The 57,671-nt window shown below is 36.2% G+C and carries 47 protein-coding genes and 3 pseudogenes (2 of these 50 cut by a window edge); 18 read left to right on the top strand and 32 right to left on the bottom strand.

Annotation, left to right across the window (positions count from 1 at the left end; all coding sequences use genetic code 11):
• Together PGC14_RS00560 and PGC14_RS00555 are read right to left on the bottom strand one after the other, a co-directional pair.
• Positions 1 to 4 carry the 5' portion of a class I SAM-dependent methyltransferase gene (locus PGC14_RS00560; RefSeq protein WP_271629244.1) on the bottom strand. It extends 620 nt beyond the left edge of the window, so 4 of the gene's 624 nt are visible here — the first part of the coding sequence; the start codon lies at positions 2 to 4; the stop codon falls past the left edge of the window.
• 194 nt (positions 5 to 198) lie between these two features.
• Positions 199 to 1,419: pseudogene (locus tag PGC14_RS00555) on the bottom strand (RNA-guided endonuclease InsQ/TnpB family protein).
• 233 nt (positions 1,420 to 1,652) lie between these two features.
• On the opposite strand from PGC14_RS00555, the gene PGC14_RS00550 reads away from it, so the two are divergent.
• The 5 genes from PGC14_RS00550 to PGC14_RS00530 all read left to right on the top strand — a co-directional run bounded on the left by PGC14_RS00550 (position 1,653) and on the right by PGC14_RS00530 (position 7,135).
• The gene (locus tag PGC14_RS00550) at positions 1,653 to 2,189 is read left to right on the top strand and encodes a hypothetical protein (RefSeq protein WP_271629243.1); all 537 of its coding nucleotides are present in this window, start codon (positions 1,653 to 1,655) and stop codon (positions 2,187 to 2,189) included.
• A 13-nt stretch (positions 2,190 to 2,202) separates the two neighbouring features.
• Positions 2,203 to 2,934, top strand: a complete 732-nt coding sequence (locus PGC14_RS00545) for a cytochrome c biogenesis CcdA family protein (RefSeq protein ID WP_039765710.1) — start codon at positions 2,203 to 2,205, stop codon at positions 2,932 to 2,934.
• A 36-nt stretch (positions 2,935 to 2,970) separates the two neighbouring features.
• On the top strand, positions 2,971 to 5,226 hold the full coding sequence (locus PGC14_RS00540) for a spermine synthase (protein WP_271629242.1): 2,256 nt from the start codon (positions 2,971 to 2,973) through the stop codon (positions 5,224 to 5,226).
• Between the two features lie 24 nt (positions 5,227 to 5,250).
• Positions 5,251 to 5,472 (top strand): hypothetical protein, encoded by a 222-nt coding sequence (locus PGC14_RS00535; RefSeq protein ID WP_271629241.1) that lies wholly within the window; start codon positions 5,251 to 5,253, stop codon positions 5,470 to 5,472.
• A gap of 118 nt (positions 5,473 to 5,590) precedes the next feature.
• Complete coding sequence (locus tag PGC14_RS00530; protein WP_271629240.1) at positions 5,591 to 7,135, top strand: alpha-amylase family glycosyl hydrolase; 1,545 nt, start codon at positions 5,591 to 5,593, stop codon at positions 7,133 to 7,135.
• Between the two features lie 116 nt (positions 7,136 to 7,251).
• Here PGC14_RS00530 and PGC14_RS00525 read toward each other — a convergent pair.
• Positions 7,252 to 8,380, bottom strand: a pseudogene (locus PGC14_RS00525) (iron-containing alcohol dehydrogenase).
• A gap of 277 nt (positions 8,381 to 8,657) precedes the next feature.
• On the opposite strand from PGC14_RS00525, the gene PGC14_RS00520 reads away from it, so the two are divergent.
• On the top strand, positions 8,658 to 9,341 hold the full coding sequence (locus PGC14_RS00520; protein ID WP_271629239.1) for a helix-turn-helix domain-containing protein: 684 nt from the start codon (positions 8,658 to 8,660) through the stop codon (positions 9,339 to 9,341).
• 100 nt (positions 9,342 to 9,441) lie between these two features.
• On the opposite strand, the gene PGC14_RS00515 is transcribed toward PGC14_RS00520, so the two are convergent.
• From PGC14_RS00515 to PGC14_RS00470, 10 genes and pseudogenes are all read right to left on the bottom strand, one after another.
• Complete coding sequence (locus PGC14_RS00515) at positions 9,442 to 11,262, bottom strand: ABC transporter ATP-binding protein (protein WP_422653037.1); 1,821 nt, start codon at positions 11,260 to 11,262, stop codon at positions 9,442 to 9,444.
• 56 nt (positions 11,263 to 11,318) lie between these two features.
• The gene (locus PGC14_RS00510; protein ID WP_271629237.1) at positions 11,319 to 13,547 is read right to left on the bottom strand and encodes an ABC transporter ATP-binding protein; all 2,229 of its coding nucleotides are present in this window, start codon (positions 13,545 to 13,547) and stop codon (positions 11,319 to 11,321) included.
• Positions 13,548 to 13,610: 63 nt separating this feature from the next.
• Entirely contained in the window at positions 13,611 to 14,054 is a 444-nt protein-coding gene (locus PGC14_RS00505) for a MarR family winged helix-turn-helix transcriptional regulator (RefSeq protein WP_271629236.1), read from the bottom strand.
• 198 nt (positions 14,055 to 14,252) lie between these two features.
• Positions 14,253 to 15,536 (bottom strand): NAD(P)/FAD-dependent oxidoreductase, encoded by a 1,284-nt coding sequence (locus tag PGC14_RS00500; RefSeq protein ID WP_271629235.1) that lies wholly within the window; start codon positions 15,534 to 15,536, stop codon positions 14,253 to 14,255.
• Between the two features lie 17 nt (positions 15,537 to 15,553).
• On the bottom strand, positions 15,554 to 15,994 hold the full coding sequence (locus PGC14_RS00495) for a 4Fe-4S dicluster domain-containing protein (protein ID WP_039765694.1): 441 nt from the start codon (positions 15,992 to 15,994) through the stop codon (positions 15,554 to 15,556).
• A gap of 19 nt (positions 15,995 to 16,013) precedes the next feature.
• Positions 16,014 to 17,897: an anaerobic carbon-monoxide dehydrogenase catalytic subunit gene (gene cooS, locus PGC14_RS00490; RefSeq protein WP_271629234.1), complete on the bottom strand. Its 1,884-nt coding sequence runs from the start codon at positions 17,895 to 17,897 to the stop codon at positions 16,014 to 16,016.
• Positions 17,898 to 17,995: 98 nt separating this feature from the next.
• Positions 17,996 to 18,409 carry an RrF2 family transcriptional regulator gene (locus PGC14_RS00485; RefSeq protein WP_271629233.1) on the bottom strand — a complete coding sequence of 138 codons (414 nt, stop codon included), beginning with the start codon at positions 18,407 to 18,409 and terminating at the stop codon, positions 17,996 to 17,998.
• A gap of 90 nt (positions 18,410 to 18,499) precedes the next feature.
• A pseudogene (locus PGC14_RS00480) lies at positions 18,500 to 18,685 on the bottom strand (dipeptide epimerase); the annotation flags it as partial.
• Positions 18,686 to 18,751: 66 nt separating this feature from the next.
• Positions 18,752 to 20,065, bottom strand: coding sequence for a transglutaminase-like domain-containing protein (locus tag PGC14_RS00475; RefSeq protein ID WP_271629231.1), 1,314 nt, complete (start codon positions 20,063 to 20,065; stop codon positions 18,752 to 18,754).
• Between the two features lie 123 nt (positions 20,066 to 20,188).
• Positions 20,189 to 21,589 carry an amino acid permease gene (locus tag PGC14_RS00470; RefSeq protein ID WP_271629230.1) on the bottom strand — a complete coding sequence of 467 codons (1,401 nt, stop codon included), beginning with the start codon at positions 21,587 to 21,589 and terminating at the stop codon, positions 20,189 to 20,191.
• 378 nt (positions 21,590 to 21,967) lie between these two features.
• On the opposite strand from PGC14_RS00470, the gene PGC14_RS00465 reads away from it, so the two are divergent.
• The 4 genes from PGC14_RS00465 to PGC14_RS00450 all read left to right on the top strand — a co-directional run bounded on the left by PGC14_RS00465 (position 21,968) and on the right by PGC14_RS00450 (position 25,585).
• Positions 21,968 to 22,807, top strand: coding sequence for a purine phosphorylase (locus PGC14_RS00465; RefSeq protein WP_271629229.1), 840 nt, complete (start codon positions 21,968 to 21,970; stop codon positions 22,805 to 22,807).
• Positions 22,776 to 23,786, top strand: a complete 1,011-nt coding sequence (locus PGC14_RS00460) for an SPL family radical SAM protein (protein ID WP_271629228.1) — start codon at positions 22,776 to 22,778, stop codon at positions 23,784 to 23,786. Before PGC14_RS00465 ends, PGC14_RS00460 begins: the two co-directional genes overlap by 32 nt.
• 39 nt (positions 23,787 to 23,825) lie before the next feature.
• Positions 23,826 to 24,143, top strand: coding sequence for a hypothetical protein (locus tag PGC14_RS00455; protein ID WP_039765682.1), 318 nt, complete (start codon positions 23,826 to 23,828; stop codon positions 24,141 to 24,143).
• A gap of 290 nt (positions 24,144 to 24,433) precedes the next feature.
• Entirely contained in the window at positions 24,434 to 25,585 is a 1,152-nt protein-coding gene (locus PGC14_RS00450; RefSeq protein WP_271629227.1) for a C69 family dipeptidase, read from the top strand.
• A gap of 65 nt (positions 25,586 to 25,650) precedes the next feature.
• Here PGC14_RS00450 and PGC14_RS00445 read toward each other — a convergent pair whose 3' ends face one another.
• From PGC14_RS00445 to PGC14_RS00390, 13 genes are all read right to left on the bottom strand, one after another.
• Positions 25,651 to 27,264, bottom strand: coding sequence for an acyl-CoA dehydratase activase (locus PGC14_RS00445; protein ID WP_271629226.1), 1,614 nt, complete (start codon positions 27,262 to 27,264; stop codon positions 25,651 to 25,653).
• A gap of 13 nt (positions 27,265 to 27,277) precedes the next feature.
• Complete coding sequence (locus PGC14_RS00440) at positions 27,278 to 28,528, bottom strand: 2-hydroxyacyl-CoA dehydratase subunit D (protein ID WP_271629225.1); 1,251 nt, start codon at positions 28,526 to 28,528, stop codon at positions 27,278 to 27,280.
• Positions 28,529 to 28,660: 132 nt separating this feature from the next.
• Positions 28,661 to 29,215: a phosphodiesterase gene (yfcE, locus tag PGC14_RS00435; protein WP_271629845.1), complete on the bottom strand. Its 555-nt coding sequence runs from the start codon at positions 29,213 to 29,215 to the stop codon at positions 28,661 to 28,663.
• Between the two features lie 339 nt (positions 29,216 to 29,554).
• Positions 29,555 to 29,932, bottom strand: coding sequence for a GGDEF domain-containing protein (locus PGC14_RS00430; RefSeq protein WP_271629224.1), 378 nt, complete (start codon positions 29,930 to 29,932; stop codon positions 29,555 to 29,557).
• Positions 29,933 to 29,971: 39 nt separating this feature from the next.
• Positions 29,972 to 30,313: a hypothetical protein gene (locus tag PGC14_RS00425; RefSeq protein ID WP_083931476.1), complete on the bottom strand. Its 342-nt coding sequence runs from the start codon at positions 30,311 to 30,313 to the stop codon at positions 29,972 to 29,974.
• Between the two features lie 134 nt (positions 30,314 to 30,447).
• Positions 30,448 to 30,966: a PocR ligand-binding domain-containing protein gene (locus PGC14_RS00420; protein ID WP_083931474.1), complete on the bottom strand. Its 519-nt coding sequence runs from the start codon at positions 30,964 to 30,966 to the stop codon at positions 30,448 to 30,450.
• 11 nt (positions 30,967 to 30,977) lie between these two features.
• Complete coding sequence (locus PGC14_RS00415; RefSeq protein ID WP_271629223.1) at positions 30,978 to 31,451, bottom strand: RAD55 family ATPase; 474 nt, start codon at positions 31,449 to 31,451, stop codon at positions 30,978 to 30,980.
• Between the two features lie 34 nt (positions 31,452 to 31,485).
• A complete protein-coding gene (locus PGC14_RS00410) occupies positions 31,486 to 31,923 on the bottom strand; it encodes an ATPase domain-containing protein (RefSeq protein ID WP_307742494.1) in 438 nt (145 codons plus the stop codon).
• A gap of 149 nt (positions 31,924 to 32,072) precedes the next feature.
• Positions 32,073 to 32,381, bottom strand: coding sequence for an RAD55 family ATPase (locus PGC14_RS00405; protein WP_271629222.1), 309 nt, complete (start codon positions 32,379 to 32,381; stop codon positions 32,073 to 32,075).
• A 215-nt stretch (positions 32,382 to 32,596) separates the two neighbouring features.
• On the bottom strand, positions 32,597 to 32,752 hold the full coding sequence (locus PGC14_RS00400) for a hypothetical protein (RefSeq protein WP_271629221.1): 156 nt from the start codon (positions 32,750 to 32,752) through the stop codon (positions 32,597 to 32,599).
• Between the two features lie 886 nt (positions 32,753 to 33,638).
• Positions 33,639 to 33,905, bottom strand: coding sequence for a hypothetical protein (locus PGC14_RS00395; protein ID WP_271629220.1), 267 nt, complete (start codon positions 33,903 to 33,905; stop codon positions 33,639 to 33,641).
• A gap of 386 nt (positions 33,906 to 34,291) precedes the next feature.
• Positions 34,292 to 35,017 carry a hypothetical protein gene (locus PGC14_RS13425; protein WP_422653033.1) on the bottom strand — a complete coding sequence of 242 codons (726 nt, stop codon included), beginning with the start codon at positions 35,015 to 35,017 and terminating at the stop codon, positions 34,292 to 34,294.
• The gene (locus tag PGC14_RS00390) at positions 34,998 to 36,656 is read right to left on the bottom strand and encodes a transglycosylase domain-containing protein (RefSeq protein WP_422653032.1); all 1,659 of its coding nucleotides are present in this window, start codon (positions 36,654 to 36,656) and stop codon (positions 34,998 to 35,000) included. The genes PGC14_RS13425 and PGC14_RS00390 overlap by 20 nt, the downstream gene beginning before the upstream one ends.
• A gap of 485 nt (positions 36,657 to 37,141) precedes the next feature.
• On the opposite strand from PGC14_RS00390, the gene PGC14_RS00385 reads away from it, so the two are divergent.
• The 8 genes from PGC14_RS00385 to PGC14_RS00350 all read left to right on the top strand — a co-directional run bounded on the left by PGC14_RS00385 (position 37,142) and on the right by PGC14_RS00350 (position 49,886).
• Positions 37,142 to 39,799 carry a calcium-translocating P-type ATPase, SERCA-type gene (locus tag PGC14_RS00385; RefSeq protein ID WP_271629219.1) on the top strand — a complete coding sequence of 886 codons (2,658 nt, stop codon included), beginning with the start codon at positions 37,142 to 37,144 and terminating at the stop codon, positions 39,797 to 39,799.
• A gap of 120 nt (positions 39,800 to 39,919) precedes the next feature.
• Entirely contained in the window at positions 39,920 to 40,924 is a 1,005-nt protein-coding gene (locus tag PGC14_RS00380; RefSeq protein ID WP_271629218.1) for a sodium:calcium antiporter, read from the top strand.
• A gap of 78 nt (positions 40,925 to 41,002) precedes the next feature.
• Positions 41,003 to 41,503, top strand: coding sequence for a coiled-coil domain-containing protein (locus tag PGC14_RS00375; protein WP_271629217.1), 501 nt, complete (start codon positions 41,003 to 41,005; stop codon positions 41,501 to 41,503).
• A 390-nt stretch (positions 41,504 to 41,893) separates the two neighbouring features.
• Positions 41,894 to 42,847, top strand: a complete 954-nt coding sequence (locus PGC14_RS00370; RefSeq protein WP_011915961.1) for an ABC transporter ATP-binding protein — start codon at positions 41,894 to 41,896, stop codon at positions 42,845 to 42,847.
• On the top strand, positions 42,844 to 43,707 hold the full coding sequence (locus tag PGC14_RS00365) for an ABC transporter permease (RefSeq protein WP_271629216.1): 864 nt from the start codon (positions 42,844 to 42,846) through the stop codon (positions 43,705 to 43,707). The genes PGC14_RS00370 and PGC14_RS00365 overlap by 4 nt, the downstream gene beginning before the upstream one ends.
• A gap of 14 nt (positions 43,708 to 43,721) precedes the next feature.
• Positions 43,722 to 45,179 carry a GldG family protein gene (locus tag PGC14_RS00360; protein ID WP_271629215.1) on the top strand — a complete coding sequence of 486 codons (1,458 nt, stop codon included), beginning with the start codon at positions 43,722 to 43,724 and terminating at the stop codon, positions 45,177 to 45,179.
• On the top strand, positions 45,176 to 46,621 hold the full coding sequence (locus tag PGC14_RS00355; protein WP_011915958.1) for a DUF4340 domain-containing protein: 1,446 nt from the start codon (positions 45,176 to 45,178) through the stop codon (positions 46,619 to 46,621). The genes PGC14_RS00360 and PGC14_RS00355 overlap by 4 nt, the downstream gene beginning before the upstream one ends.
• Positions 46,622 to 46,805: 184 nt before the next feature.
• A complete protein-coding gene (locus tag PGC14_RS00350) occupies positions 46,806 to 49,886 on the top strand; it encodes a glycoside hydrolase family 2 TIM barrel-domain containing protein (RefSeq protein WP_271629214.1) in 3,081 nt (1,026 codons plus the stop codon).
• A gap of 80 nt (positions 49,887 to 49,966) precedes the next feature.
• Here the strand turns inward: PGC14_RS00350 and PGC14_RS00345 are convergent, their stop codons facing one another.
• The 6 genes from PGC14_RS00345 to kduI form a co-directional block, all read right to left on the bottom strand.
• Positions 49,967 to 51,310, bottom strand: a complete 1,344-nt coding sequence (locus tag PGC14_RS00345; protein ID WP_011915956.1) for a glycoside hydrolase family 28 protein — start codon at positions 51,308 to 51,310, stop codon at positions 49,967 to 49,969.
• Between the two features lie 39 nt (positions 51,311 to 51,349).
• Positions 51,350 to 52,474 carry a glycoside hydrolase family 88/105 protein gene (locus tag PGC14_RS00340; protein ID WP_271629213.1) on the bottom strand — a complete coding sequence of 375 codons (1,125 nt, stop codon included), beginning with the start codon at positions 52,472 to 52,474 and terminating at the stop codon, positions 51,350 to 51,352.
• Complete coding sequence (locus PGC14_RS00335) at positions 52,471 to 54,057, bottom strand: glycoside hydrolase 43 family protein (RefSeq protein WP_271629212.1); 1,587 nt, start codon at positions 54,055 to 54,057, stop codon at positions 52,471 to 52,473. Before PGC14_RS00335 ends, PGC14_RS00340 begins: the two co-directional genes overlap by 4 nt.
• 117 nt (positions 54,058 to 54,174) lie before the next feature.
• Positions 54,175 to 55,770 (bottom strand): extracellular solute-binding protein, encoded by a 1,596-nt coding sequence (locus PGC14_RS00330; RefSeq protein ID WP_271629211.1) that lies wholly within the window; start codon positions 55,768 to 55,770, stop codon positions 54,175 to 54,177.
• A gap of 448 nt (positions 55,771 to 56,218) precedes the next feature.
• Positions 56,219 to 56,980 carry a 2-dehydro-3-deoxy-D-gluconate 5-dehydrogenase KduD gene (gene kduD, locus PGC14_RS00325; RefSeq protein ID WP_271629210.1) on the bottom strand — a complete coding sequence of 254 codons (762 nt, stop codon included), beginning with the start codon at positions 56,978 to 56,980 and terminating at the stop codon, positions 56,219 to 56,221.
• Positions 56,981 to 57,005: 25 nt separating this feature from the next.
• A protein-coding gene (gene kduI / locus PGC14_RS00320) for a 5-dehydro-4-deoxy-D-glucuronate isomerase (protein WP_271629209.1) crosses the window boundary here: on the bottom strand, positions 57,006 to 57,671 show its 3' portion. 165 nt of this gene lie beyond the right edge of the window; 666 of the gene's 831 nt are visible here — the last part of the coding sequence; its start codon lies off the right edge, out of view; the stop codon is at positions 57,006 to 57,008.

Genomic DNA, 57,671 nt, shown 5'->3' with positions numbered 1-57,671 from the left:
TCATATATTTTCTCCTTTCATTTCAATATGTTTATTATTCGTTTTTAGAGTTGTTGCAGCTCACTCTATCGAAATTATTCTTTTTAAATTATTCTACCACTTTACAAAAGTTTGAGCTCAACATCTTTTTATCTGAATGTGTAAGTGAACTACCGTCCACCTAAAGAGGTGAAGGCTTTATGAGAAGTTTGGTAGCTTTCATGCTACCCTTATTCTCACAGGTTGGTTCACACATCTACTGCTGGTTATCTGCTTCACCACAGACTCTACCTTATACCTTCACAAGTATACTTATCGCTCCATTTATATCCGCATTTACTACACACCCACACTTTCTGCATACATACAATCCCCTGTATCTCCTGCTACTTTTGCTAATATGCCCACATCTGCTACATCTTTGTGATGTATAGCTCTCATCCACTTCCATATACCTTATACCATAATACATGCACTTTGATTTTAGCTTCCTCTTGAACTTGTCATACGGTATCCCCACAAAATTTTGATTGTTTACAACTCCAAGCTCTATCCCCTGCTTTATACCTTTCATTTCCCCATCAACTACTGCAGAAATTTGATTGTTCAAACAGTGCTTGATTATCAAACTCACAGCCTGATTCAAAAAGTTGTCAATTATATGCTGTCTTTTGCGAGAAACTAAAGCAAGTTTTCTGCCACATTTTATTCCTTGTGCCTGCTGTAAATCGACTGCAGTCTTGCCCTTTGTTTGTTGTACCATCGGTTGACTGATTTTAAAAACCTGCCTTCTATCAAAAAGGCAGTCCCGATGGTATCAACCACCGCCGCAAAATTGTCAAGCCCTAAGTCTACCCCTAAATACCTGCTCAAATCAAAAATACTTACCTGCTGCTTATCTTCATACACATACTCAATCTCAAACCATCTACCATTAAATCTTGGTATTATCCTGACTTCCCTAATTTCCTTACCCAGAACCGTAGCTGGCAGGTCAAAATACAGGTATTTTACTCCAAACTCTTTCGCAAAACCCCTGCCAAGACTCAATCGTACTTTTTTCCCCTCTGTCTTGAACTGGTCCTTGGGAAAAACTATCTGATACATCCCATCCTTCGGCAGGTATTTGGGCATTGAAACTCTTTCTTCTACCTTCCCTTCTTTTTTGCCTTTCAAAAGACTCAGAAAAGATTTAAAAGCTTCATCCACTGAAATAAGTGTTTGCTGGGCAACCTGCGATGGCAAAAGTCTGTAGTTTTCGTTCTCTTTCACAAGATGATATACACTTTCATATCGCAAATATTCCTGAGTTTTAAAGTAGTGTTGCCTTATATGGTACAGAGCATAGTTGTACAGATTTTTTGAGAAGTGGCAAAGCTGACGTAGCAGTCTGTATGTTTGTTTATCACATCTTATATGATTTTTCTGTGTTTTGTACATTTTAATCACCTGAGGAATATTATATCACATTTTTAGCAATTCATCTCCATCTTGTATAAGATGGAGTCTTCTTGCTTAATTTTTTAATAAATTGTAAAGAATTTGTTAAGTCAATTGACTTGTAAAAATGGTCTTTGATAAAATTATTATATAAAAATTCCGAGTAAATAAATAGGTTTACTTTAAATTTGGCAAAAAAGAACACAACTTAAAATGCAAAGGAGGAAGTTTTGGTGAGCAAAAAAGCAAAGAGAATAATTGTGATTGCCATCCTTTTTGCATTCATACTATCTTCACTGTACGCTCAAGTTATAATCTCACAACAAAAAAAGCAAAGTGATATACAGACTAAAACTATCTATCAGCAGGATTTGAAACAAAGTACAAGTTCTAAAGACAAGTTACCAGATCCTCTGATAATAAACAGTGAAGGATTCATTACAGTCGGGGTAAGATATCTAAATCCTATAAAAGATGATAAAGACAACCTGGTATTTGAGGTGTTTTTTGACAATCATCAAGTTGATTTGTCCACACTCAATCTTAGTGGAAAGATATTGTTTACTACAAGTGAAGGTATAAAAGTTAAAAAAGCAACATGGCGAATTGAGGGTTCAGGACATCATGTCATGGCATATATCAAAATACCCAAAAAGATAAATGGTAAAAACCTTATTACCCCTAAAACCAAATATATCCAATTGGAGTTACAAAATATTGGAGGTGTCAAATCGAGAATTTATAGGTGGAATAAGAAGTTTTTGAATTAGGAGGATCTATAAAGTGGCTTATTTACTACCTTTTGCAGCAGGATTAGCATCTTTCTTTTCCCCCTGCATAATACCTATGATAAGTGTATATTTTTCACTTATCACAGGTGTTTCGGTTAGAGATTTGAAGGATATAGAAGTTCACAAAAGAATGAAAAAGTTTATACTTATAAATACCTTTATATTTGTATCTGCCTTTACACTTGTTTTTTCAATGGCAGGGGCTTTAGGTGGAAGTATTGGCAGATGGTTAAGTGGTTATACTACGATAATGAATAAAATTGGTGGGGCAATAACTATAATAATGGGATTGAATTTGATTGGTCTGCTAAATCTAAATCTTTCTTTTTTGAATAAATATAGTGCAGATAACATCAAGACATCATCAAGATATTTCACTACTTTCCTAATAGGTTTGTTTTTCGCTATAGTATGTTCCCATTGCATCGGGCCAATTTTATACTCCATATTGATATATACCACAACCACAAAAAGTGCCTTTGTAGGAATGACAATAATGTTATTATTTTCCTTAGGTCTTGCAATACCGTATTTGCTTGTTGGTTATTATTTACCTCACGCGATTAATGCCATAAAAAAGGCAAAGAAATTCCAAAATGCTATCTGTGCAGTTGCAGGAGCTACACTCATTTTCCTTGGTATTGTGATGTTTTTAAACAAACTCCAGGACTTGACAGCAATTTTTAGCAGACTGCTACCTTATAAATTGCCGTTTGGAATGTAATAGATACAAAAAATTGTAATAATGGAGGAAACAAAGGTGATTTTAGTTGTTATCAGCTTAGCATCAATTTCATTGTTTATATACCAGGTCATTTTAAATCGAATATATTCTGCCTTATTTTGGTATCATTATACCTTTTTAATTACATCATTTGCTATATTTGGTCTTGGTATAGGTGGAATAATAGCTTACAATAAGCGTCAAAAAAGTGAAAATTTAAAAACTGATTCATTGGTTAAGGCCTTATTTCTTCTATCTATCTCGTACATATTTTCACTGGGAATTATATATGTATTGCCGTTTCAAAACAACGTATTGATTTATTTAATTCTGGCCACATTACCTTTTGTAGCAGGTGGTTACTTTTTCTCAATTGCATTTGAGCAGTTTGGAAAAATAAGCAACAAGCTATATTTTGCAGACCTTACAGGCTCAGGATTTGGCAGCATAATTGTGTTGCTTTCACTAAACAATCTTGGAATATATCGGTCTGTAATTTTGATTTGTATTATTTCAGTAATAGCTTGGCTACTTTTTACTTTACAGCTAAAAAAGAAAACTTTGCTTGGCATTGGTGTATTGATTCTTTTCATGTTAGCGCTCTTTATTCCGAACAAGTACGTAAATTCAATTGAACAAAACTTTATTGGATTTATCACAAACAAAACAAAAACACTTGGCACTATTGCAAAATCAAACCAAAAAGCTAAGATTGTCTACACCAAATGGAATGCATTTTCACGAACAGATGTCATTAAAGTAGAAGGTGATAACGATGAAATGATAGTAACAATTGATGGAACAGCAAATGCGCCTATGTATAGATTTGATGGTAAAAAAAGTAGCTTGAGCAAATATAAAGATGACATTGAATATCTGCCTTTTTCTTTTGGAAACAATCATAAAACGTTGATAATTGGGCCTGGCGGTGGAAGAGATATTCTGTATGCTTTAGCTGGAAACAGTAAACAAATAACTGGAGTTGAAATAAATACATCAAGTATTGACGCTGTAAGACACTTTAAAGAGTTCAATGGAGATATCTACAACAGGCCAGAAGTAAAAATCTATGGTGAAGATGGTAGAAATTTTGTAAGAAAATCTAAGGAAAAATATGATGTGATATTCTTATCACTGGTCATGACAAATGCATCCCAAAACATAGGTTATGCTCTTTCAGAAAACTATCTGTTTACAGTTGAAGCTCTTGAGGACTATATGAACCACTTAACAGATAATGGAAAACTCGCCTTTTTGGCTCACGACAAAGAGGATATGAGCAAACTGATAGCAACCATTTTGCGCGTACTGAACAAAAGAGGTATATCAATCAAAGAGGCTCCAAAATATATGGCTATCTTCACCAAAGAAATTCAACTAATGAACGGCAATGAACATATTCATTATCCAATGATCATTGTAAAAAACAAGCCTTTTTCACAACTTGAAAGCAAGAAATTAAAAGAGACTGCAGACAAAGGAAAAATTGTCCCGCTTTATATTCCTTATGTTAATGACAAGGGACCACTTTACCACATAAAGCAAGGACATTTGACTTTAGTAGAGTTCGAAAACGGATTTTCATTCAGCGCAACACCTGCAACAGACGACAAGCCATACTTTTATGACTTTAGCAAAGGTGTTTCACCTGTGCTGGTATTTATCTTCTTTTTCATACTTCTGGGAAGCGTAATATTATTTACACCAATTATTTCCCAAGAAAAAGCATTCAAACCTTCTTTGTATTTTTCAAGCTTAGGAATAGGATACATGTTAATTGAGATTCCGCTTATTCAAAAGTTTATTCTATACTTGGGTCATCCAGTACTTGCCTTCAATTATGTACTTGCTGGGCTTTTGATTGGCAGCGGAATAGGTGCATATTTTAGCAATGCAAAGGTGTTTAACAATCTGTCAAATAGAATATATTTACCTGCTCTTTTGGTCATGATAATAAATATTGGTCTAATATTCTCCCTAAACTCAATATTCAAAGTAACCTCCAATTTTAGCTTAGTCAGCAAAATACTAATTGCAGCCATATTGGTTATGATTCAAGGCTTTTTCATGGGAATGCCGTTCCCAAGAGGTATAAAGATATTAAGCGAAAATAAAAAGAAAAGCAAAACAATTCCTGTGATGTGGGGACTCAATGGTGCAATGTCAGTTATAGGCTCAGTTTTATCAATTATGCTTTCAATGGAGTTTGGATTTACCATTGCTATGCTTGCAGGAGCTATTTTATATGGGCTTATAAGCTTACAAAATAGAAATTTAGTAATTTCTAAATAAAAAATGGGAAGGGGGAATTTAGGGATGAAAGAGGCACTGCTTATACTTCTCGCAATGAGCGGATGTTTGCTTGCACACATTTTTATGCACAAAGCAATGATGGGAAAAGGTTGCCACGGCCATGACCACCACCACAGCAATGAACCCCAAAAAGCATCTGACCCCAAAGATCACCAGTTCCATCAACATCACCACAGTGAAGAATTAGTTGCATTGGATAAATCTAAAAGTGAAGAGAACAAGTAGAGGGATTTATCCCTCTTTTTTTTGTGATTTATCGCATCAAATTGGACAATATAGACAAAAAAGTTCATATGGCATATAATAATGCAAACGATATTATTTGAGAAAGAGGAATATTTCAATGAAGAGAATCTTAAGGTACATATTCATATTTGCTATCGTTTTCGCAGTTGGACTTGGTTCATTTTGGGCAGGTTTTTCTAATTCTCAAAGCCCAGTTCAAACTAAAAAAGACGGTTTGATTTTCTACGAAGTTTTTGTCAGGTCATTTTATGACAGTAATGGTGATGGCATAGGGGACATAAATGGTTTGGCTGAAAAACTTCCATATATCAAATCCTTAGGTGTAAATGCCATCTGGCTTATGCCAATATTTGAATCTCCAAGCTATCACGGATATGATGTAACAAACTATTACAAAGTCAATCCCGACTATGGTACAAATGAGGATTTTGTCAACTTCATAAAAAAGGCTCACAAGATGGGTATCAAAGTCATCATAGATATGATGATAAATCACACAAGTAGCAAACACCCTTGGTTTATCGAAGCATCAAGTAATAAAAATAGCAAGTACAGAAACTATTATATCTGGGCAACACCAAACACAAACCTTGATGAACCATCAGACCTTGGCACAAAACAATGGTATAAAAAGGGCGATAGTTACTACAATGCTATATTTTGGTCCGAGATGCCAGACCTCAATTTTGACAATAAAACTGTGAGAGAAGAGATGAAGAAAATCGCCAAGTTCTGGTTAGAAAAAGGAGTAGATGGTTTTAGGCTTGATGCCGCAAAGCATATTTACCCTTTGAGCAGAGAAAAAGATACTCTTGCGTGGTGGGAAGAATATGCAAAATTCTGCCGAAGTATTAAAAAAGATGTATACCTTATAGCAGAAGTGTGGGATAGTCCTCAAAGAATAGCGCAATATGCAAAGATATTTGATTCTTGTTTTAACTTTAATATTGCTCAAAACATCATTGAAGGAGTAAAATATGAAAATACTCAAACTTTGCAAAATAACCTCTCTTCAATATACAATCTCTACAAAAATGTCAATCCTCAATTTGTTGATGCACCATTTTTGACAAACCATGATATGAACAGAGCTTATACCGAAATTGGGTCAAATAGCAAAATGAAATTAGCTGCAGCATTATTATTGACACTGCCTGGCAATCCTTTTATTTACTATGGTGAAGAAATTGGCATGAAAGGGCAAAAACCAGATGAATATATTAGAGAGCCATTCAAATGGTATGAGACATGGAAAAAAGGACAAACAAACTGTGAGATGAGCCTCTACAATAGCGGCCCTGATGTTGCTTCAGTTGAAAAACAAGAAAAAGACAAAAATTCTCTGCTCAATTTCTACAGAGACATGATTAGTTTCCGAAAAAAGAACCTACCGTTATTAAAAGGTGACTTTCAGCTAATTAAAACCTCTTCCGATATACTTGGTTTTGTAAGAGTTTACAAAAATCAGAAGATGGTTGTAATTTTTAATTTCACAGGCAAGGAATTATCAAAGACTATAAACCTGCCATCTAATATTAAGCTTGCCGGCAAAATAGTTAAAGGATCTGGGAAAATCTTGTCTTTAAAAAATGGAAAACTTGCTTTTTCAATAAAACCTTATTCCTTTATCATTTTAAATTAACAGTCAGAAGCGTAAAATTTCCATTTAAGTCAACATTAAAAGATTAAAAGGCGGGCAACTTCCTCAGAATCGCCCGCCTTTAAGTTTTTTCTAAAATTTTTTTAAAATGAAATTTTTTAAAATGCTGCTTTATAAATTTCCATTATCTCTTCTACAGTAGCTTGTCTTGGATTTGTCAAACCACAAGCATCTTTTAAAGCATTTTCAGCTAAAGTCCTTATGTCTTCATCTTTTACACCCAATTCTTTCAAACCAGCTGGTATTCCTATTTCTGTTGACAAATCCTTAATGCCCTCAATTACCATTTCACCGACTTTTTCTTGGGAAGCTCCTTGCACATCAATTCCCATTGCTTTTGCAATGTCAATGAATCTGTGAGGAACCGCTTTAAAATTGTATGCCAAAACATGTGGTAATAACACTGCATGCACACCCCATGTGGTAAATCATAAAATCCACCTAATTGATGTGCCATTGCATGAACATAGCCCAAACCTGCATTGTTAAATGCAACCCCTGCCAAATACTCAGCATAGGCATTTTTTCTCTTGCTTCAATATCATTGCCATTTTCAACAGCTTTCTTCAGATATTTGAAAATCAATTCAATTGCCATCAAAGCTGAAGCATCTGTAACTGGTGTTGCATCAGTAGATAGATACGCTTCAATTGCATGCGTTAACGCATCCATTCCAGTTGCAGCAGTTAGTGACTTTGGCATTTCAATCATAAGTTCTGGGTCGTTTACAGCAATAAGTGGTGTTACATGCCAGTCAACTATTGCCATCTTTACATGTCTATCCTCATCAGTGATAATTGCAAACCTTGTCACTTCACTGCCTGTTCCTGCAGTTGTATTGATAGCAACAAGAGGAAGTATTGGTTTTTGTGATTTGTTTACCCCTTCATAGTCCTTTATTGAACCTCCGTTAGTTGCAACAAGTCCTATACCTTTGGCACAATCATGTGGTGAGCCACCTCCAATTGATATTAAAAAGTCGCAATTGTTATCTTTTAACATTTTCAAACCATCTTCAACGTTCTTTACTGTTGGATTGGGTTTTGTTTCATCAAATATTACATAATTTATATTTGCTTCATCTAACATATCAGTAACTTTTTTAACCAAACCAATTTTCACTAATGCTTTATCTGTTACAATCAGTGCTTTTTTATAACCTAAAGCTTTGATTTCTTGCCCAACATCTTTCAAACATCCTCTTCCCATCAAGCTAATAGGTGGCATGTAAAATCTATATGTTTTCACATTTACCCCTCCACATCTGCTGCAAATGTTGTTATAATTTTAACATGCACTTTTTCTCTTCTTCTAATTCTTTTTTGCAAATAATATTTCATTTTTGCCGGGGGTATAGAGAGATGGTAAGTGACCTAACACCAACATCTGTTTTAGAGGCAGAACATGTTAGAATACTCTACTATGATTTCGATAATTATACAAGAGCAAGTTATTCATCAAAAACTATCTGAGATTTTGCAGTATCTTACAAGGAGATAAATATGTGGAAATAAATGGGTCTGAAAAATTCAAGTATGATAGTAACAGTTTTGTAATTTTGCCGCCTTATTCAAGAGTCAAATTAGAAATTGAAGAAAAAACTAAAGCATTGGTTATAGAAATAGACAGCTATTTAATAAACCATGTTTTGAGCAAGCTAAAAATAGAGTTTGAACCTTATGAACTTGGCAATGTCAATAATGTACTTTTTGTAGGAAAGTACAGCCCAGATTTGACACAGACATACAAAAAGATTGTTGATACATTCTTCAGCAGAAAGGTCAACAGAGAGTTTCTCCTTGATTTATATACTCAAGAGTTTGTATATGATATCTTCAAATACAGAGGTGCTGAGAAGATAATAAACGATAAAAATTCAGAAATATATCATATCTTGGATTATATAAACACCAATTATTTGCGCAAATTAAAAATTTCAGATATTGCCAAAGAATTTAGCATGAAAGAATATGAACTTACTAAGTACTTTAAAAAGTTCACAGGGAAATCACCAAAGGAATATATTAAAGACTTAAAACTTAATAAAGCAAAAGAGTTATTAAAATTCGAAAATGTTACCAATGTGTGTTATGACATAAGGTATGAAAATATTTCTCATTTCATTAAAGAATTCAAAAACAAGTTTGGAGTTACACCAAACTTATACAAGAAAACTCTAAATAGCTAAGAACAAAAAGTGTCGATCTTATCTGTTCAAGGAAACTCCTTAAGAAAAAAAGTCCTGGGTTTTGCCCCAGGACTTTTGTTTGTTCAGGCATTTTTCCTTGTTAACTTGCCAGCTCTTCTTTTTCAAACTGGCTATAGTAAAGCTTCGCGTAAAATCCGCCTTTTTTAAGAAGTTCTTGGTGTGTACCCTGTTCCACTATGTTGCCATGGTCCATGACAAGTATCAAATCAGCATCTCTTATTGTAGAAAGCCTGTGGGCTATTATAAAGGATGTTCTTCCTTTCATTAAATTGTCCATAGCCTTTTGTATTTGGATTTCTGTGAGTGTGTCAACAGAGCTTGTTGCTTCGTCAAGTATAAGAATTTTTGGATTTTTCAAGATAGCACGTGCAATTGTCAAAAGCTGTTTTTGACCTTGAGATATATTCGTAGTCTCCTCATTTAACACTGTGTCGTACCCTTGTGGGAGTGTCCTTATAAAGTGGTCAATGTGGGCAAGCTTTGCTGCTCTTATCACTTCTTCGTCTGTGCTATCTGGCTTTCCGTATTTTATATTCTCTTTAATAGTTCCATTGTAAAGCCATGTGTCTTGCAAAACCATACCAAATAAAGATCGCAGGTCTTTTCGCGAAAATTCTCTTATATCATGTCCGTCAATCAAGATTGCACCATCATTAACATCGTAAAACCGCATAAGAAGCTTTACAATGGTAGTCTTGCCAGCACCAGTTGGTCCAACAATTGCCACCTTTTGCCCTGCTTTTATCTTTGCAGAGAAATTGTTTATAACAATCTTGTCTGGTCTGTAGCCAAACCTGACGTTCCTAAACTCAATCTCCCCTTTTATATCCTCAAGATCAATCTGTTTTGGCATATCTGGCACTTCTTCCTCTTCTTCTAAAAACTCAAACACTCTCTCAGCGCACGCAGCAGTCTGCTGCAAGATGTTTGAGATATTTGCAATCTGGGCAATCGGCTGTGTAAATGACCTGATGTACTGTATAAACGCCTGAATATCCCCAACCTCAATTGCATTTTTTATAACAAGCCAGCTGCCAAGAATGGTTACCACTACATATCCCAAATTGCCTATAACGTTCATAAGCGGCATCATTACACCTGTCAAAAACTGCGACTTCCAAGCAGCATTGTACAATGTATTGTTAAGGCTATCAAACTTTTCAATACTCTTTTTCTCGCCATTAAAGGCCTTGACTATATGATGCCCACCATACATTTCCTCTATATGCCCATTTAAATGTCCTAAATAATCTTGCTGCTGTCTAAAATATTTTTGAGAGTATTTGATAATAAAGGCAATGACAATTGAAGATGCAGGTATGATCAAAAGTGCAACCAAGGTCATTAGCCAATTAATACTGATCATCATCACAAGCACACCAAGGACCATTGTCACAGAGGTAATTATCTGTGTCATGCTCTGATTAAGTGTTTGTGTAATTGTATCAACGTCATTTGTAATCCTCGATAAAATCTCACCTTGGTTGGTGCTTTCAAAATACTTCAAAGGGAGTCTATTTATCTTCTCTGAGATTTCTTTTCTAAATCTGTATGTGACTTTCATCGAAATACCAGACATTATCCATCCTTGCAAATACCCGAAAATGCTGCTGAGTCCGTACAGCACAAGTAGGATAATTAAAATCTTCCCAATATATTCAAAATCTGTGCCGCTGCCCTGCCCGGTTATTCTGTTCATTATACCTTCAAAGATCTTTGTAATTGCCTTTGACAAAATCTTGGGTCCTGCAATCGAAAATGAGGTACTCAAAATTGCCAAAACCAGCACAGTTATTAGAGAAATCTTATAGGCAGACAAATACCTTATAAGTTTTTTCATAGTACCTTTAAAATCTTTTGCTTTCTCACCGGGGACAAAACCACGCGGTCCATGGCCCATACCCCTTCGAGGTCTTATCCCATGCACACTTCTTTGTTGTGTTCCCTTGTCTTCGTTCATCCCACCAACTCCTCCTCTGGCAGCTGTGATAGTGCTATTTCTCTATAAGTTGGACAAGTTTTTAGAAGTTCTTCGTGTTTTCCTATTCCAACAAGCTCACCATCGTCTAATACTATAATCTGGTCAGCATGCATCATAGTTGCAACCCTTTGCGAAACCATAATAACTGTGCTGTCTGTCAGCTTTTCTCTGAGTTTCCTTCTCAGAGCAAGTTCTGTTCTAAAGTCAAGAGCTGAAAAGCTCTCATCAAAGATGTAAATCTCAGGCTTTTTAACAAGAGCTCTTGCAATAGAAAGTCTTTGTTTTTGTCCACCTGACACATTCGTTCCACCTTGAGCAATCTCGGTATCAAACTTGTTGGGCTTTTCATTGATAAACTCAAGCGCCTGGGCAATCTCTGCTGCCTCTACAATCTCTTGGTCTGTTGCGTCATCCCTGCCGTATTTGAGATTAGATTTTATCGTTCCACTAAAAAGCCAGCTCTTCTGCGGAACATACCCTATTTTCCTTCTCAAGTCTTCTTGCTTAACTTCTCTCACATCTACCCCATCAACTAAAACTTGACCTTCTGTCGCATCAAAAAACCTCAAAATTAAATTTACAAGTGTGCTTTTTCCTGAGCCTGTCCTTCCAATAACGCCAACTGTCTGGCCGGGTAAAATTGTAAAGTTTATGTTCTTTAGAACATATTCCTCTGCACCGGGATACTTGAAAGAGACATTTCTAAACTCAACCATGCCTTTTTTGCTCTCATCAAAGCTTTTTGGATTTTTAGGGTCTTTTACAGAAGGCTCTGTTGATAGTACTTCAGCAATACGCTGTGCAGATACAGAAGCTCTTGGTATCATAATAAACAGGGCAGATAGCATCAAAAAGGCAAATATAATCTGTATAGCGTACTGCATGAACGCAAGCATGTCTCCAACTTGCATACTTGAGTTTTGAATCTGGTGAGCTCCCACCCATACAATTAAAAGAGTAACTCCGTTCAAAACAAGCATCATGGTTGGAAACATAACTGCCATGCTTCTATTTACAAAAAGCCCTACTTTGGTAAGGTCCTGATTTGCCCTGTCAAACCTCTCCTCTTCAAACTTTTCGCTATTAAAAGCTCTGACCACCATAATGCCAGATAAGTTCTCGCGTGCAACCAAATTTAGCCTGTCAATCAACTTTTGCATAAGCAAAAACTTTGGCATTGCAACTTTGTAAAGCACAGCTATAATCCCTAAAAGAATTGCAACTGCCAAAGCTATAATCCACGACATTGAATGGCTTTTGCTAAGAGCCTTGAACACCCCTCCAACGCCCATCACAGGCGCATAAAATACCAATCTTATCATAATTACAAGAAGCATCTGTATCTGAGCAATGTCGTTTGTTGTTCTTGTAATCAAAGAAGCGGTTGAAAACTTGTCAAATTCAGCTATTGAAAAGCTCTCTACTTTTGTAAAAATATCTTTCCTTAAATCTCTTGCAACACCAGCTGCAACCTTTGAACCAAAAAATGCAACCATCACAGTAGAAAATGCGCTCAAAAGGGTAATTAGAAGCATCAAAAGTCCTACGCGCAATATATAGTTTGTTTGAATAGCACCTGTATCTATCCCAATCCTTTTATACTCATCTTTAATTACAGCAGCTGCTGCCTGCACAACCATGCTGTCGCCTAAAGTAGAAAATTTTTTGTTTATCTCTTCTCTGATTTTAAGAAGCTGATCCTTTGGAAGCTGGCTCAAAAGCATGAAAATATCTATGTTGGCTGGAATCTGTTTGCCATTGAATTCAATTACCCCATTTTTTGCATTTGCTTTTGCCTTTTCAATCCCTGCCACTGTCAAAAGCGCTTTTGCCATGGGTATATTCAGTTTATCTATCTTTTCTTTGTCAACTTTTTTCAATACATATACAGCTTCCTTGGATAAAATTGGGTATTTTTTTAAATACTTCTCATATTCATTGCTTAACTTATCAATTAGTTTGTAGTCATTTAAAATCCTTTCCTTGTCTCTATCTGACACAAAGAGCAAAAGTTTATCCATCTGCGTCTTTCTTATAGCTTCGGGTACTGCATTCACTATACCACCCTGCTGGATACCTTTGTTTACTATGTTTGACATGTAATCGGGCAAAGCTAAATCACTCATTGCTTGAACAACTACAAAAAAGATGGCCATAAAGAGTAGGAAGACATATGGTTTCATATACTTTGCCAGTTTTGTCAAGTTATTTCACCTTCTTTGTTAGTTTTTGGATTTTTAGCCAAAATAGCTATTGTAGACAAAACTCTATTTGTGCACATACCTATCTAAAACCTTTTTTAAGGTTTCAAGGCCATTTAATATTGTATCTATCTCTTTTTCGTCTGCCCTGTTGAGTATTTCTTCAAACCTCTTCTCCATATCCTTGAAATTTTTCTCAAAAGCATCTTTGAACCTTGGTGTGACATCAACATACACAACTCTTCTGTCTTCTTGACTTCTTATTCTCTGAACCATCCCCTGCTTTTCAAGCCTGTCAATTATTCCTGAGACAGTGCTGTTCGATAGCCCCATTTTTCTGCTCAAATCGCTCACCTTCATCTTTCCATGGCGAATCAGCTGCCCCAAAAGCATACCCTGAGGTGCTGTGATGTCAAATTGGTCAAACTGGTGCCTTGCTATTTTCTTTGTTATTTTCATTATTTCCTTCACAAGCTCAATTATCTTAAGCCCTTTGCTTATATCATCCATCTTTGCGCCCCTTTCAATATTTAGTTCTAAAATATTTCGTATAAGAATATTTTGCATGCTATATATTTTACGCTCAAAAGAATTCTGTGTCAATAACCTATGAAAAGAAGTGAATAAATAAAAAATCTTCCCTTTTTAAAAAGGGAAGATTCTAAATTGAAAATGCTCCACCTGCATTACATAGCTTTTATTATCTTTTCAATAAGCAAATTCAAACGTTCCATCCTGATTTTGCTTGAAAAAATCTCCATATGTCAACCTAAAGACATTATTCCAGTCATTTCTCAGCAATTTATTAGAAAGGTTATACTTGTCTTGGATAAGCTTGCCAATCACACCTGCTCCTGATATATCTCCTTGTATTATAGCACCGTACAAGACATTTTCTTTATAGACCACTTTATAATAATAGTTCGGTCCACTGCAAATTGCTACATTATAGCTGTTATCGGGTGGCTCTACATATCCATAACTTATTGTACTCAAGCCAAAAAACTTCATTGAATTTTTAAAGCCAAAATTGTCCATTAAAGGTTTATCAATTCCTGCCATATTATATGCTGCTGTCTGCCCCTGTTTTACAGCCGAAGGCCATATAGGTGTTAATATATGTCTTTGTGTCAAGAGTTCAAACGTTTGACATACATCACCAGCAGCATAAATGTCTTGTATAGAAGTTCTCTGGTATTGATCTACAACAATTCCATTTTCAGTTTCAAGATGACATTTATCTATTCTTGGAAAAGAAGGTTTTACTCCGACTGCCACTACAATCATATCGGCAAAAACAAAACTTCCATCTGATAAAGTCACGCCTTTAACCTTCCCTGATAACCCGTAGATTACATTTGAAACAGACTGTCCAGTAATGATATCTATTCCTTTGTCTTTAAACATCCTCTCGTACCTTTGCGCTGCTGTCTTGTCTAATTGCTGAGGTAGGATATGGTCTTTCATCTCTATTACGGTTACCTTGACTCCCTGCTTGTTAAGGCTCACTGCAACATCCAGCCCTATTAGCCCACCGCCAATGACCACAGCCTGCCTACTTGTTTTAGCCGCTTCTTTAATCTTTATAGCATCACCTATATCACGTAAGGTAAATATATCTTTTCTCTTTTCTATACCTTCTGCTAAGCCTTCTATAGGAGGAATTACAGGGGTAGCGCCGGTAGCTATAAGTAGTTTATCATATGTATGTTCAGCGCCATCGGAAGTGACAACACTTTTGTTGAAAGGTCTAATTTCTATCACAGTGGTATTTCTTATCCATTTTATTTTGTTTTTATCGAAAAAATTCTCTTCCACAAACCTCATCTTGTCCAAAGGTCTGTCGTCACTTATGAAATAATGAAGCATACACCGTGAATATACCATATCGTCTTTTGAAATTACAACAATTTCTCCATTGCTATCAAGCCGTCTGAGTGTCCTTGCACAACTTAGCCCTGCGGCACTGGCACCTATAATCAAATATTTCATCAGATTCTCCCCTCGCTTTAATCAACATCAATAAGGGAAATAGCCTGGACAGGGCAGCTTTGGACACATGCAGGTATTTCTCTGTCCAGGCACATATCACATTTTATAGCAACATCACCACTTTTGTTAGGTTTTATCATGCCATAAGGGCATGACATAACGCACATAAAGCATCCTGCACACCAGCTCTGGTTGCAAATTACGTATCCTGTTGTCTCGTCTTTTGTCAGCGCACCAGACATACAAGCTGCAACACATTCTGGTTGGTCACAATGTCGGCAGAAAATAGGGACAATCTTCCCTTCGTTGTTCAAGACTATATTATTTGCAAATTCTAAATCATTGTCTGAGAAATCTATCTCAAGTACTGATTGCACACCTTTATGGTGAGCTATACACGCCAGGATGCAATTCATACATCCTGTACATGTTGTTGGTTCTATATATATCCTTTTCATTGATAATACACCTCTTTAATTAGATACCCATATCTTTTCTGCGCTGAAGAATGATACTTTCAAGCTCATCAGCAGAAGATTTTACATCATTATTTATAATCAGCCGTCCTCCAGTTATGTCTGGCAACTTTTCTGTCAGAATCTCTGTCACCAGCTTGCTTCCTGTTATAAAAGGAGGAATTGAAAGATGTAAAGGCAATCCAAGCGCCAGCCCAAAAGCACCATCAGCCAAAGCCTGCTCTTCTAACCATTGAGGTGCAGAAAGTACTAAAGGCAGCTGTGGAATATCCACGTTGAGAATCTCTGCCAGTTCTGCTGCCACTATCTCAAGTCTGCCTATGGCAAGGCATGGACCAAAGTTTAGCACAGGTGGTATGTTAAGCTCTCTGCACACCTCTTTTAATTTGTCTCCTGCCAGCTCTTCAGCTCCTTTTGACATAAGACCCCAGTTTTCAAGTCCCCCACTTGTGCACCCCGCAGACAGTACTAGTATATCTCGTTTTATTAATTCTTTGGTCAGTTCTACAGTAAAAATATCATGGCCTATAGAGGTAAGATTGGAACAACCAACAATAGCTGCTATACCTTTGATTCTGCCCGAAGCTATAAGATCAATAAGAGGTTTATAGCTTCCACCTAAAAATTCTTTAAGAGACCCTTCGCTTACTCCCGTCAGTGCACTCTCATAACCGTGGTCATAAGGTATGTCTATATTTACCCTACCTCTTCTAAATTTGTAGCTATCCACAGCTTCTTTTAAAATCCTGTCTGCAATCTCCATAGCTTCTTCAGGACTATATTGCACAAGATCTGCGTTAGCTTTCTTAGCCACATCGTCAATACAAATTTGTCTTACCATATACCTCTCAGCTACTGTTTCAAGACCAGGTATAGTACAATTGAACTCAGATACGACAAGGTCTATAGCACCTGTTGCCAGTACAGCTTCACTTGTGAAATTATTACCTACGTGGCCTGCATACACATCCTTTGCATGCTCACCTCTTAACTGAAAATCCTGACCCACGCATGTACACCCTATTATTCTGAATCCCTTTGCACCAACGTCTTGAGCCATCTTTTTTACATCTTCATCATTTAACCTCTTTAGCAAAGCCCAAAAAAGTGACTGTTGATGTCCTGTAGGCATTATGTTTATGTAATCAGGGTCTATTACCCTGAAACCTACAGGCGCTGACCTTAACACAGGCTCTCCCATGATGATATCGTTAAGTTTGTTTGTAAGTGCCAGTCCATAAAGTCCTGTGGCTATACCCAGTCTTAAAACATGCATGAGCATATCGACAGGATCACTTGAAAGGTTCGTACTTGTTTTTACTACCGCATCAAACACCTCTGATTTTGCACCGCCAGGCAAAATCCCCAGTTCGCTCCACTTTTTATACCTCATGGCTGGTGCCATGTACTTTACCAGTTCCATTTTCTGCCATCTGGGTTTGTAAAGGTCAGATAATACCTTTTCAGCAAGTTGCAAAGCTATTTCTCTATCATATTGTCCATGGATACCAAGTTTATCTGCAAGTGCATGGAGCGTCTTTTGACCTTTAAATGGTACATCTATTTGATTTTCAGCCATCTTTTTGAGATTATGAGCAACATTTTCTACCACGTGCAAGTAACAGCCAGCTCCTGCTGCAACTGCCCTTAGAAAATTTCTCGCAACAATTGTATCTGCATCGGCTCCGCAAACCCCTCTTTTTTGAGTTGGCGTAATCCTACACGGTCCATTTGCACACAACCTGCAGCAAATTCCCTGAAGACCAAACCCGCATTTTACACTTTGTCGCGGTTTGCGGTTAAAAGAAGTCTCCAAATCTTCTTTACTTTTTATAAATTCCCCTAATCGTTTATCAGCTGTCTCACAAAATGTGCAAATCTCCATAGCTCCATTACCTCCCGCAATATTAATTGATTTTTTATGTTTTGAAAGTATACTATTTTAGTATACTTTTGTCTACAAAATAAAGATGGAAACTGAAATTAGTTTCCATCCATTTTTACAAGCTCAGCAAAGTTATACTTTTCAAACTCCTTCGCAACAGTCTCCATCACTGAAGAAAAAGCTTTGTGCACAGCGCAATACCCAGTAGCTCTTTTACTACAAGCAGAAGGGTCTATCTGGCACCTGTTCAAAGCCAAGGTACCTTCTACTGCCAGTATCACATCTTTCATTGTTATGTCTTCAGGATTTTTAGCAAGGACATAACCCCCGTTTTTGCCTCGTGCGGATTCTATAATCCCTGCCTTTATCAAATCCCTACATATTTTCAACAAAAATCTTTTGGGAATCTTTTCTTCTTCTGAGATAGTATCTGCCTCAACTACCATTCCTTTTTTCTTTGAAAGGTGAAGCACTATTCTGAGCGCATAGTCGGATGCTTGCGTAAGTCTCATTTACTCACCCTTGCCAAATTAAAGTATACTGATTTAGTACACTTTTATTTTATACTACAATTTTTGAGGTGTCAATACTGAGATTATAACTTAATACCCAATCATCTTAGCTCCATTTTGAACAAATTTTCCTCTGAACCCTGGCTCTTTCAGTATCAGATGACTGTCAAGGTCATGGAAGTCAAACGCTCCAGTTCCAAGGGCAAAGTGAACACTCTGGTTAATTCCGAGGCTTGATTCGGACATACATCCTATCATTAATCTGAGGTCAGCACTCCTTTTTGGTGTTTGACATCGAACTTCACATTTGCTATCTTGCTCATTTATAATTTTGTCCTCCTTTCAGATTTCTTCAAAAGAAATTACCTCAATCTTGCTTTCAATTTTAACTTTTCCAGATAAGGATTCAGCCTCACCAAGCTGATTATCTGTAGGATCAAATCGCAGGAAATTTGGTTTCGGCACAAAATCTTTCATAAAATCTGAGTTTGCAACCATCCTAAAACCATCTAAGTTACCAAAATAGAAACTGCGAAGTTTTTCATTCTCCCGTCTTGTCCCACCAAATGAAAGGTCTGCCGGAAGCCAACCATAAGGCTTGACGTAGAACAGTGCCCAGTCGTGTGGAGAAGCCATAAGGGGATTTATGTACCAGCCAGACTGCCATCGTGCAGGTATTCCAGCAATTCGGCACATAGTAATGAAAAGCAGAGCCTGAAAACCACAGTCTCCTTTCAAGTTTTCTGCAACATATTGTGATATGTTCTCGTAAGTTGCGTATGGTCGAACATAAGAATATTTAACATGCTTTGTAATCCAATCAAAGATTCTCTTCGCTTTTAAATAAGAATTGTTCTCACCGGCGACTACTTGGTTGGTTAAAAGTTTCAGGTATGGCGTGAACACTACATGAGGTGGCTGTTCACCAAGAAATTCGTCCAAATCATTTTCTTCAACCTTTTCTGGATCAACCTTATTTATCCACTCATTTATAGTGTACTCGAACTCAACAAAGTATTCTTTTTCTTTGCCCTCAAAATAAATAGTTCTCTGTGAAACCTGGTTGTCTGCAAGAAAATAGTCTCTTTGGTTTGTTGAAACAAGTTTTACATCACAAACCTGAAGCTCTTCTTTTGGAAATGGAAGCCAAACACGAAAATGATCTGCATCGTCTTTGATAGTAACAGTTATCTTTGCGCGTACTCGGTATCTTTTGGGAGGGCCTCCTTGCGTCAATTCTTCCAATCTCTTGTCAAGCAGTTCTCTTGCCTTCTGTGCAACAGGATCTTTCTTGAGTCTTTCTCTATATAATGGAAGAGCAAAAGCTATATTGTGAACAAAGTGTTCTTCGAATCTTCTTTTTCCTTCAACTACTATGTAATCAAGATACCCTTCTGACAAAAGGTGATAAAATTCCTCTCGAGAAAAAGAATCAATCAGCTCCATTGCTTTCTTTAAAGCAGTTTCTTCATCAAAAGGATAACTTTCGAGTATTCTGTTTATTCTATTCTTCTCGTACATTAGACGTTTTCTTTGCACCTCAGTGATTCTTTCATCAGCCAGCCACCTGTCTATCAATCTCAAAGCCAAACAAAAATTGCCAAGCTTTCCTTCTCTCTCGATCTCTTCTGGTATCTTGCATACAAGAAAATCCATAATTTCACCTTCCAATGAAAACTGTGTCCAATTGAGATAACGTAAATATCTGTACGATTTTCCCAGGCACCTTGGCACCAAACCAGTTCAGCAGATACTTAATAGATGAGTCTCATTTTAAGTTCAACTGTTATTCCTACTGTTTTGAACAACAGAATGCTTAATTCCATAGCTAAAATATATTATCAATCCTATTGCTAACCAAACAATAAATCTAATTATAGCTATTTTGGGGAGGCTTACAATAAGGCCAAAACTAATCAAAGCAGCCAATGGTGCTATTACATATACAGCTGGTACTTTAAAAGGCCTTTTAATATCAGGTCTTTTGATTCTCAATACTAATACCGAAATCGATGTTAGCATGAAGGCAAACAAAGCTCCTATATTGCAGAGCTCAGCCAAAGTCATGATTGGAAGAAAGCCTGAAAGAAGAATACCAATTATGGTAACAGCAATCGTGGCTACATATGGGGTCCTTCTTGTCTTGTGCACTTTTGAAAATACTGGCGGCAGCAAACCATCTCTTGAAAGAGAAAATAGAATTCTTGTTGTGCCAAGAAGCATTACCATCATAACTGTTGTAATGCCTACAACTGCACCAATTGCAACAAGTACGCTCCCCCATTTAACCCCTATGAGCGACAAAACATATGCCACTGGAGCTGAGTTATCAAGTTTTTTATAGTTTACAACACCAGTAAGTACAAGACATACAATAGCATATAAAGTAGCAACTATTGTCAAAGAAGCTACAAGACCAATAGGAATGTTCCTCTGCGGATTTTTAGTTTCTTCCGAGGCAGTAGAGACAGCATCAAAACCACCATATGCAAAAAAGACAAGGCCTGCTGCAGTAATTACATTCTTCCACCCATTAGGTGCAAACGGAGCCCAATTTTGAGGTTTTATATGTGGTGCAGCTAAAACAATGAAAAGAATAATCACTCCCAGCTTAATAAATACCATTATGTTATTAAAGTTACTACTTTCTCTAATTCCTCTTGTCAAAATCCATCCTAACAAAGCTATTATGAATATTGCCGGAAGATTTATTATTCCTCCATGAGCAATATCGTTAGTCAATATCTTCGGTAGATGTATTCCCAAATCTGAAAGTAGATTTGTAACATACCCTGACCAACCAACAGCAACCGCACTCATTGAAACACCAAATTCAAGTAATAAATCCCATCCTATTATCCATGCAAATATTTCACCTAAGGCTACATAAGAATAAGTGTATGCACTTCCTGAAACAGGTGCTAAAGAAGCAAATTCTGCATAACATAGCCCTGCAAATATACATGCTATTGCTGATAACAAAAACGAAACTACTATTGCGGGACCAGCCACCTTAGCAGCCATTACACCGGGCAGTACAAAAATCCCTACACCGACTGTTGCTCCAATACCTAACAAAGTTAAATCTGCCGCCGTCAGTTCTCTTTTTAATTTAAACTTTTCATCTTCAGCTTGTTGTAAAAGAGTTTGAAGTTCTTTGCGCCTGAGCAATTTTGTCATTTTCTCGTCTCCCCTCCACTCTTCTGTTCTCTTCTCATCTCATCTTTCACAATTTATTCACATTTATAATAAAATTGTATACATTTAAATACAGAGTGCATAAAAGATATAGAAAACATTCACAGGCAATAAAACACCCCCGGCAATCGACCGAAAAGGCTTCATCCCCTACTTCAGAGGACACAAAACGAAAAGGCTGCTGCCAAGGGCTACTTTTTATTATAGCACTTTTTAAGTTTTTGAAAATACTTTATATTTTTAAACTTCAAGGAAATCAAAAGTTTGTGCTTTCAAACAATATCAGAGAATTTTGATATATGGTATAATCGAAATTGGAATTTGAAAGCTGTAAATAGCAACAGAAGGAGCGAACTTTTGATGATATACATTGTCACCGCTTTTCATGCAGAAGCAAAGCCTCTGATAGAACATTTTGGCCTGAAAAAATTATATGAACCTTCAAAATTTCAGATTTTTTCTGGCAATGATATTCTTCTTATAGAAAGCAAGGAAGGAATTGTAAAGAGCAGTATTGCAACAACATTTGCCTTGACAAAGTTTGGAGCAGGCAGCAGTGATATAGTCCTGAACATTGGGATTTGCGGAGCTGTGGAAAATGCCTTTTCAAAAGGAGATGTTATTCTTTGCAACAAAATAATAAACCACCACTCAAAAAAGGCATTCTACCCAGACATTTTAATTCAGCATAGCATGAAAGAGGCAACACTCGAAAGTTTTATGCACCCGGTGAAAAAAGATAACTTGCCAGTTGAAATTGAGGGAGATATAGTTGACATGGAGGGTGCAGGATTTTTTGAAGCAGCTTCTATCTTTTTGCCCCTGCACAATGTTCACTGCATCAAGATTGTTTATGACTTTTTGGACTTTGAAAAGATAAATCCTGTTGAGATTGAAAATCTGATAAAGCAAAGTATTCCTCATATAGAAAATCTGATAAACTCCCTCTTAAAATTAAATTTTGAATTTTGTAACAATACACCTGAAATCAATAATATACCCCTACTTGTAAATAAACTAAAAAACAGTTTACATCTTACAGCTTATATGACCAATGAGCTTGAAAGTTTGTTAAAAGACTATATAATAAGGCATAAAAAACTACCTGACTGTATTTTTGAATTTTTTGAAGTTCAAATAAACTCTAAAAAGGAGGGCAAAAATTACTTTGACAAGCTCAGAAAAATCCTTCTTAGCTAAGAATTTTTCTCATGTTTATGTTGAAAAAGCCATTCTTTCTCATCCTGTTACAATAAAGATTTTAGAAAACTTGCAAAACTCTCAAATAGTTAAAATAGAGAACTACAAAGAGGTTTTTTGCAGAGCAGGGCAAAATTATTTTTTTCAGGAAAAGAGTAAAAAACTGATACTTGCAAAAAAATATAGGGAGTTTCTCTATCCCGGCCCTTCAATTTGCCACAACTTTGGATACAGTAACTTTTTTTATACAAGCAACATTTTAAACTGTATTTACAGCTGTGAATATTGCTTTTTAAAAGGAATGTACTCCTCTGCAAATGTAGTAGTATTTGTAAACATCGAAGACTACTTTAAAGAGATTGATGCTGTTTTAAAAAATAAACCACTGTATCTTTCTGTATCATACGAAACAGACCTTTTAGCACTTGAAAAAATTGTGCCATTTTCTTCTGCATGGATTGAATACGCAGCATCAAAGCAAAACTTGACAATTGAAATCAGAACAAAAAGTACCAACTTCCAAGCTTTAGAAAACTTAAAACCTCAAGATAATGTAATTTTAGCGTGGACACTGTCTCCTCAAGAAATTATAGAAAAGTTTGAACATGGCACACCTTCTTTATCTTCTCGACTTTCTGCAATTAAAAAAGCTACAGAAAATAGCTGGAAAGTGAGGCTTTGTTTTGACCCAATTTTATATATTGAAGACTGGAAACCAATTTATGAAAAGTTCTTAAGACAGGTTTTTGCAGAAGTGAACCCTGATAAGATTGTAGATATTTCAGTTGGATTGTTTAGAATTCCAAAAGACTATCTTAAGAGAATGAAAAAAGTATTTGCAAACGAAATTACCTCTTTTCCTTATGAAGAATCACAAAATATTTACACTTACCCGAAAGAGTTAAAAGAAGAAATGATAAATACAATACTTTTAATACTTGGCAATTTTGCTCCTTCTTCGAAAATTTTTGTGATATAATTATAGCAGGAGTTTAATGTAAAGGTATGAGGTGGAAATATGAAGAAGAAAATCCTTTTGGCTGCCACCTTGATTCTTTTGGTAGTTATTTTCTCAGTAGCTTTTGCCATTACTTTTAAAGAATTTCACAAAACACCTGAAGGTGCAATTCGCTTTTATATCATTCTTCACAAAGGTCCATGGGCACTGTCTAATGTGAAAATTATCCATGGTGATTATATTGACAAATTTTATGGTCAGCAATACGTTGTCGAAGGCTTTACTGATAAAGCGACGGGTACGGAAATTTGGTTTTTCTATTTAAGAAAAAACGAATCAGGTCTTTGGGAGATATCTTCTGTTGGCTCAGGACCATAAACAAAGTCTCTTTTTTCACTGCCAGTATCATATTTTCAGCTATTTTAGCTCCGGCTCCTATTTTTTCTTGTATTTCTTTTGCAAATTTCCTTGTCTTTGTCTCATTAACTAACTCTGTAACATTTGATTCAAATTTAACCATACTACCTGCACATCCTTGTTTGACTCTCTCTACAAGCTGGACATATTCAATTTCGTATTCCTCTAAAAGCTTCAGTCAAATAATATAGAATGTTAGAATGGAATTGTCTTTGAGGTATAATAATTAAAATCACAAGGGGGTCTATTTTATGTGTGATACAATTGTTGCCTTGAAAAATTCAACACTGAATAACTGTGTGTTATTTGGCAAAAACAGTGACAGAGAGAAAAATGAGCCTCATATCGTTATAAGAGTCCCCAGAAAGGAACATAAAAAAGGAGAAAAGGTCAAGTGTACATATATTGAGGTGGAGCAGGCAGAAATTACATATGATTGTTTTTTATTTAAGCCATCTTGGATATGGGGCGCTGAAATGGGAGTTAATGAATTCGGAGTTGTTATTGGAAATGAAGCAGTGTTTACAAATCAAAGACAAGGTCCACCAGCACTTCTTGGAATGGATATTCTGCGACTTGCACTTGAGCGAAGCAAAACAGCAAAAGAAGCGGTTGACAACATTATTTACTTTATTGAAAGATATGGTCAAGGTGGAAAATGCGGATATACAAAGAATCTGAAATACCACAACTCATTTTTGATTGCTGACTTTGAAAATGCATGGGTATTAGAAACAGCAGGCGTTTATTGGGCTTTGCAAAAAGTTAAAGATGTAAGAAGCATTTCAAATGCGTTGAGCATAAGAAACGATTATGATATGAAAAGCAAGATGATAAAACAAGAAATTATTGATTTTAAAGAAGAGTTTGAAAACTCACTTATAACTAAATTTGCATGTGGTAATTTTAGACAGCAGCTTACCCAAAAAATGCTGGAAGAAAAAAAGGGAAAGTTAACTATAGAAGATTTCAAAAGCATATTACGATACCACTATAATTTAAATAGCAAAAATTTCTTGTATGGATCTATGAAAAACATTTGCATGCATTCAAAAAGCATTATCTCAAGTGAAACAACTGGAAGCTTTATTGTTGAATTAATTGACCGAAAAATAAACATCTTTGCAACTGGAAGTTCACTTCCATGTCTTTCTATATATAAGCCTCTATGGTTTGTTGAAAACAGAGATATTTTCTTTACCGAAGAGAAAACTGATCTTGCAATTAGGTATTGGCAAGCCCAGAGAAAAATTATAGAGAATGTTGAAAAAGGAAAAGTGGATAGAGATACTTATTTAAAAAACAGAGATGAACGTGAAAAAGAACTTTTTGAACTTGCAAGAAATGTAAAAAATGACCTTGAAAAAGAAAACATAATAAAAATGGCTTGGCAATTTGAGTAATGTCTGCTTTATTTTCTCAATACAATAAAGCTAACCATACCTGTTAAATTGGAATTGAAATCTATCTAACTACCCTCAAGCCCAATTATTGCTGCGCCCAGAGCACCAACAATTTGCGGATCAAAAGGAATCAAAAGCTTGCTGTCAAGCCTTCTTTCAAGCTCTAAAACAACACCCTTGTTTTTTGCAACCCCACCTGTCATTACAAAATCCTTTTCACCTTTTACTCTATTTATTAACGAAATAGCTTTTATTGCCACAACCTTGTTAATAGCTCTTACTATATCCTCTCTTCTCTTACCTTGCGCAATAAGGCTTATCACCTCAGACTCGGCAAAGACAGTACACATACTCGAAATTGTCAAATCCTCTGAAAAATTTAAACACCTCGAAAAATCTTCAAGCTCCAACTCCAAAACTCTTGCCATGTATTCAATAAATCTACCAGTGCCTGCCGAACATTTATCGTTCATAACAAAATCCAATACATTGCCATCTTCATCTATTTTTATAACTTTGCTATCCTGCCCACCAATGTCTATGATAGTTCTTGCACTCGGAAAAAGGGCACGGGCACCTTTTGCATGGCAAGTTATCTCTGTAACCTGGATGTTTGAAAATGGAATACTTATTCTACCATATCCAGTTGAGGTAATAAAACTTATATCATCTTCGTTTATCCCAGCCATGCTACAAGCTTTTGAAAGAGCTAACTTTGCACTTGAGACCACGTCAAACCCAGTCTTTACTGTACAGTAACCCAAAATGTTCTTGCTACTGTCAATGACAACTGCATTAGTGGAGGTTGAACCACTATCAATCCCAGCAAAATATTTTTTATTAGAGATTGATTTTGAAGTAGTAGCCTTTTGCAAGGTTTTCTCAACAAATGCCTCCACTCGCGTTCTGATTTGCTCATTAGCATTTTGGCTATAATCGGTTTCGATTTTCAACACGTTGCTTTTTTCCTTTATCTTTGCATACTCGAATGAATAAAAGTCACAAAACTTTATTGTATTGTAGATAATTCCTTTAAAAGAGTTCTCTTCTATAAACTCTCTTTTTATGTTCATCCTCATGCAAGGAGGGAAACTCAAAAGGACTTTAGCGTAGCTTTCCAAACTCCCATCAAACTTTACATCATCCTGGCACAACCTCTCGCTAGAGCAAGTAAGGTTCAAAACCCTACCACCCGCAGTTGAACACACAAATTCAACCAATTCCTTTTTTGCACGTGCCCCCATGATTGCTATGTCAAAACTGCTATGCTTATTTTGAGCTATCAGCTTATTTACCTGGCTTCTAAATACTTCTTCATCAAATTCTTTATTAAGCCTTTTTGAAAGCTTACTTTTAAATGTTTCCAACTGATAATAAAAAAACTGACAAGCCTCTGGTGTATTTTCACGAGGAAGGTCAATAATCTCTATAAATTCCACTCTATCTTTCAAAACATCATATACCCTTTTTATGCTATCACAGCAGTTTGTCAAGACAAGATTTTTTATACCGCTTTGCAAGACATATTCCACAATGGCCTTTGCAAAGCTGCACATGTTGGGGTGTAAAAGCTTTTCCGCATTTTCATAAGAAGATATCTCTGGCTCAATACAAAAAACATCCTCTCCAAAAGCTTTTATAATCTCAATTGGTGTGTATTTGCAAACATAACCTATCATAAAAGCAAGCCTCCTACTTGATGCTTTCAAAAAATGCTTCAAGGCGAGTTTTTATCTGACCATGATTGTTATTTTTCTTATTGACACAATCAACATCTATAAAGGTAAACGGAATATCAAGCTTTTTAAACTCCTCTTTAAATAGCATGCTGCATCCTATCGACTGCTTGCAACCCATCTGACAGACCTGAATCACAGCATCGGGTGAGGTTAAAGAAATTAGCTTCTTTATGTGTTCAATTCTTTTTTCAAAATTGCTATTGTACGGATTTTTCAAAAGCTTTATTGAAAGCGCTTCAATTGGGTCGTCTGTCGGCAACTCTTCTAAAAAATCATAATTCAAATCCATACCAATGATAGTCAAATCCTTGTTAAAATTAAAAAGATTTTTGAAATTCTCCTCAAACATAGGAAGAGTATGTATAAAAAACACTCCCTTTTTATCTCTCGCCTTTGCATTTCTCAAGTCCTCTACAAGCATCTTGTAAAACTTCAGCGTTTTTTCCTTGCCAATAAATGTATGAGAAGTATAAAGCATAAACATCTCAAATGTTAGAGTGGTAGGTATCTGCTTTTTCCCAAGAAGTTTTAAACACTCTTTCATTTGGCTTCTTACTTGGTTTTCTATTTGGATTATCCTCGACAATTTATGTAAATCAAGTTTGGACCCTGTTTCTTTTTCAACAAAGCTAATCAACTCTTTTAGCTGCAGTTTCAAATAATTTTTTGCCTCTTTAGAGTATTCTCTTGGAACGTCTAAAAAGAAAAATGGAATTTTTAAGTTTTCCGAAATAAATCTAAACGTGTTTAAATTTGCATCACAAATACTTGAGGTTGCAACTAAGAATTTTGGCTTTTTCAAGAGGTTTGAAAGCACAGCACCAATAAACACCTTGTGAAAGCTACAAAAGCTCTCGCTTATACCAAAACTTTCTGCCCTTAAAATTAACTCATCTTCAAGTCCTAGTCCAGACAAAAAAGCAGATATTGCCTCAACAAAGATTGGGTCCAAATTAAATGCAAGCAAAATTTCAGCTGGTGCAAATAGGTTAACCCAAACACATCTTTTACTTGTCATTCCTTTATACGTCCAGTTAAATGCAATTTGATGTAAATATCTTAGCGATTTTGGCAATCTTTTATCAGGAAAAAACTTTACATAGTTTTTGCCAATGAAGATGCCAAGTTTAAGAAGATTATAAGCATTTTTGTTTTTCTTAAGAAAGTTGTTAATAACGGTGCTGTACATCTCTAAGTAATTCATTTTTTAATCATCCTATTCTTTTACAAGCTATTTTTTGAAGACACCAAGAGCAAGAATAGCAATTACAAATATACTTTGAAAGTCCATCTCGCCACGCAGGACCCTTAAGATGACCATGAAAAAGGCTTGTATTTAAGCCATTTCAAGAACCAAAATCTCTTTTCCTGTCTCTAAGTCTATTATCTGAACTTTCTCATCATCAATAATTCCTATTGAATTAATCTTGTCCTCTCGTTTGCTAAGTGATGTGGAGCCCGGATTAATAAGCACACAGTTGCCAACCTTTTTTAATAGCGGAATGTGGGTATGTCCTATTATGAAAAAGTCTAACTTATATTTCTGAGCCAATTTACTAATCTCCTCATCCGAAATATCATGCCCATGATGGACCATAAATCTCTTACCATAGATTACAGAAAAAACATATGGAGTTTGTATAGGTATATCAAGTATCATTTGATCCACAAAAGCATCGCAGTTACCTTGTGCAATAACCAAAGGAATAGGACAAGTATTTAACGCATTAGAAAGCTCCTTTGGATTATACCCTTCAGGAATTGGATTGCGCGGTCCATGGTACAATACATCACCTGCATGAAATATAACCTCGGTATCTTTTAAAAACCACCAAGCCTTTTCCCAGGATTTATAATCGCCATGAGTATCACTTATAACACCAATTTTCAATTTCATTTTTCCTCCCTTCGTTAAAAATTAACTTTTCGACTTTTGCCTATTGTTTTAACAACCTCTCTTTTAATCTATTCCTGCTTCCAAGTTTTTTGCACCTTATTCTTTACAAGCGTAAACAATCTTTTCATTGTTAACTTTTTTTAGCTTGAAGTTTTTATGTGCCCTTTTAGCTACTATTATACAACATTTCTGAATCAGTAGTTGAGAGCTTGAATCACCTCTACCTTCATCAATCACTTTTAATGCTGGATTTTCAACTCATATCTCAAAAGTTCTTCCCTATACATCTTTTGAGTTCTGCAATTATTTTGGATACAAAACATCTACCACGTCTTAAGCTAAGCAACAGCGATTTTTCCCTTCTCTTTTTGCTTGATATAGTGCTCTGTCCGCCCTTTCCAGTAACGACTCAACCGAGTCAGTATTTTTTGCCAATGTTATACCAATACTTGCTGTAACCTTGCGATGAGGAAAAGGATAGTTTTCTATGGCTTTTCGTATTCTCTCTGCAACTGCCACAGCACCTTCTTCATCTGTCCCTGGAAGAATAATTACAAACTCCTCACAACCAAAGCGCCCTGCAATATCTACAGTCCTTATAGAATTCTTTATTATCTCTGCCGTTTTTTGTACCATCACATCGCCAGCCACACGACCAAATGTGTCGTTATAAGCCTTAAAGTCATCAATGTCAAGAAAAATAACTGCCAAAGGAAGTCTATACCTAATTGCCCTTTCAAGTTCACTAATCTATATGTTTCGAATGGTCCGTTTATTAAAGAAACCTGTCAAAAAATCTGTTTCAGCTTCTTTCTCTAAGCGGCTTACAATCTTTGCATTAGCCAAGGCTATTGCAGCAAAGTTTATATATATCTGGAGATTTCTGTTGTCATTTTCATCTATTGAGTCAGGTGAAAACATTATGCCCAAGAAGCCTACAGCACCAATAGAGGTCCACAGAGGATAAATCATAATTTTGTTTTCAATATTAATTTCTAATTCAGTAAAACCATCTAAGGCTTTTAATTCATCAATGTGTAAAAGTGATGGTTCTACCGTTGAAAAAATTTTCTCAATCACTGGATGAACCATCGACCACTCCTTCCAACCAAAAGTTGTCCATACTCGCCTTTAGCTTGTGCTATCTTGACTTTGTCGCCCTCTCGTAGACCAATAAACCCCAGTTCAATCTTGTATATTATTATTAAGGAGTTTATTATGAGTTCTTAAACCTTGTCGAGCTCTACAGTGGAAATCATCAGCCGACTAATCTCATAAATACAATTTAGTTCAAGCCTACGCAGCCCTAAAAGGTTCTTTTCAAGAACAGCCTTTAAAACTTCATTTATCGTTTGGTAAATACTATTGGCTTTGGCAACAAAAGCGTTCTCTTCTTCCATATTCGCTCCAGCCAGGTTCCCATTTGGTGTAACAATAAGGAAACCTATCTTTTGAGCATATGTTTCCAATCGATAGGCACAGAGTCTAACTCCATAAGCACAGGTAAATATGCCTTCGTCTTCTATGGAATTCAGTACATCTTTGTAAAAATGAATACACTTTTCGTTACAGACCTTATTCCCTTCGTTTACATCTTTGCATACTTCAACTTGTTGGCTGAATTTAGAAAAAGGATTGGCATTTGCATCAAATATATAAATGTTGGTGTTTGTTGCTTTAGCAAGAGTATCCTGAAAATCCTGCCAATATTTTAATGAAACACTTAGTAAAAGATTTGTTGGCATATATCAGCACCTCATTTCAACATATTTGCCTTATCTAATTTTCCAAGAATGCTTATTCCGTTTGGTGTAATTTCATATTCTCTGAGGTCGCGGCTGTGATTAATTCCACGTGCTTTGAGGATTCCAAGAGCTTTTTTGATATTTGACTCACTTTCGACGTATCTTAGCCCAATTATGTTATCTGCGATAAATGATATTTGAGCTTTAGTAATTACTAATGGCGAAAACAGGTCCTCGTTAAGTACAGTAAATATTGTAGTAATATGCCTCCTTTTGAGTTCCTGTGCTATTGCCCAAAGGTAATCTTTATACTTCTGGATATCAGATACACTGCTTTCAAAAGAAGATATGCTATCAATCACAAACCTCTCAACTCTATCTTTTTCTATCATATCCATTATTTTAAAAGCATGCTTATCTACACCAAGTTCAATTGGAGAAATGAACCTGATATCCAAAAGACCATCTTTCAAATATCTATCCATTTCCCATCCCGAGAAAATGGGCATTACTCTTAAGCTAAGCAAGAGGTTCCTCAAAAGAAAGCAATAATCCCTTCTCGCCTATCTCAGCCCCCTCAAGTAAGAATTTAAGAGCAAGCGTGGTCTTGCCTGTATCAGTCCCACCTGAGATGATAGTAATAGTTCCTTCTGGTAGGCCACCATTTAGCATCTCGTCCAAATCTCTGATTCCAAATCCTTTTTTCTCCGCTTTGACTTCATACTGAAGCTCTTCTCCAGCCGGTTTTATTCTGGGATACACTTTTATCCCTGCAGGAGTAATCTCAAACAAATGCTCGCCCTGTTCAAAAGAAGTCCCCCTCATCTTTAAGATACGCAAATATCTTTTCTGGAACTTCTTTTCCTCCTGTCCATAAAGATGAAAAGTCCCATCCGCAATCGCAAATTCACTCAAGACAGTTAATTCTTTTTCTTCATACTCACCTATAAGAAACACAGTAACTTCCCATATTGACAATGCAGCAGCCAGATCAAAAACAAAAGCCTAAAAAGTCTTTTCGTCAGGGAATATGTCTCTTATAGCTTTAAAGCTGTCAATCACAATTATGTTAGGCTTGTACTTTTTTACCATGTCAGTCAAGTACCCTAAAATCTTACTAGGTCCTTGTTTGCGCACAACTTCTCCAAGGTCTGCATAAATAAACTTGCCGCCAAGTAAATCGTCAGAAAAAACTTAAATTCTTGTAAATGTCTTACCATCTTAAATTGTGATTCTGAAATAGTTGTCAAGTATAAACTCTTAAGTCCATTTCTTGCACTGTTAAACACTATATTTTGAACAAATATTGTTTTTCCACTGCCTGGCGCACCAGATACAATATTCAGCGAATACAGCGGTATGCCCCCACCAAGAACACGGTCAAGATTTTTAATACCTGTTTTCAATCTTTCCATCTTCTTTGCCCTCCCTAATCAAAATACACCTCATTCATTTCCTGGCGTAGTATTTCCATGAGCTTACCTGCATTTTCACTACCAATCAACCTACTCAGAATCTCAACGTAACTTGTGATAAACTGCCTAAACATTCTGTCTACGGGAAATTCTGGGTTTTTCTTTAAAACTGTTAATATCTCTTTACATGATATTCCATTTTCATCAAAGTAAAGTTATTCTATTTCCTTGTATTCTGCTGAAAGTTCCCATACAACTCTTTCTACTAAAAGCTGGACAGAAGTTCTGCCAAGATACTTCTCAGATGCAGTCCACATTTCAATTAACAATTTTTCATATTGTTTGATTTTCTCTTCGACCACATCATACATAACTGCTCCTCCCACCTTAACAAAAGCTTAATAAATCATGACTCCATTGAGCCTTAGAATATATATAGGATACTAATCTACCTGGTAATCCCCAATACAAAGTAGAACCAATAATTAAAAACAATTCTAAAATTGAAGTAAAAACTTTAGGTTAAATCTTTATAAAAAACAATAAAGCTATTGTGAAAAAAACAAATAAAATAAATGAAATCTAACATAAAAAAATTAGCCTTCCACATTGATGGTTAAACAATTTTAAAAATTTTTTGTATAAAACAAAAAGCACCTGGCATTAATCTTTACCAGCTGCCTTTTTTCAAGTCAAATATTGCCTTGAATAGCTTGCATTTGTGCATTTAAGGCTAACAACAAAGCACATAATTATTACTTTTCAAATGTTTGCAGCATGTAGAAAACAAAAACCTCCTTGCCTTCTTTTTCTGCCCTTCACATTTGCCAGAAGGTTAGTTTTTCCATTAAATTCCATATAATGTTTTTTTTTTTTTTTTTTTTTTTTTGCCAGGTTTTATTATATGATTATATAATTTCTTTCACCAAACTTCAGGGACCTTTTAAAACAATCTTCAATTCGTAACCCGACTAACAATAAACTCCAAGAAACCAAAAGTACAAAAACAGGATGTGATAAATACTTTTTGCAGAGATATTTTGAAAAGTCGTTTGGGGAAAGGAAATTTATTTTCTAACCGTCATGCCATATTTTGGAATAATCAAGGCAGATAGTAAGACTGATTTTTAATTATTGAGGATATGCAGAAACATGAGGAGCAACCATAAATAATAGCAATATTCATGTATGTAGAACAGGTGAGAAGAACTTTTTTAAATCATAGCCCTTCCCTTTTTGTATTTTTTCTATTTTTGTTTACTTTTCAATCTTAGCGTACATAAGGTAGTTAAAACCAAGTGGAGACATGTAGTAATTTTTTACATAATCTCTTAGTAAATACGCCTTTGAATAGAAATAAATTGGTATAATAACACTTTCGTCCATCAAAATTTTCTCTACTTGCATTAAATATTTCATTCTTTCTTTTGGATTTACCGTTTTCTTAGCTTTATCAATCAATGCATCGTAATTCTTATTGCTCCAGTTTGTATCGTTAATATCACTATATGATATTTGCTGCATCTTAGGCAGTATTTTTTGCAGGATCCAAATATCTTGGCTCAGCACCATTGATATAGGTTAAAACCTGCTTTGCTCCAGCTACTGTTGATTTGTAATAAGAACTAATTAGTAAGCCTGCTAATAAGAATATAATTAAGAATAAGTACAGCAAATAAACGCTTCTTCATAAAAATTCTTCTTTTGGTAAAATTTTTGTACATTTTTTACGTAGCAGTACCACTTTCACTTACTCATCAAGTGGCAAGCTACGCAATGGCAGGCTCTAAAATCTCCCATTTTTGAATCAACTGCATCTTATATGTGCATTTCAAAGCATTTTATCTCACTCCACTTGCGTAATTTGCCAATATTCTGTGTAAATTACAAATTACGCTTTTCAACCAATTTTAGTGGCTGTAAATATCGTCACTTACAGTTTGTTCATTAGATTGAGGAAATGAGTTTTGTATATCATTGGTTTGTGTTCCTGCTGCTGAATTATTCTTTATCGTCTGTGGTTCAGTAATTTCATTTGAAGCTTTACTATTCAACTTGGCTTGTTGAGAAGGTGCAGTGTTGGACTGTTTTATAGCCTCTCCGTTTTTAAATTGCTGGAGAATTGACTGAGTGCCATTCTGTCCTGATGAATTTTGAACTTTTGCTTGGGAAGGTTCTTGCTGGGTTATCTTACTATTCAGGTCCTCCTTTGAATTTGAGTTTATACTGCCAGCAGAAGGTACAGTAACATTTAAAATATGTGTACTAGAATTTGAAGGAGAGGTATTAACATTTTGTTTATATGTTCTGGAACTACTTTTATACACATACCCTTTATACACCACATATGGCTTTGTAAAGTAATGTTTTATTCCTCTTTCACTCACAATCTTATCCATAATTCCTTTAAAAATCTTCACCGCAGGATTTGTTCCATCAAGATAGTCCAAAGGCCTTGGCTCATCTTCTCCTACCCACACACCTAAAACATAATCTGGTGTATAGCCTACAAACCATCTGTCTTTGTTATCATCAGTTGTACCTGTCTTGCCAGCAACTGGATAATTAAAACTTGTACCAATTGTTATACCCGTTTTTACTACACTTTGCAACATATCAGTCAAAAAGTTGTGCATTTTTTTCTTCCATCACTCTTTTGCGCTCATAACTATACTCATTAATAGTATTGCCGTATCTATCTTCTATTTTTGTTATAAAATGTGGTTTTATATACACTCCTCCATTTGCAACTGCTGCAAACGCAGCTGTCAGCTCAATTGGTTTTACTCCATAGGTAAAACCACCAATTGCAATGGACAAGTTATTTTTGTCTTCTTCTGTTAAAGTAGTAAATCCAAATTTTCGGAGATTTTCATAAACATTTTGAACACCCAACTTGTATGCAAGCTTTACCGCCGGCACATTAGCCGACCATACAAGAGCCTGTCTTAGGGTCATATAACCTTTGTAGCTACTATAGCCAGTCTTATTTGCATACCAGTTTTTAGGTGCATATCCTCCAATAGAAAAAGGTGCATCTAATATAACACTCCATGGACTATAGCCCCTTTCTAAAGCTAAGGCATAAACACCAATGGGCTTTATTGCAGAGCCTGGCTGGCGTACAGACATGGTAGCTCTGTTAAAAAGTCGAACTGCATTCATATTCCCTCTTCCGCCCATTATACCTTTTACAGCCCCTGTCCTAAAATCAATCAACACAGCTGCTGTTTGCGGTTGTGGAACCCCATTTTTGTCATAATACCTCACTGTTGGCATATAATTTGAATCTGAAAAAACCTCTTCCATCGCACTTTGAATACTACTGTCTAATGTTGTATAAATTTTAAGTCCTCCGCCATAGACCAAGTCCTCTGCCTCTTCTTGTGTAATTCCCCTTTGTATTTGAAGTATTCTAATCGCCTCATCTATAACCGAATCCACAAAATAAGGATATTTGTATGGCAACAAGTTTCTGTTGCTATTTTTGACATATACAAGCTTTTGGTTAATTGCTTGGTAATACTCCTCTTCGGTGATATACCCCAGCTCTAACATCTTCTTTAGTACAAGCTGCTGTCTTTTTTTCACATGATCAGGGAACTTAAATGGATTGTAGTAAGAAGGATTTTTCGTTATCCCTGCAATTAGCGCACATTCAGCCAAGGACAGTTTTGAGACATCTTTGCCAAAGTAAGTGTATGCAGCAGCTTGAACCCCATAAGCACCATTTCCAAGGTTTATTGTATTTAAATACTCTTCCAAAATCTGCTGTTTTGTAAGTCTCTTTTCCAGCTGAATTGCTAAATATTGCTCTTGTATCTTTCTCTTAAATGACTTTTCAAACATCAAAAGCTTGTTTCTCACAAGTTGTTGTGTTATTGTGCTTGCACCTTCAGATAAGCTTCTTCTTTGAAGATTATGAATAAAAGCTCCGATAATTCTTTTTATATCAATTCCATTGTGATACCAAAATCTTTCATCCTCAATTGCAATAAAAGCATTTATGAGGTCTTTAGGAATTTGATTATATGAAACTCTAATACCACTTTGTCCCCTGTTTAAAGTAGCTACCTCTCTGCCCATTTCATCAAATATTATTGTAGTGTTATTTATTGTATCTTGTACAATCTCATCCAAAGTTCCAGGGGGAATGGCTTTGATATAAGCTGCAATTGTTCCACCTAAGGCTCCTACAGAAAATACTATTAAGGCTGCCAAGGTAAATGCCAAAGATTTAAAGAAAACTTGCAGATGTCTTTTTTGTGCTCTCATCTTGCCTTCCCTCTTTTGGTGTAAAGCACAAATTTGTTATCAATTTTCTATTGAAAAATTTTAAGATGTATATCACAAATTTTCAATCTCTAATTTGAAATAATGAGGACTTTATAGTTAAATTTATGCAAAAAAGGAGGTATCACAGATTCTTAAAACGACTTGAAAATTTATTTTTTTTAATGTAGAATATAACCACAACTAAATATTGCTATTTCCTTTGGTTATGTTAAAAGGGAGTAGCACCGCAAAAGCCTTATCCTCAACATTCGCGAGAAGGTTTTTTTCGCCTTCTCTGGGGATAAGGGCCCAACCAAAGATTTGGGCGTGCGAGACTTTTAACATGTGATGTTGACTGTCACATGTTAAAAGTCTTTTTTATTTGCCTTCTAAAAAGATGATTTTAAAACCAAAATAGTTTTTGATGGGGAACTTCTAAAAACTAAAGACTCTATAAAATACTCATGAGGAGGGGGAATTCAAACTTGAACCAAAACATCTCTAATTTTCACTCAAAGGACATAGAAACAATTTTGGAAAACCTCAAAACCACTCTAAATGGACTTTCATCCGAAGAAGCTGAACAAAGGCTTAAAGTGTACGGAAAAAATATAATTGAAGAAGGAAAAAGGAAATCATTATTTGTTCTTTTCTTGGAACAATTCAAAAACGTGATGGTACTTGTACTCATTGCTGCTGCAGTCATATCAATCCTTCTTGGCGAGGCAGCAGATGCTGCAATTATTGTAGCCGTCCTGCTTATCAACGCAGTCTTTGGAGTTGCACAAGAGTTAAAAGCTGAAAAAGCAATAGATGCGCTCAAAAAACTTAATATGCCATATGCCAAAGTCTACAGAGATGGACATTTGATGCAAATCAGAACCGATGAAATAGTGGTTGGAGATATAATTGAAATTGAAGCGGGGGATATTGTCCCTGCAGATTTAAGACTCATCGAAGGTGTTAATCTTAAAATTGATGAGTCAGCTTTAACTGGCGAATCTGTTCCTGTTGAAAAAGAGGCAAACAATGTTCTTGACCAGTCAACCCCTCTTGCAGAAAGGACTAATATGGCTTTCATGGGAACTATTGTAACATATGGCCGAGGAAAAGGTGTAGTTGTTGCAACAGGAATGAAAACAGAGATAGGCAAAATTGCAAACTTTGTAAATATCCAGTCCACAATTGACACCAAAACTCCTCTTCATGAGAAGTTAGAAGAAATTGGCAAATATCTCACATTTGGAATACTCGCAATTGCCTTTATTGTTTTTGTGACAGGACTTCTTTACGGTCGAGAGACGTTTGAAATGTTTTTAACAGCTGTGTCATTGGCTGTTGCTGCAATTCCTGAAGGTCTTCCTGCTGTGGTGACAATTGTCCTTGCAATTGGTGTTCAAAAAATGGCAAAACGAAATGCTATCATAAGAAGACTGTCTTCGATTGAAACCTTAGGAAGAGTAGAAGTTATTTGTTCTGATAAAACAGGGACACTTACTCAAAATAAGATGAATGTTGTAAAAATTTATTGCAATGATAACCTGGTTGAGAACTTTGAACATGAAGATAATACAACAAAGACTTTACTTCACATAATGGCACTTTGCAATGATGTAAAGGTAGACTTGATTAATAAACATCCTCATTTTATTGGCGACCCGACTGAAATTGCCTTGGTAAAATTTGCCTATGAAAAAGGCTTTAACAAGATTGCAATTGAGAAAGTATTAAAGCGAGTTTACGAAATACCTTTTGATTCTGTCAGAAAGATGATGACAACTGTGCATGAAATTAGAAATGATGAAAAACTCTTTGTGTTTTCTAAAGGTGCTGTAGATGTAATAATTAACAAATGCAAGTTTGCAATGGTAAATAATGAAATACTACCTCTTGACGAAAATATGCATTATAGTATCTTGCAGGCAAACAAAGAAATGTCCTCCAATGCGCTTAGAGTTTTAGCTTTTGCATACAAAGAAATTGATAGAACTCAATTAGATGACAAAAATGCTATTGAAGACAATCTCATCTTTATAGGACTTGTTGGAATGATAGACCCACCACGCCCTGAAGCTTACAATGCAGTTGAGGTATGCTATCAAGCAGGTATCACACCTGTGATGATAACAGGAGACCACAAAGACACAGCTGTAGCAATTGCAAAAGAATTGAAGATAATTGATACAAACAAAGACGAACTTTCGCAGGTTCTGACAGGCAGTGAAATTGAAAAATTAGATGATCAGCAATTAAAAGAAAAAGTAAAAGAGGTAAAAGTTTACGCAAGAGTGTCTCCAGAGCACAAATTAAGAATTGTTAAAGCGTGGAAAAGTCATGGTAAAATAGTCGCTATGACAGGTGATGGAGTGAACGATGCACCCGCTTTGAAAGCAGCTGATATTGGAATTGGCATGGGAATAACAGGAACAGATGTAACAAAGAATGTATCTGATGTTATCTTAGCAGATGATAACTTTGCAACAATTGTTGCAGCTGTTGAAGAAGGAAGAAAGATTTATGACAACATACGAAAGACCATTCAATTTTTGCTTTCATCAAATATTGGAGAAGTTGTAACACTGTTCTTTGCAACACTTTTAAACTGGGTAGTATTATACCCAATTCATATTCTCTGGGTAAACCTTGTGACTGACACTTTCCCAGCTTTAGCACTCGGTATGGAAAAAGCAGAAAGTGATGTAATGAAGAGAAAGCCGAAGAAAACTCAAGAAAATATATTTGCTGGTGGGCTTGGCTTTTCAATTCTGTATCAAGGTTTTTTAAAAGGCTTGATAACATTGCTAGTATTCTCTATTGGAAACAAATTATATGGTCACAACACTGCCATCACCATGACCTTCATGCTACTGAGCCTCATACAACTTACTCATGCATACAATGTGCGTTCAAACATAAACTCGCTATTTAAATTGGGAGTGTTTTCTAACAAATACCTAAACCTTGCTTTTATAGCTTCATTCTTGCTTCAGGTTGTAGTGCTAATAGTTCCACCGCTTAGAGAATTATTCAAGCTGACCTCTTTAAACTTTGAGCAGTGGACAATCATAATCTTAGCGTCACTTTCTATAATCCCTATTGTGGAAGTAGTAAAATACTTTACACGTCACTTTCATAAAGAATAAGATCAAAATATGCTTCTGAAAAATTTAGCATTTGCCTTCACTTGACACTTTTTGTATCAAAGTAGTATTCTTATTAAAGTATTAACTTGAAACACTAACGATAGAAAGGGATGACTAAGGGTGGCAATATCATATGTTATAAAGCTGATTTTCTCTTTGTTTATAATACTTTTTGGTTGCACTTTTTTCACAAATGCAGTTGAATGGTTTGGCAAAAGAATGAACTTAGGGCAAGGGGCAGTTGGAAGTATCCTGGCAGCGGTTGGAACTGCCCTTCCTGAGACCATAATACCTATTATTGCAATTCTGTTTGCCAAAGGAGAAAGTTCACATGATGTTGGTATTGGGGCAATTGCCGGCGCCCCTTTTATGCTCGGTACTTTGGCTTTTTTCATAACTGGACTTGCTGTAATAGTCTACACTCTTTTTAGAAAAAGAACATTGAAGATGAATGTTGACTTGAGTGTATTTGAGCGTGACCTTACTTATTTTCTCATTGTATATGGAATTGCAGTTTTGACAACATTTATTCACAATCACAAAGTTATAAGAAAAATAATTGCAATTGGATTGTTTGTAGCTTATCTTATATATGTAAAAAAGACACTTGCAGATGAGAGTGAAGACACCGAAAGAGAAGAATTAGAAGAACTTTATTTTACAAGGTTTTTAAAACTTCCAAACAACCTTTTGTGGATACTTTCTCAGCTACTTCTTTCACTGGTATTTATCATCTATGGTGCGCATTTGTTTGTTGAGTATGTTCAGAAAGTTGCGATGTTGATTGGTGTACCTGCACTAATACTTTCTATAATAATTACACCTATTGCAACAGAGCTACCTGAAAAACTAAACTCTATTATCTGGATTGGAAAGAAAAAAGACACTCTTGCACTCGGAAATATCACAGGTGCAATGGTATTTCAATCCTCTGTTCCAGTTGTATTTGGAATAATATTCACACCATGGAATTTAAAAGGTATAACAATGTTTTCAGCTATCTTAGCATTTATGTCTGCTCTTTTAAATCTTACATGGGTTAAGATTAAAAAATCTGTAAATCCATTTGCACTTTTGTTTGGTGGGGTTTTATACTTGATCTTCTTAGGATATATCTTTTTATAATCTTTTGAATAGATTTTTCCATTTAAATGAGTTATAATTATAGTCAAGTTGTATTTTAACTTTCGTGAGGAGATAAAGATGAGTGATAGAGAAATCTTAGAGCTTATCTTACAAAAGGTTGAAACCTTGGACCAAAAGATTGACAGGCTTGAGGCAAGGCTTGACAGACTTGAAGCGAAAGTCGAAAGCCTTGAAAAGAGAGTCGAAAGTCTTGAAAAAAGAGTCGAAAGCCTTGAAAAGAGAGTGGAAAATCTTGAAAAGAGAGTTGACAGTCTCGAAAAGAGAGTTGAAAAATTAGAACTTCAAGTTGCAGAAAATACTCAAATCTTAAAAGCATTAGAACATTTAGCGCAGGTAAACAAAGCTGAACATGACAACTTTACTCACCAGCTTGCAAGGATGGAAGGTTTGTTGAATTCTGTAATTTCAAATAACAGCAAAGAACACCAAGCTCTATTTAAACAAACTGAAGAGAATACTCAAAAAATTGTAAAACTCGAAAAGGATATGACAATTATTGAATCTGTATGTGGAAAGAATATGCAAGATATCGCATTTTTAAAGGGTGTGAAAATTTAGAAGATACATAAATCTTAAAGCAATAAGGGCTCTCTGCAGAGAAGCGGAGAGTCTTTTTTGTTGAAAAAGTTATATTTGTCCACTCAGATATTCTGAACAAGCCAAATGATTCTCCCCTGTGATTTGAATAGCTTTTACAAATGACCAGTCAAAATGCACATCGCATCTTTGGAATCGTGGTAAATTGTTGCTTTCTCATTGTTCAAGCGTGCACCGCAGCCTGTGATAAGCAAGAATCTTATTAAAGCTTGTATGTGATAGCTAAAAGGAGATATTCAAACGAAACTGAGCAAAAAATAATTTAACAAATTGTTCACACATTATGTTATAGTTTATACTATAATTAAAACTGTACAACTATATACATTGTCAATCTGAGGAGGGATATTTTTGATAAAGGTTGAACACTTAACCAAAAAGTATGGTCAGCACTATGCAATTCACGACATCTCATTTGAAGTGCAAAAGGGGGAAATTGTTGGTTTTCTGGGTCCAAACGGTGCTGGAAAATCTACCACCATGAACATCATAACAGGGTATTTATCACCTACAGAAGGAACAGCCTACGTTGACGGATTCGACATCTTAGAAGAGCCCGAAGAAGTGAAAAAAAGAATTGGATACCTGCCTGAAAACCCACCGCTTTATATGGACATGACTGTGCAAGAATACCTTGATTTTGTGAGCGACATTAAAAAGGTAGACAAAAAAGAGAAAAAAAGAAGCATGGACAAGATAATGGAAACTGTTGGCATTGCCCATGTGAGAAACAGGCTCATAAAAAATCTTTCAAAAGGTTATAAGCAAAGAGTTGGACTTGCCCAGGCTTTGATTGGAAATCCTCCTGTTTTGATTCTGGACGAACCTACAATCGGCCTTGACCCAAAGCAGATAATTGAGATTAGGTCTGTGATAAAGAATCTTCGAAGTGAGCACACAATAATCTTAAGCTCTCACATTCTGCCAGAGGTCAGTGCTGTCTGTGAAAGAGTTCTGATAATCAACAAAGGAAAGATAGTTGCAAGTGACACACCTGAAAATCTATCTAAAAGACTTACCCACGGAAGCAAACTTCAGATAAGAGTATTAGGTCAAAGGCAAAAGGTTTATGGAATACTTGAAAAGGTACCGGGTGTAAAATACATAGAATTTATTGGTCCAAAAGAACCAAACACCGTTGAGGTCATTGTTGAATCAGAAAACGATGTAGATATAAGGGCAGATATATTCTATGCACTGAGCGAGGCAAAACTTCCTATTCTGATGATGAGAGCGGTTGACCTGACGCTTGAGGAGATATTCCTGCAGCTTACAACTGAGGAGAAGGAGGCTGAAGCTGTATGAGTGCAGTTTTGAAAAAAGAGTTAAAAATATATTTCTCAACACCGACAGGATACATATTCATGGGATTTTTCCTTTTGATTTCAGGATTTTTCTTTGCAGTGTCAAACCTGTTTCCAGCAAGCCCGAACTATACATCAGTGCTTGGTAACATAACGTTTATATTCTTAGTTGTTGTGCCAGTGCTTACAATGAGACTATTAAGTGAAGAAGCAAGAACAAAGACAGACCAGCTTCTTTTAACATCGCCATTAAAACTTACTGAGATTGTGCTTGGTAAGTATTTGGCTGCTGTTACTGTTTTTGTGATCACCATTGCAGTTACAGTATTGTATCCCATAATACTTTCTTTTTACGGTGACATTCCTGTGGCAGAAACCTTGGGTGCATATATAGGATTTTTCCTTCTTGGCTGTTCATTTATCTCAATAGGTCTTTTTATATCATCACTGACAGACAACCAGTTCATTGCAGCTGTGGTGACATTTTCTGCCCTGCTTTTGACATGGGTTATAGACTGGCTGGAAAGTGCTCTTCCAACAGATAGAGTTGCAGGGTTTGTATTTGTTCTAATCCTTGTAGGACTGGTTAGCGCGTGGATTTACCTCACCATAAGAAACATAATTGTTAGTGTATCTGCAGCAGCTATAGGAGCGGGAGCATTTGTTGCCGTATACATTTTAAAACCAGAGTTTTATGACAATGCTATAGTTAGGTTCTTCAAATGGTTCTCACTTCTAAGCAGATATCAAAAATTTACAAATGGACTTTTGGACTTATCATCAATAGTTTACTATCTATCTTTTATATTTGTGTTCATATTCCTTACAATTAGAGTGCTTGAGAAAAGAAGATGGAGCTAAAAAAGGGGGAAGAAATGGTGAAGCTTGATTTAAAGAGTATAAAAAGCTCATTTAAGACAAGAAAGTTCAAATATGGCGGATACGCTGCTATGCTGACTGCATCTGTAATTGCTATTCTGATAGTTCTAAACCTTTTAGTAGGTCAAATTCCAGCAAAGCTTGACCTTACACATAACAGACTGTACTCACTTTCAAAGCCCACGATTGACCTTTTGAAAAATCTAAAAAAAGATGTGACAATTTATGCTCTTTTCCCGGCCGGAAATGAAAACCCTGTGATTTCTGAGTTTATCCAGAAATATGCTGAAAAATCCTCGCATGTAAAAATCAAATACATAGACCCTTATAAAAACCCAGGTTTCGTTAAAAAATATGACACAAGTGGTTCAGGAATTGATGAAGGTTCGCTTATTGTTGAAAGCGGCACTAAATTCAGAGTAATAAACAGATACGACATGGTTGACTATTCATACAATGAGCAGACAGGCGAATCAAACGTAACTGGTCTTACAATTGAACAAAAACTGACACCTGCCATCTTGTACGTTACATCTGACAAAAGCCCTGTTTTGTATGAACTAAAAGGTCATGGAGAGGACACACTTGTTGGGCTTGGCATTTCAAGCGAGATTGAAGCTGCAAATTTTGAAATAAAGGATTTAAATCTTCTTACTGAAAAAAGTGTTCCGCAGGATGCATCGGCTGTTGTAGTTATCTCACCTAAGACTGATATATCTGACATAGAGTTAAAGAAACTAAAAGATTATATAAACAGTGGTGGAAGAGTTCTATTTTTGATGGACCTTCTCAAAGATGAACTCAAAAACTTTAACAGCCTTTTTGAAAGCTTAGGAGTAAGGCTTGAACATGGTGTTGTTATGGAAGGAGATAACAACTACAATGCAGGCAATCCAGTATGGATATTGCCAAAGCTTGAATCACATGACATTGTAAACCCAATAGATTTAAACAATATGTATATGCTCTTACCAAGTGCTCAACCAATTGTTGAGACAAAATTTAAAAAAAGAACAATTACTATTGAAAAACTTCTTACAACAACTTCAAATTCGTGGCTCAGAAAGGACTTAAAATCAACATCGCTTAGCAAAGAAAAAGGTGATATTAGCGGACCATTTACCTTAGCTGTTGCAATTACAGATAAAGCTGATGCTCTCAATACCAAGCTCAGACCAAGAGATGCAAAGGTCGTGATAGTTGGCAATGCAATGTTTTTAAATGCTCAGTTTTCTAAAAACGTCCCTGGAAACTTGAACTTTGTGGTAAATAGTCTTAACTGGCTACAGGATAAAAAAGAAACCCTGCAAATCCAACCAAAAGACCTTACAACTTTCAGGCTCAATATTAGTACAACACAGGCTATGGTCTGGGCAGCAATAACTGTTGTTGGAATACCAATTGCTATTCTGGTATTAGGTTTAACTGTATGGCTGAGGAGGAGACATCTATGAGAAAGAAAAAAAACAGGCTTATTACAATTGTGTCAGCACTTCTGGTTTTGGTTCTTGTAATTGGTGCGTACTTTTATGTAAGCTACTTGAATAAGAAAAAACAAGAGGCTGAAGAAAAAAAGTCCTCTTCAGCCTCTGTTACCATAACAAATTTTGATAGAAACAAGATTACAAAGATAGATATTAAGCACGATGGCATTCACCTTGTGCTCGAAAAGGTCAAAGACAAGTGGATTGTAAATGGAATCAACAACCCTCTTTATTTCGACCAGGACAAGATAGACGACATAGCCTTTTCATGCGCTCAAATGACAGCCGAAAAGGTTGCTGACACCAACCCCAAAGACCTTAAAAAATACGGTCTTGACAATCCAAAATCAATTGTTGAGGCAACACTCAGCGACGGTAAAAAAGTTACATTTTATCTTGGGTCAGAGACACCAATAACTTCCACTTATTATTTAATGAAAAAAGGTGACCCAAAAGTTTATGTTGTGTGGACAAACCATGCAGAAAATTTTACCATAAAACCTCAGAAGCTTCTGAGTGTTAAGATACCAGAGATTGATACTCAAAATATTACGTATGTAAAACTTGTAAGAAAAGGACAGCCAACAATTGAAATCAAAAAGGTTGATGAGAAAAATCCTAAAGATAATGAATGGAAGTACTATATTAGACTGTGGAACTTGGTTCAGCCATACAGCCAGCCAGTGGGAGTTGCAAGCGATAAGTTTTCAGAATTTATTGAAAATGTTCCAAATTTCAGTCCTGAAGATATAGTTGGAGAAGATGTTTACAATCCTAAGTACGGGTTGCAATCGCCAAGGATTGAGCTCATTGTAAAGGACAACAAAAACACTTTGCATCTTTTTGTCGGCAACAATGCAAATGATTCGACTGTTTACTGCAGAATGGCTGACTCCAAAGTTGTATTTACAATGTCAACTTACAAGACAGATTTCATGAATACCATAAAGCCTTTTGACCTCATAGAAAAGTTTGCTTATATTGTAAACATCGATTATGTTGACAAGATTGAAATCTTCACAAAAGAGAAGAAGCACACTCTTATACTTGACAAAAAGCTCATCAAAAAAGCAAGAAGCGAAGAAGAAGCTGATGAGTACAAATATAACTTCCAGGCAGACGGTCGAAAGATTGATGAAGATACATTCAAAAAATTCTATCAGGAAATCATTGGTCTTTTAATTGACGGTGAAAACGACAAAAAGCCGACAGGCACACCTGAAGTGACCATGAAGTTTTATCTTGTCAACAAAAAAGTTGATGTGATGCAGTACATACCTTACAACGACGATTTTTACATGGTTGTTCGAAACGGAAAGTCTGATTTTGTGATTGCAAAAGAGCAGGTTCAAAAGGTGCTAAAAGATTTAGAGGACCTGGTTGCAGGCAAGTATAAACCACCAGAAAATTAAGAGTTCAAAAAATGGGAGCTGTCACAGAAAAAAGTTGGCAGCTCCTTATTTTTTCTTTTGTTTAATCTTAATATCCTTATATTGTTTTTAGTTTTTTGATATTGTATGTCTACATGTTGATAAAGTAAAATGAATAATGTACACAAAAACCACAGTAATTTTAAAACATGTGAGGTGGATTTATATGCTTGACAAAAATTACTATCAAAATCCAAAAATTCAGCATATAAACAGAGAAGAGCCAAGAAGTTCTTTTATACCTTTTGACAATCATCAAAAAGCTTTAGAAAATGAATGGGAGCTTTCAAATCTTTTTAGGCTACTGAATGGAAAGTGGTATTTTAAACTTTTTGAAAAGCCATGCATGGTAACAGAGGATATAATCTTGGCAGATACAAAAAGTTGTAATTTTGACCAGATTATTGTCCCAAGTAACTTTCAGATGTTTGGCTATGACATACCAATTTATACAAATACCAGATATCCCATCCCTGTTGACCCACCGTTTGTACCAGATATAAACCCAACAGGTGTCTATAAAAGAGAATTTTATATTTCTCAAGAAGACTTAGACAAAGAAATATTTGTTGTATTTGAAGGGGTAGACTCAGCATTTTATGTATATATTAACGGTAAGTTTGCTGGTTTTTCAAAGGTCTCTCACATGATGCATGAGTTTGACATAACAAGATTTGTCCAAGAAGGAAGAAATACTATCACAGCTATTGTTTTAAAATATTCAGATGGAACTTACTTAGAAGACCAAGACAAATGGCGAATGAGTGGAATATTCAGAGATGTGTATCTTCTTCTGCGACCAAAGGTGTTTGTAAGAGATGTGTATTTAAAATCAACTTTGAGTGATGACCTCAAAGAAGGACACTTGACTGCTGAGATTGAAATTGAAAACAGAAGCAATGACCAAAAAGAATTCAGTGTAGAGGTACAAGTTTTCTTTGATAAAACTTTAATCAAAAGCTCAAACAAATCGTTAAGACTTTCTGCCTCTGGCAAGCAAGAGATCACTTTTGAATTTCAAATTGAAAATCCAAGACTATGGAGTGCAGAGCTGCCCAACCTTTATACATTAATTGTAGCATTGAAAGATAGCTCCGGCGGCATGTTGGAAATTATTCCTCAAAACTTTGGATTTAGGAAAATCGAAATAAAAGATGGCGTGTTTTACCTAAATAATGTTCCAATTAAACTCAAAGGTGTCAACAGGCATGACATGCACCCGAGAGTTGGATTTGCAGTGACAAGAAAGATGATGCAAGAAGACATAACCTTGATGAAACAGCACAATATAAACTGCGTAAGAACCTCACACTATCCCAACCATCCTTATTTTTTAGAGCTATGCGACAGATTTGGTATTTATGTGATTGATGAAGCTGATTTGGAAACACATGGATTTGGAGCAGTTGGTGACTGGGGACTTTTAGCAAAAGACCCAGTGTGGGAAGATGCGTTTGTTGAAAGGGCAAAGATGATGGTAAAGAGGGACAAAAACCATCCATCAATCATCATGTGGTCGCTTGGAAACGAATCTGGCTATGGCCCAAATCATGATAAAATGGCACAGTGGATAAGGTCATATGATAATAGCCGTCCTATTCATTATGAAAGTGCCCGTGATGCTGAAGTTGTGGATATTGTAAGTGTAATGTACCCTCCAGTAGAAAAACTTGAAGAAGAGGGCAAGAAGCAAGAAAAAAGGCCATTTTTCATGTGTGAGTATGCACATGCAATGGGCAACGGTCCTGGAAACCTCAAAGAGTACTGGGACGTGATATACAAATACCCAAGGCTTTTAGGTGGATGTGTGTGGGAGTGGGCAGACCACGGAATTTTGACAAAGATACCTGATGGGAAAGAGTACTATGCCTACGGCGGGGATTTTGGAGATGAGCCAAACGACGGTAACTTCTGTATAGACGGACTTCTTTTCCCCGACAGAACTCCATCTCCAGCCATGTTCGAGCTCAAGAAAGTTTACGAACCAGTTGTTATTGAGCTTTTAGATAAAAAAAGAGGAATTTTCAAGATCACAAACAGGTATGATTTTATATCTTTGAATCACATTGAAGTTGAATGGGAACTTCTGTCAGGTGGCAGGGTTGTAAAAGAGGGCTTTGTTGATGTGAGCGATGTTCTTCCCCGCTCTTCAAAAGAGGTCAAAATCGATGAACTCAAAGAAGTTTTAGAAAGCAGCAGAAAAGAGCTTTTTATTACCTTCACAGCAAAGCTTAAAAATTCACTGCCTTGGGCAAAAAGAGGTTTTGTTATAACAAAATCTCAGATTGCACTTATAGAAGACACTCCTCAAGATGCCGTACAAAAAATTGAGAAGGTAAATGTTATTTTCTCAAAGCAAAACAGGTTTGAAGTGGTAAATTTTTACGATAAGCTTGAGGTTTTTGCTGGCAGCACAGTAGCAGAGTTTTGCAGATGGACAGGTGATTTGATAAGCTTAAAATACAACGGTCTTGATTTTATAAAATCCTCGCCAAGGTTCAATCTCTGGAGGGCTCCAACAGACAACGATGTGCACATCAAAAATGAATGGATAAAAGCTGGATTTGACAAGCTTCAAAGAAGAATTGTAAATGTCAGCTTTGAAGAGCACAGCGAGTACTTCAAAGTACAAACAACTTCGGTATATGGCGCATATTCAGTAAAACCTGTATTTGAAGTAACCACAAGCTACAAGGTTTTCAAATCGGGAATTGTAGAGACAAATGTGTATGCGCAGGCTTTAAGGCCGCTTCCGCCACTTCCAAAGATAGGACTGCAATTTATGATGCCAAAAGAATTTGAGTATGTCAAATATTACGGAAGAGGCCCTCATGAAAACTATCCCGATATAAAACAGAGCGCAACTGTAGAAATATATGACATGGCTATAAAAGACATGTACGTTCCATATATAATGCCCCAGGAATATGGAAACAGGTGCGACGTTAGATGGGCGTTTGTATACAATATATACGGAATAGGACTTTGTATTAAAGGCATCCCTACATTTAACTTCAGTGCAAGAGAATATACTGATGATGTACTCACAAGAGCAAAACACACATATGAGCTGACAAAAGCAGATGGAATTGTTGTGAATGTAGATTACAAGATTGGTGGTATCGGGAGCCAGAGCTGTGGCCCCGGCCCGCTTGAGAAGTACTTAATCAAAGATGAGAAATTTGAATTTTGCTTTTATATGATACCTGTTGATAGCAATAGTTTGGATGTTGAAAAGCTGTGGTAAGAATAAAAAAGGGGTATGCTCTTTTTTGCCTTGTTGCCAAAGAGCATACCCCTACATTTAGCAAATACTTAATTTCCCTCTCACTCGGCAATCAGATTCATTGTATTATTCAGACTCAAAATCTTAGAATAATCTGCTGTATCTTTTGCCCTGCATCTGTAAAACTCTACATTTTCACAATTGTTAAGTTCAAAAGCAACACCTTCCTGTTCCAGCACAGTAACATTCATAAATCTTATATTCCTCACAGTATTTATGACAAACCCTCTTTTTGCCATCGGTTCTAAATAGCTCATCATAGCAGGAAGTTCAGGCTCAGGGTTTTGTGCCATCTCAACTGTGACATTCGAAAATACAACATCTTCAATTGGCATCTCTGTAAGACCATACAAAAATCCAGCTGCTGCTCGCGCCTGCCTTACAATCACATCGCTTATATAAATTCTTCTTACAATTGGAGTTGTACTGTCTACAGGATAAGGAGACTTGTCCCAAACTCTCTTTTCTTTTCCGCCTTTGCCACAGTGATAGTACATATAAAACGCAAATGGACAGATTACATTCTTCATCACAATGTTTGAAACTCTTATATCTTCAACAATCCCACCTCTTCCACGGCGGGTTTTTATTCTTATTCCCCTGTCTGTACCCTCAAAAATGCAGTTTGAAATGACAACATTTCTAACACCACCGCTCATTTCACTGCCAATGACAATTCCACCATGACCATGTGCCATTATGCAGTTTGTAATTGCTATATTCTCACAAGGAATCCTCACCTTGCAATCTTCTGTTCCGGATTTTAAAGTTACACAGTCATCGCCAACATCTATGTAGCAGTTTGAGATTCTAACACCTTCGCAAGACTCAGGATTTATCCCATCTGTGTTAGGAGAATCATAAGGGTTTTGAATCTTGACATTGTGAACTGTGACATTCTCACATTCGATTGGGTTTACCGTCCAGCTTGGTGAATTGACAATCTTTATTCCTTCAATAGTCACATTTTTGCACCTGTAAAAGCAAACTGTCCTTGGTCTTGGATATTTTAGTTCTTTATTTCTGTGAAGTTTCCACCACATTTCACCCTGCCCATCTATTGTGCCAAATCCAACAACTGCAATGTTTTCTGCATTTTCGGCATAAATTAGTGGAGAGTATGCTTCTTGTTCTTCTCCTTCCCATCTTGTATAAACTAAAGGAAAATCATCCAGGTCGTTGGAAAATTTCAATGTAGCCCCACTTTCTATATAGAGGGTTATATTGCTCTTCAGATGAATGGGACCGGTTAGATAAACTCCAGCAGGTACATAAACCGTCCCACCACCTTGCTCCCAACTTGCTTCAATCGCCTTTTTGAATGCTTCTGTATCTTTTACCTGCCCATTTCCCACCGCTCCAAAATCACGAACATTTAAAAACATCAGGGTTGTCCTCCTTTTAAAAATTTTCTGTTCCACAACTTATTTGAATAGTCTTTCAATCCATGCACTTGCCTTTATAAACGCCCCAACACCTTTGAGGTCGTTTGTCTTTATTGGCTCGCTTATATAGTACTCAAAAGAACCATCTCTATACGGATTTCCACCCAAGCCTGCTACCATGCAAACACCATTGAGATTCAAAAGCCCCTCTTCATCCTCTTCAACAAACCTGTAGATTATTCCTTCATACGCTCTTTCAAGTGCTTTTACATAACTGCAGTCCAAATACCCCTTTTCTATACCCTTTGCAAGTGCATATGCAAACATGCAAGAAGCTGATGCTTCTGGATAATTTCCATTTCTGCCTATAAAGTTAACAACTTGGTACCAAACACCTATCTCAGGGTCTTGATACTTCAAAACAGCGTCAATTAGCTGCTTGAAGATAGCCAAAATTGTTTCTCTTGACTGATGGTCTTGCGGCAGAAAGTCAAGGACATCAACTGCGGCCATTGCAAACCAGCCCATTGCCCTTCCCCAGAAATTTGGCGAGCAGCCTGTAATCTTGTTTGCCCATCTTTGCTCTCTTCTCTCATCCCAGCCATGGTAGTGGAGACCTGTGACAGGGTCTCTGGTATGTTTTGCACACAAGATTACCTGCTTTGCAACATCGTCATAGATCTCGTCTGCCTCGTCCTGTCCTATTAACGTTGCGTATTCAGCATAAAAAGGTGATGCCATGTAGATACCATCAAGCCACATTTGATGTGGGTAGATTTTTTTGTGCCAAAAACCGCCTTCCACTGTCCTTGGATGGGACCTGAGCTGGTCGCGTAGAAGCTGAGCTGCCTTTTTGTATTTTTCTTCGCCTGTTTTCCTATATAGAAACAGAATTGCTTTTCCATTGTTTATATGGTCTATGTTGTACTCCTCTTTAGAATACTTCTTTATTGACCCATCCTCATTCACAAAGGAGTCTATATTTCTTTTAATGTATTCGTAATACTTCCCATCTTTTGTCATCTCATAAACATATTCCATTCCTTTAAAAACAACACCATAGTCATACTGCCATTTATCAGTAAGGTTCGGAAACTTTTTAATAACACTGTCTGACATCCTAATAGAGTAATTCTTCTTTACAAGCTCCTTTAACTTTTTCAACACTCATCTTCCTTTCTAAAGTTTTCAATCTTGAAATAATCAAAGTCAGCATAATCTGATTGGATAACTCCATTTTTTCCAGAGGTATTTATACAGAAAAGCCCTATTTTTGAACCCACCCAAATAGCCTCTTGTGGTATGAACTCTGTACCGAAATCTGTAAATTTTTTACCATCAAAACTGAATGAAAACTTACAAACGGCTCCTTCTTTAACACTGATTTTTAAAAAAACCTGAGATGTTTCTATTGGCATCTTAGCCACTGTATTCTCAATCACATCTTCTTTCACATCTCCTAAAACTTGTACAAGACTTAACTTCTTTTGTCCCCTTTTTATTCCAATAGAAGAATATCTACTGCCGCTCATTATTATGCCAGCATAAGAACCCTCTTTATTAAAATTAACCTCAAGTTTTACAATTGCTATAAATTCAGGTGCTGGAATTTTTTGTAGTAAAAGATTTGGCATAAAGAATATACTTTTTACTTTATTGTTATTTGTCAGATTCCCAACCGCATATAATCTCAAATAGCTTTTTCTCTTTTCAAGTGAATACCAATTATCTTGAGGATTTGCATGCCACTGCCATTGTAGTGAAATTTGGGGTTTGTCAAAATGGTCTGAACATTCCAAGTAAAAATCATATTCATTTTTGTAGTTTGTGTTTGGCTTTCTATACTCTTCAACAGGCTCTCCAATACCATCCCCATCTACATCAATGCCAATCAGTGGCCAATTATCTTCCCATCTCATGGGCTGAAGATGGACTACCCTTCCATACGGACCTCTGTCTTGAAAATGCACAAACCAGTGCTCACCTTTTTCTGTCTCAACCCATGCACCTTGATGAGGACCATTTATTTTGGTCTTTCCCTGATGAAGCACTATCTTCTCTTCGTACGGCCCATAGATATCCTTCGATCTCAGAACCGTCTGCCACCCAAATTTTACTCCTCCTGCAGGTGCAAATATGTAATAATAACCATTTCGCTTATAAAGTTTAGGTCCTTCAATTGTCGGCTGTGTTTTTGCACCATCGAAGACGATTTTACCCTCATCTAATACCCTCAATCCGTCTGCTGATAACCTTGAGACACAAAGTTTGCTATTAAACCCTATCCTGCTCTTTGCAAAGGCATTTACAAGGTAAGCATTTCCGTCTTCATCCCAAAAAGGACATGGATCAATCCATCCCTTTGCTGCTTTTACCAAGTGGATATCCGACCATTTGCCAAACGGGTCATCTGTATAGCATACATATATACCATTATCAGGCATACTAAAATATATGTAAAACTTCTCTTCATGATATCTAATTGCAGGTGCCCATATACCTTTACCTATCTGAGGAGTATCATACTCAGGTGAAGGAAGTCTCTCAACTGCGTAATTTACAATTTTCCAATTGATTAAATCCTTTGAATGAAGTATGGGAAGACCTGGCACGCAGTTGAAACTTGACGCAACTAAAAAATAGTCACTGCCAACCCTGATTACATCAGGATCTGAATAGTCAGCATGTATTATGGGATTTTTATACCTTTCTTCATCTACGTTTGGGTCCCATAATGTTGGAATCACTAGTATCTCACCTCTTGTTTGCTGCTTTCTTAAAAATAAATTTATCGAGGGCTGCCTAAACAACAATTATTGCTCTATATTATGAGACAGCCCTCGAACATCTGGATTGTCACTTAATTATTTCCTTTGCATATACCTGTTATATGCATTTTGATAAATTCTTATCGCTTCATCTATTTTCATTCTTTTTAATGTCTTTACAAACGAATTGTAATTATTGTATTTATCTGTCATCATTTTAAGAAACATTTCATCATAGAAAGTATTAACAGTATTCATAATATTTGCAAGTCTATTTGACTCTTCAGGAGTTAAAAATAGAGTTATTGGTGGCAAAGCAATCTCGTTTGTAACCTTTGACCAGTTCTTAGATGCTTCCTTTTGTTGAGGAAGTAAAAAGGATATCTGCAGACTGTATTCCCTTGACTGAACAAAAGCACCTAATATAGGAACATATTTACCAAGCGCTTCTTTAGGTCCAAGTTTTGGATTATTCATAATCTCGTCAGTATAAAGTGGACGTCCATTTTTAATTACATATGATTTTCCCTGGACTCCAAAATTCATTACTAAATATCCTTCTTTACTATAAGCCCAATCTAAAACCTTACATGCAGCTTCAATATTCTTACAATTTGTAGAAATTGCTGCACCTCTACCAGTAAACGGATACTCGTTTTGCCCGATTTTTACTTTTTCACCTTTTTTCAGAGAAGGATATGGTACTCCTATAAGATCAAACGATGTACCTTTTTTTACTGTCAGATATGTTCCCATTTGTCCACCTATAAGACCAAGCCATGAACCTATCTTGTCAGAAAGCACATTTGCTTCTATTACTTTTCTATCCATTGTCAGTACATCAGGGTCGATTAAACCTTCTTTCCACCATTTTGCCAGCGTGCTCATAAAAGATTTAAATTGAGGTTCTAATGGGCCATACTTAACCTTGCCATTTATCTGGAAGAAATCTGTTTTTATTCCCCATGCGCCAACTAAAAAACTACTATAATCAAAGGCAGCACGTGGATTTGAAGCTCCCCTTAAAATCGAAAATGGCCTTTCATCGCGCTGACCGTTTCCATTTGGGTCATTCAATTTAAAAGCTTTTAACATTTTGTACCATTCATCAACTGTCTCAGGCGGGTCAATGTTGAGTTTCTTTAACCAATCTTTCCTTACTTGAGGACCATAATAAGCATCAATTGGAAGTTCCTTTAGTGAAGGGAAACAGTACAAATCACCATCCACTGTTGATACCATTTTCTTTATATCAGGGTTCTTTTTTAGATAATTATTCAAATTAGGAGCATACTTTGGAATGTAGTTATTTAATGGAATAATAACTTTATCAAGTAATGCCTTTTGTGGACCACCCGGATAACCATTCCAACCCCATTCTATTATATCTGTCATTTGGCGTGAAGCAATCATTAAATTGAACTGGTCATTTGCTGCAGAACTGCTGAGTGGTGGGTGTTTAAAAACAATCTTTATACCTGTTTTCTTTTGTAATATTTGGTAGCAGGGAAGTTCGTTATAGCTTTTGTAATGCAGGGCCTGTTCTGCACCCATAGGTACCCAATAAGTCAATGTAACTTTTGTGGCTGCCTCAGCCTTTGGTGTTAAAAAAGCAGAGTTAAAAATTGTTAAACAGAAAAAGCTAAAGAGCAAATAAATTACTGTAACCTTCAAAAATCCTTTGCTTAACATAGTTTCCCTCCTTATAGGCTCATTTCTCTTTTGGGTTTGAGCCTATTATAGCACGTTAAATCAAAAATGCTTTCAAGAAGAATTTAAACTTCAAAGGACTAAATTAATATTTTACCAACATATAATTCAATAAATGCTAATTATTTGGGTGGATTTTTTTAATCTAACACAGACTATTTTAAAGTCCTAATTTTAAATTTCATCATATTAAAAATGTACACAAACCTTAGTATTTTGCTAAGGTTTATAATGTATGTGTTTTATAATTTTTATTTTTTGTACCAAAAATTCTTCCAAATTCTATTGTCTGAACAGCTAACATTGATAGGATTCATTCTTTTAAAGCATTTGCGCTGCTCATAAGAACATCTGCCAAAAGAGATTTTCGCACAAGATAGTAAAACCCCAAAGGGCAATACTTAAGCCCTCGGGAATAAGTATTGAAAGGTTACCTTGCAAGCCAGCCACCATCAACGTTCAAGATACAACCATTTACATAGTCAGAAGCTGATGATGCCAAGAACACAACAGCACCTTGCAAATCTTCTGGGGTACCCCATCTGCCTGCCGGAATTCTAGAAAGGATCTCAGCACTCCTGACAGGGTCTTCGCGAAGCGGTTTTGTATTATCTGTTGCCATATAACCTGGTGCTATTGCATTGACATTTATCTTGTACTTTGCCCACTCATTTGCAAGTGCTTTTGTAATTCCCGCAACACCGCTTTTACTTGCTGTGTATGATGGAACTCTTATTCCGCCCTGGAATGAAAGCATGGATGCGATGTTTATTATCTTGCCGCCTGTTCCTTGTTCGATGAACTGTCTTGCGGCAGCTTGACAGAAGAAAAACACTGTCTTGAGGTTTAGATTTAAAACATCATCCCAATCTTTTTCTGTAAAGTCAATTGCATCGCATCTTCTGATTATTCCCGCATTGTTAACAAGAATGTCAAGCTTACCAAATTTTTGAATGGTCTTTTCAATTATCATATTGATTGGCTCAATTGTTCTCAAATCTGCTTGAATTTCTAAAAATCTTCTACCTAATGCCTCTACTTTCTGTTTCGTCGCTGTACAAGGACCAGAGGCCACCCCAACTATGTCTGCACCAGCTTCAGCCAAAGCAATTGCCATACCCTGCCCAAGACCTTTTGATGCGCCTGTCACAATTGCAACCTTACCATCCAGTTTGAACTTATCTAATATCATTCAATGCCACCTCCAAAATTGCCCTTCATCTTAAATCTTTCATAGAAACCGGATTTACATCAGAATATGATTGATTCTCCCCTGCCATTGCCCAGATGAATGTATAGCTCTTTGTACCAACACCAGAGTGTATCGACCAGCTCGGGCTGATTACCGCCTGTTCATTTCTCACAATAATATGTCTTGTCTCACCTGGCTCGCCCATGAAATGGAATACCACAGCATCATCTGGCATGTCAAAATAAAAATATACTTCCATCCTCCTGTCATGAAGATGGCAGGGCATGGTGTTCCATACATTGTTTGGCTCCAAAATGGTCATTCCCATTACCAGCTGACAACTTTTTACACCGTCCGGATGGATGTATTTGTAGATTGTCCTTTCATTTGATTCAGAAAGTGAACCAAGATGAGTTGCCTCAGTTTGCTTGATATCAATCTTCTCCGTTGGATACTGCTTGTGGGCAGGCGTTGAAACAAAGTAGAACTTTGCCGGATTTGAAGGGTCATCACTTCCAAATTCAAGCTTTTTGGTGGACATTCCAACATAAAGACCATCTTTCTTGTCAAGTTCGAACTTTTGTCCATCTGCAACAACATACCCTTTGCTGCCTATATTGATTATCCCAATCTCTCTTCTTTCAAGAAAATACTGAGCACCAATCTCTTTTCCATCTTCCAAGACCAAAAC

This window comes from Caldicellulosiruptor sp. DIB 104C, from assembly GCF_028198085.1.
GTDB lineage: Bacteria > Bacillota > Thermoanaerobacteria > Caldicellulosiruptorales > Caldicellulosiruptoraceae > Caldicellulosiruptor > Caldicellulosiruptor saccharolyticus.
The sequence above is the reverse complement of the archived record's forward strand: the minus strand, read 5'-3'. Positions and strand labels throughout refer to the sequence as shown.

Excerpts from the sequence above, each read along its gene's own strand:
- PGC14_RS00485 (WP_271629233.1), bottom strand. The coding sequence starts at position 18,409 with ATGAGACTTACGCAAGCATCCGACTATGCGCTCAGAATAGTGCTTCAC.
- PGC14_RS00375 (WP_271629217.1), top strand. The coding sequence starts at position 41,003 with ATGAGTGATAGAGAAATCTTAGAGCTTATCTTACAAAAGGTTGAAACC.
- PGC14_RS00405 (WP_271629222.1), bottom strand. The coding sequence starts at position 32,381 with ATGGAAAGATTGAAAACAGGTATTAAAAATCTTGACCGTGTTCTTGGT.
- PGC14_RS00475 (WP_271629231.1), bottom strand. The coding sequence starts at position 20,065 with ATGGATTTTCTTGTATGCAAGATACCAGAAGAGATCGAGAGAGAAGGA.
- PGC14_RS00470 (WP_271629230.1), bottom strand. The coding sequence starts at position 21,589 with ATGACAAAATTGCTCAGGCGCAAAGAACTTCAAACTCTTTTACAACAA.
- PGC14_RS00425 (WP_083931476.1), bottom strand. The coding sequence starts at position 30,313 with ATGGTTCATCCAGTGATTGAGAAAATTTTTTCAACGGTAGAACCATCA.
- PGC14_RS13425 (WP_422653033.1), bottom strand. The coding sequence starts at position 35,017 with ATGCACAACTTTTTGACTGATATGTTGCAAAGTGTAGTAAAAACGGGT.
- PGC14_RS00495 (WP_039765694.1), bottom strand. The coding sequence starts at position 15,994 with ATGAAAAGGATATATATAGAACCAACAACATGTACAGGATGTATGAAT.
- PGC14_RS00530 (WP_271629240.1), top strand. The coding sequence starts at position 5,591 with ATGAAGAGAATCTTAAGGTACATATTCATATTTGCTATCGTTTTCGCA.
- PGC14_RS00440 (WP_271629225.1), bottom strand. The coding sequence starts at position 28,528 with ATGAATTACTTAGAGATGTACAGCACCGTTATTAACAACTTTCTTAAG.
- PGC14_RS00415 (WP_271629223.1), bottom strand. The coding sequence starts at position 31,451 with ATGGATAGATATTTGAAAGATGGTCTTTTGGATATCAGGTTCATTTCT.
- PGC14_RS00345 (WP_011915956.1), bottom strand. The coding sequence starts at position 51,310 with ATGTTTTTAAATGTTCGTGATTTTGGAGCGGTGGGAAATGGGCAGGTA.
- PGC14_RS00400 (WP_271629221.1), bottom strand. The coding sequence starts at position 32,752 with ATGTATGATGTGGTCGAAGAGAAAATCAAACAATATGAAAAATTGTTA.
- PGC14_RS00395 (WP_271629220.1), bottom strand. The coding sequence starts at position 33,905 with ATGCAGCAAATATCATATAGTGATATTAACGATACAAACTGGAGCAAT.
- PGC14_RS00465 (WP_271629229.1), top strand. The coding sequence starts at position 21,968 with ATGATATACATTGTCACCGCTTTTCATGCAGAAGCAAAGCCTCTGATA.
- PGC14_RS00355 (WP_011915958.1), top strand. The coding sequence starts at position 45,176 with ATGAGAAAGAAAAAAAACAGGCTTATTACAATTGTGTCAGCACTTCTG.
- PGC14_RS00500 (WP_271629235.1), bottom strand. The coding sequence starts at position 15,536 with ATGAAATATTTGATTATAGGTGCCAGTGCCGCAGGGCTAAGTTGTGCA.
- PGC14_RS00420 (WP_083931474.1), bottom strand. The coding sequence starts at position 30,966 with ATGCCAACAAATCTTTTACTAAGTGTTTCATTAAAATATTGGCAGGAT.
- kduD (WP_271629210.1), bottom strand. The coding sequence starts at position 56,980 with ATGATATTAGATAAGTTCAAACTGGATGGTAAGGTTGCAATTGTGACA.
- PGC14_RS00505 (WP_271629236.1), bottom strand. The coding sequence starts at position 14,054 with ATGGATGATATAAGCAAAGGGCTTAAGATAATTGAGCTTGTGAAGGAA.
- PGC14_RS00515 (WP_422653037.1), bottom strand. The coding sequence starts at position 11,262 with ATGGGCCATGGACCGCGTGGTTTTGTCCCCGGTGAGAAAGCAAAAGAT.
- PGC14_RS00360 (WP_271629215.1), top strand. The coding sequence starts at position 43,722 with ATGGTGAAGCTTGATTTAAAGAGTATAAAAAGCTCATTTAAGACAAGA.
- PGC14_RS00365 (WP_271629216.1), top strand. The coding sequence starts at position 42,844 with ATGAGTGCAGTTTTGAAAAAAGAGTTAAAAATATATTTCTCAACACCG.
- cooS (WP_271629234.1), bottom strand. The coding sequence starts at position 17,897 with ATGGAGATTTGCACATTTTGTGAGACAGCTGATAAACGATTAGGGGAA.
- PGC14_RS00445 (WP_271629226.1), bottom strand. The coding sequence starts at position 27,264 with ATGATAGGTTATGTTTGCAAATACACACCAATTGAGATTATAAAAGCT.
- PGC14_RS00390 (WP_422653032.1), bottom strand. The coding sequence starts at position 36,656 with ATGAGAGCACAAAAAAGACATCTGCAAGTTTTCTTTAAATCTTTGGCA.
- PGC14_RS00450 (WP_271629227.1), top strand. The coding sequence starts at position 24,434 with ATGTGTGATACAATTGTTGCCTTGAAAAATTCAACACTGAATAACTGT.
- PGC14_RS00455 (WP_039765682.1), top strand. The coding sequence starts at position 23,826 with ATGAAGAAGAAAATCCTTTTGGCTGCCACCTTGATTCTTTTGGTAGTT.
- PGC14_RS00350 (WP_271629214.1), top strand. The coding sequence starts at position 46,806 with ATGCTTGACAAAAATTACTATCAAAATCCAAAAATTCAGCATATAAAC.
- PGC14_RS00535 (WP_271629241.1), top strand. The coding sequence starts at position 5,251 with ATGAAAGAGGCACTGCTTATACTTCTCGCAATGAGCGGATGTTTGCTT.
- PGC14_RS00330 (WP_271629211.1), bottom strand. The coding sequence starts at position 55,770 with ATGTTAAGCAAAGGATTTTTGAAGGTTACAGTAATTTATTTGCTCTTT.